44 protein-coding genes, 1 tRNA gene and 2 riboswitches (1 of these 47 running past the window's edge) are annotated in these 57,671 nt (G+C 64.7%); of the genes, 23 read left to right on the top strand and 22 right to left on the bottom strand.

The features are described 5' to 3' along the window. From atpA to AB4Y36_RS07250, 5 genes are all read left to right on the top strand, one after another. On the top strand, positions 1-1,375 hold the 3' portion of the coding sequence (atpA, locus tag AB4Y36_RS07270; RefSeq protein WP_069264448.1) for a F0F1 ATP synthase subunit alpha. 167 nt of this gene lie to the left of the window's left edge; 1,375 of the gene's 1,542 nt are visible here — the last part of the coding sequence; the start codon falls outside the window, past its left edge; its stop codon occupies positions 1,373-1,375. Positions 1,376-1,464: 89 nt separating this feature from the next. Then, positions 1,465-2,346 carry a F0F1 ATP synthase subunit gamma gene (gene atpG / locus AB4Y36_RS07265; protein WP_069264446.1) on the top strand — a complete coding sequence of 294 codons (882 nt, stop codon included), beginning with the start codon at positions 1,465-1,467 and terminating at the stop codon, positions 2,344-2,346. Between the two features lie 87 nt (positions 2,347-2,433). Beyond that, on the top strand, positions 2,434-3,828 hold the full coding sequence (atpD, locus tag AB4Y36_RS07260; protein ID WP_069264444.1) for a F0F1 ATP synthase subunit beta: 1,395 nt from the start codon (positions 2,434-2,436) through the stop codon (positions 3,826-3,828). A gap of 79 nt (positions 3,829-3,907) precedes the next feature. After that, complete coding sequence (locus tag AB4Y36_RS07255; RefSeq protein WP_028203314.1) at positions 3,908-4,333, top strand: F0F1 ATP synthase subunit epsilon; 426 nt, start codon at positions 3,908-3,910, stop codon at positions 4,331-4,333. A gap of 333 nt (positions 4,334-4,666) precedes the next feature. Then, on the top strand, positions 4,667-6,427 hold the full coding sequence (locus AB4Y36_RS07250; protein ID WP_368682638.1) for an AMP-binding protein: 1,761 nt from the start codon (positions 4,667-4,669) through the stop codon (positions 6,425-6,427). 742 nt (positions 6,428-7,169) lie between these two features. Here AB4Y36_RS07250 and AB4Y36_RS07245 read toward each other — a convergent pair. After that, positions 7,170-7,982 (bottom strand): transporter substrate-binding domain-containing protein, encoded by an 813-nt coding sequence (locus AB4Y36_RS07245; protein ID WP_368618550.1) that lies wholly within the window; start codon positions 7,980-7,982, stop codon positions 7,170-7,172. A 224-nt stretch (positions 7,983-8,206) separates the two neighbouring features. Between AB4Y36_RS07245 and hemE the strand changes: the two genes are divergently transcribed. Together hemE and AB4Y36_RS07235 are read left to right on the top strand one after the other, a co-directional pair. After that, on the top strand, positions 8,207-9,298 hold the full coding sequence (gene hemE / locus AB4Y36_RS07240) for a uroporphyrinogen decarboxylase (protein ID WP_368603722.1): 1,092 nt from the start codon (positions 8,207-8,209) through the stop codon (positions 9,296-9,298). Positions 9,299-9,715: 417 nt separating this feature from the next. Continuing rightward, positions 9,716-11,971 (top strand): primosomal protein N', encoded by a 2,256-nt coding sequence (locus AB4Y36_RS07235; protein ID WP_368682637.1) that lies wholly within the window; start codon positions 9,716-9,718, stop codon positions 11,969-11,971. Positions 11,972-12,044: 73 nt separating this feature from the next. Here AB4Y36_RS07235 and AB4Y36_RS07230 read toward each other — a convergent pair whose 3' ends face one another. Continuing rightward, on the bottom strand, positions 12,045-12,485 hold the full coding sequence (locus AB4Y36_RS07230; protein ID WP_368682636.1) for a hypothetical protein: 441 nt from the start codon (positions 12,483-12,485) through the stop codon (positions 12,045-12,047). On the opposite strand from AB4Y36_RS07230, the gene putA reads away from it, so the two are divergent. Continuing rightward, on the top strand, positions 12,484-16,428 hold the full coding sequence (gene putA, locus AB4Y36_RS07225) for a trifunctional transcriptional regulator/proline dehydrogenase/L-glutamate gamma-semialdehyde dehydrogenase (protein ID WP_368682635.1): 3,945 nt from the start codon (positions 12,484-12,486) through the stop codon (positions 16,426-16,428). The two genes, AB4Y36_RS07230 and putA, sit on opposite strands and share 2 nt — an antisense overlap. A gap of 97 nt (positions 16,429-16,525) precedes the next feature. Then, positions 16,526-17,674 carry a branched-chain amino acid ABC transporter substrate-binding protein gene (locus AB4Y36_RS07220; RefSeq protein WP_069264433.1) on the top strand — a complete coding sequence of 383 codons (1,149 nt, stop codon included), beginning with the start codon at positions 16,526-16,528 and terminating at the stop codon, positions 17,672-17,674. A 123-nt stretch (positions 17,675-17,797) separates the two neighbouring features. Here AB4Y36_RS07220 and AB4Y36_RS07215 read toward each other — a convergent pair whose 3' ends face one another. From AB4Y36_RS07215 to AB4Y36_RS07180, 8 genes are all read right to left on the bottom strand, one after another. Next, positions 17,798-19,516 carry a thiamine pyrophosphate-binding protein gene (locus AB4Y36_RS07215; protein ID WP_368682634.1) on the bottom strand — a complete coding sequence of 573 codons (1,719 nt, stop codon included), beginning with the start codon at positions 19,514-19,516 and terminating at the stop codon, positions 17,798-17,800. Positions 19,517-19,590: 74 nt separating this feature from the next. After that, positions 19,591-20,979, bottom strand: a complete 1,389-nt coding sequence (locus AB4Y36_RS07210; RefSeq protein WP_368682633.1) for an L-serine ammonia-lyase — start codon at positions 20,977-20,979, stop codon at positions 19,591-19,593. Positions 20,980-21,076: 97 nt separating this feature from the next. Continuing rightward, complete coding sequence (locus AB4Y36_RS07205; RefSeq protein ID WP_368682827.1) at positions 21,077-22,135, bottom strand: alginate lyase family protein; 1,059 nt, start codon at positions 22,133-22,135, stop codon at positions 21,077-21,079. Positions 22,136-22,391: 256 nt separating this feature from the next. Next, positions 22,392-25,364 carry an aminomethyl-transferring glycine dehydrogenase gene (gene gcvP / locus AB4Y36_RS07200; protein ID WP_368682632.1) on the bottom strand — a complete coding sequence of 991 codons (2,973 nt, stop codon included), beginning with the start codon at positions 25,362-25,364 and terminating at the stop codon, positions 22,392-22,394. Between the two features lie 72 nt (positions 25,365-25,436). Next, positions 25,437-25,817 carry a glycine cleavage system protein GcvH gene (gcvH, locus tag AB4Y36_RS07195; protein ID WP_028203325.1) on the bottom strand — a complete coding sequence of 127 codons (381 nt, stop codon included), beginning with the start codon at positions 25,815-25,817 and terminating at the stop codon, positions 25,437-25,439. Positions 25,818-25,892: 75 nt separating this feature from the next. Then, positions 25,893-27,011, bottom strand: a complete 1,119-nt coding sequence (gene gcvT / locus AB4Y36_RS07190) for a glycine cleavage system aminomethyltransferase GcvT (protein WP_368682631.1) — start codon at positions 27,009-27,011, stop codon at positions 25,893-25,895. Positions 27,012-27,100: 89 nt separating this feature from the next. Next, a riboswitch (glycine riboswitch) is annotated at positions 27,101-27,236 on the bottom strand. Positions 27,237-27,293: 57 nt separating this feature from the next. After that, positions 27,294-27,404: riboswitch (glycine riboswitch) on the bottom strand. Between the two features lie 214 nt (positions 27,405-27,618). Continuing rightward, on the bottom strand, positions 27,619-27,993 hold the full coding sequence (locus AB4Y36_RS07185; protein WP_368682630.1) for a hypothetical protein: 375 nt from the start codon (positions 27,991-27,993) through the stop codon (positions 27,619-27,621). 176 nt (positions 27,994-28,169) lie between these two features. Continuing rightward, entirely contained in the window at positions 28,170-29,225 is a 1,056-nt protein-coding gene (locus AB4Y36_RS07180; RefSeq protein WP_368603712.1) for an oxidoreductase, read from the bottom strand. A gap of 276 nt (positions 29,226-29,501) precedes the next feature. On the opposite strand from AB4Y36_RS07180, the gene AB4Y36_RS07175 reads away from it, so the two are divergent. Beyond that, a complete protein-coding gene (locus tag AB4Y36_RS07175; RefSeq protein ID WP_254319173.1) occupies positions 29,502-31,592 on the top strand; it encodes a UvrD-helicase domain-containing protein in 2,091 nt (696 codons plus the stop codon). Between the two features lie 84 nt (positions 31,593-31,676). Continuing rightward, complete coding sequence (locus AB4Y36_RS07170) at positions 31,677-32,258, top strand: hypothetical protein (RefSeq protein ID WP_368682629.1); 582 nt, start codon at positions 31,677-31,679, stop codon at positions 32,256-32,258. 94 nt (positions 32,259-32,352) lie between these two features. On the opposite strand, the gene AB4Y36_RS07165 is transcribed toward AB4Y36_RS07170, so the two are convergent. Continuing rightward, positions 32,353-33,276 (bottom strand): c-type cytochrome, encoded by a 924-nt coding sequence (locus AB4Y36_RS07165; RefSeq protein ID WP_342949179.1) that lies wholly within the window; start codon positions 33,274-33,276, stop codon positions 32,353-32,355. A 328-nt stretch (positions 33,277-33,604) separates the two neighbouring features. Between AB4Y36_RS07165 and AB4Y36_RS07160 the strand changes: the two genes are divergently transcribed. Continuing rightward, a tRNA-Arg gene (locus tag AB4Y36_RS07160) sits at positions 33,605-33,680 on the top strand. A 289-nt stretch (positions 33,681-33,969) separates the two neighbouring features. Here AB4Y36_RS07160 and AB4Y36_RS07155 read toward each other — a convergent pair. The 6 genes from AB4Y36_RS07155 to AB4Y36_RS07130 all read right to left on the bottom strand — a co-directional run bounded on the left by AB4Y36_RS07155 (position 33,970) and on the right by AB4Y36_RS07130 (position 42,086). Next, the gene (locus tag AB4Y36_RS07155; RefSeq protein WP_342949191.1) at positions 33,970-34,650 is read right to left on the bottom strand and encodes a CmcI family methyltransferase; all 681 of its coding nucleotides are present in this window, start codon (positions 34,648-34,650) and stop codon (positions 33,970-33,972) included. Between the two features lie 29 nt (positions 34,651-34,679). After that, complete coding sequence (locus AB4Y36_RS07150) at positions 34,680-35,357, bottom strand: class I SAM-dependent methyltransferase (RefSeq protein WP_342949192.1); 678 nt, start codon at positions 35,355-35,357, stop codon at positions 34,680-34,682. 93 nt (positions 35,358-35,450) lie between these two features. After that, positions 35,451-38,564: a tetratricopeptide repeat protein gene (locus AB4Y36_RS07145; protein WP_368682628.1), complete on the bottom strand. Its 3,114-nt coding sequence runs from the start codon at positions 38,562-38,564 to the stop codon at positions 35,451-35,453. Positions 38,565-38,843: 279 nt separating this feature from the next. Next, positions 38,844-39,143: a flagellar protein FliT gene (gene fliT / locus AB4Y36_RS07140; protein WP_342949194.1), complete on the bottom strand. Its 300-nt coding sequence runs from the start codon at positions 39,141-39,143 to the stop codon at positions 38,844-38,846. A 23-nt stretch (positions 39,144-39,166) separates the two neighbouring features. Continuing rightward, a complete protein-coding gene (gene fliD, locus AB4Y36_RS07135; RefSeq protein WP_368682627.1) occupies positions 39,167-40,744 on the bottom strand; it encodes a flagellar filament capping protein FliD in 1,578 nt (525 codons plus the stop codon). A 145-nt stretch (positions 40,745-40,889) separates the two neighbouring features. Then, positions 40,890-42,086 (bottom strand): flagellin, encoded by a 1,197-nt coding sequence (locus tag AB4Y36_RS07130; RefSeq protein WP_342949196.1) that lies wholly within the window; start codon positions 42,084-42,086, stop codon positions 40,890-40,892. 363 nt (positions 42,087-42,449) lie between these two features. Between AB4Y36_RS07130 and AB4Y36_RS07125 the strand changes: the two genes are divergently transcribed. Both AB4Y36_RS07125 and rpsU read left to right on the top strand, forming a co-directional pair. Then, positions 42,450-43,391, top strand: coding sequence for an aldo/keto reductase (locus tag AB4Y36_RS07125; RefSeq protein WP_368682626.1), 942 nt, complete (start codon positions 42,450-42,452; stop codon positions 43,389-43,391). 383 nt (positions 43,392-43,774) lie between these two features. Beyond that, a complete protein-coding gene (gene rpsU, locus AB4Y36_RS07120) occupies positions 43,775-43,987 on the top strand; it encodes a 30S ribosomal protein S21 (RefSeq protein ID WP_004198205.1) in 213 nt (70 codons plus the stop codon). A 137-nt stretch (positions 43,988-44,124) separates the two neighbouring features. Here the strand turns inward: rpsU and AB4Y36_RS07115 are convergent, their stop codons facing one another. After that, positions 44,125-44,583: a hypothetical protein gene (locus tag AB4Y36_RS07115; RefSeq protein ID WP_342949198.1), complete on the bottom strand. Its 459-nt coding sequence runs from the start codon at positions 44,581-44,583 to the stop codon at positions 44,125-44,127. A 294-nt stretch (positions 44,584-44,877) separates the two neighbouring features. Beyond that, the gene (locus AB4Y36_RS07110) at positions 44,878-45,474 is read right to left on the bottom strand and encodes a DNA-3-methyladenine glycosylase I (RefSeq protein WP_069264392.1); all 597 of its coding nucleotides are present in this window, start codon (positions 45,472-45,474) and stop codon (positions 44,878-44,880) included. A gap of 179 nt (positions 45,475-45,653) precedes the next feature. Between AB4Y36_RS07110 and AB4Y36_RS07105 the strand changes: the two genes are divergently transcribed. Further along, complete coding sequence (locus AB4Y36_RS07105) at positions 45,654-46,550, top strand: BadF/BadG/BcrA/BcrD ATPase family protein (RefSeq protein ID WP_368618538.1); 897 nt, start codon at positions 45,654-45,656, stop codon at positions 46,548-46,550. Positions 46,551-46,643: 93 nt separating this feature from the next. After that, positions 46,644-47,465 carry a Cof-type HAD-IIB family hydrolase gene (locus AB4Y36_RS07100; RefSeq protein ID WP_069264389.1) on the top strand — a complete coding sequence of 274 codons (822 nt, stop codon included), beginning with the start codon at positions 46,644-46,646 and terminating at the stop codon, positions 47,463-47,465. 67 nt (positions 47,466-47,532) lie between these two features. On the opposite strand, the gene AB4Y36_RS07095 is transcribed toward AB4Y36_RS07100, so the two are convergent. Next, positions 47,533-48,249, bottom strand: coding sequence for a histidine phosphatase family protein (locus tag AB4Y36_RS07095; protein ID WP_342949200.1), 717 nt, complete (start codon positions 48,247-48,249; stop codon positions 47,533-47,535). Between the two features lie 213 nt (positions 48,250-48,462). Next, positions 48,463-49,209 carry an aquaporin Z gene (gene aqpZ / locus AB4Y36_RS07090; RefSeq protein WP_368682625.1) on the bottom strand — a complete coding sequence of 249 codons (747 nt, stop codon included), beginning with the start codon at positions 49,207-49,209 and terminating at the stop codon, positions 48,463-48,465. 300 nt (positions 49,210-49,509) lie between these two features. On the opposite strand from aqpZ, the gene AB4Y36_RS07085 reads away from it, so the two are divergent. After that, positions 49,510-49,806, top strand: coding sequence for an H-NS family nucleoid-associated regulatory protein (locus AB4Y36_RS07085; RefSeq protein ID WP_028203342.1), 297 nt, complete (start codon positions 49,510-49,512; stop codon positions 49,804-49,806). 191 nt (positions 49,807-49,997) lie between these two features. Here AB4Y36_RS07085 and AB4Y36_RS07080 read toward each other — a convergent pair whose 3' ends face one another. Then, positions 49,998-51,062: a glycosyltransferase family 4 protein gene (locus AB4Y36_RS07080; RefSeq protein ID WP_069264383.1), complete on the bottom strand. Its 1,065-nt coding sequence runs from the start codon at positions 51,060-51,062 to the stop codon at positions 49,998-50,000. A 596-nt stretch (positions 51,063-51,658) separates the two neighbouring features. On the opposite strand from AB4Y36_RS07080, the gene flhD reads away from it, so the two are divergent. The 6 genes from flhD (at position 51,659) to cheA (ending at position 57,658) form a co-directional block, all read left to right on the top strand. Next, positions 51,659-51,976 (top strand): flagellar transcriptional regulator FlhD, encoded by a 318-nt coding sequence (flhD, locus tag AB4Y36_RS07075; RefSeq protein ID WP_069264381.1) that lies wholly within the window; start codon positions 51,659-51,661, stop codon positions 51,974-51,976. A 106-nt stretch (positions 51,977-52,082) separates the two neighbouring features. Continuing rightward, positions 52,083-52,625 carry a flagellar transcriptional regulator FlhC gene (gene flhC / locus AB4Y36_RS07070; RefSeq protein ID WP_069264379.1) on the top strand — a complete coding sequence of 181 codons (543 nt, stop codon included), beginning with the start codon at positions 52,083-52,085 and terminating at the stop codon, positions 52,623-52,625. A gap of 363 nt (positions 52,626-52,988) precedes the next feature. Then, the gene (gene motA, locus AB4Y36_RS07065) at positions 52,989-53,849 is read left to right on the top strand and encodes a flagellar motor stator protein MotA (RefSeq protein ID WP_042265911.1); all 861 of its coding nucleotides are present in this window, start codon (positions 52,989-52,991) and stop codon (positions 53,847-53,849) included. Positions 53,850-53,859: 10 nt separating this feature from the next. Beyond that, complete coding sequence (gene motB, locus AB4Y36_RS07060) at positions 53,860-54,936, top strand: flagellar motor protein MotB (RefSeq protein ID WP_069264376.1); 1,077 nt, start codon at positions 53,860-53,862, stop codon at positions 54,934-54,936. 13 nt (positions 54,937-54,949) lie between these two features. Beyond that, entirely contained in the window at positions 54,950-55,324 is a 375-nt protein-coding gene (locus tag AB4Y36_RS07055) for a response regulator (RefSeq protein ID WP_069264375.1), read from the top strand. Between the two features lie 57 nt (positions 55,325-55,381). Then, positions 55,382-57,658: a chemotaxis protein CheA gene (gene cheA, locus AB4Y36_RS07050; RefSeq protein ID WP_069264374.1), complete on the top strand. Its 2,277-nt coding sequence runs from the start codon at positions 55,382-55,384 to the stop codon at positions 57,656-57,658. Positions 57,659-57,671 lie beyond the last annotated feature (13 nt).

Raw genomic sequence — 57,671 nt, 5'->3', positions numbered from 1 at the left:
GGGCAATACCTTCGGCCTCGCGCTGAACCTCGAGCGCGACTCGGTCGGCGCCGTGATTCTGGGTGAGTACGAGCACATCTCGGAAGGCGACATCGTCAAGACGACGGGCCGCATTCTCGAAGTGCCGGTTGGCCCCGAACTGATCGGCCGCGTGGTCGACCCGCTCGGCAACCCGATCGACGGCAAGGGCCCGGTCAACGCCAAGATGACCGACGCGATCGAAAAGATCGCTCCGGGCGTGATCTGGCGTGAAGGCGTGTCGCAGCCGGTGCAAACGGGTCTGAAGTCGATCGACTCGATGGTGCCGATCGGCCGTGGCCAGCGTGAGCTGATCATCGGCGACCGTCAGTGCGGCAAGACCGCAGTGGCCGTCGACACGATCATCAACCAGAAGGGCAAGGACCTCATCTGTATCTACGTCGCCATCGGTCAGAAGGCTTCGTCGATCCAGAACGTGCTGCGCAAGCTCGAAGAAACGGGCGCGATCGAATACACGATCGTCGTTGCCGCTTCGGCTTCGGAATCGGCCGCACTGCAGTACCTCGCACCGTATGCCGGCTGCACGATGGGCGAATACTTCCGCGACCGCGGTCAAGACGCCCTGATCATCTATGACGACTTGACCAAGCAAGCCTGGGCATACCGTCAGATCTCGCTGCTGCTGCGCCGCCCGCCGGGCCGTGAAGCTTACCCCGGCGACGTGTTCTATCTCCACTCGCGTCTGCTCGAGCGCGCGGCTCGCGTGTCGGCCGACTACGTCGAGAAGTTCACGAACGGCGAAGTGAAGGGCAAGACGGGTTCGCTCACCGCACTGCCGATCATCGAAACGCAAGCCGGCGACGTGACCGCATTCGTTCCGACGAACGTGATCTCGATTACCGACGGCCAGATCTTCCTGGAAACCGACCTCTTCAACGCAGGCATCCGCCCGGCAATCAACGCCGGCGTGTCGGTGTCGCGTGTGGGTGGTGCGGCTCAAACGAAGGTCGTGAAGAAGCTGTCGGGCGGTATCCGTACCGACCTCGCGCAGTACCGTGAACTGGCTGCATTCGCCCAGTTCGCATCGGACCTCGACGAAGCGACCCGCAAGCAGCTCGAGCGCGGCCGCCGCGTGACGGAACTGCTCAAGCAGCCGCAGTATCAGCCGCTGCAAGTGTGGGAACTGGCTGTTGCGCTGTTCTCGGCGAACAACGGCTACCTCGACGACATCGACGTCAAGGACGTCCTGCCGTTCGAAAAGGGCCTGCGCGAATACCTGAAGTCGAAGCATGCTGACCTCGTCGCGCGCATCGAGGACAAGAAGGACCTGTCGAAGGACGACGAGAACGCGCTCCACGCGGCTCTCAAGGACTTCAAGAAGTCCGGCGCATATTGATCCGTCCGGGAATCAAACACGATAAACGGACTGGGACCCGGGTAAGCGCTGAATGAAGCGCTGACCCGGGTCGACAAAGGAGCAAAGCAATGGCTGGAATGAAGGAAATTCGCGGCAAGATCAAGAGCGTGCAAAACACGCGCAAGATCACCAAGGCGATGGAAATGGTCGCGGCGTCGAAAATGCGCCGTGCCCAGGAGCGCATGCGCGCCGCCCGCCCGTATGCCGACAAGGTCCGCGACATCGCTGCGCACATGAGCCGTGCGAACCCCGAGTACCGCCACCCGTTCATGGTGGAAAACACCGGTGCGAAGGTCGCAGGCGTGATTCTCGTCACGACCGACAAGGGTCTGTGCGGCGGGATGAACACCAACGTGCTGCGCGCGACGCTGCAGAAGTTCAAGGAGCTGGAAGCATCCGGCACGACGATCGAAGCAACTGCGATCGGCAGCAAGGGCCTCGGTTTCCTGAATCGTCTGCGCGCGAAGGTCGTCTCGAACGTTGTGCAACTCGGCGACACGCCGCACCTCGAAAAGCTGATCGGCGCGATCAAGGTGCAGCTCGACCAGTACTCGGAAGGCAAGCTTTCCGCCGTGTACCTCGCGTACACGCGCTTCGTCAACACGATGAAGCAGGAGCCTGTAATCGAGCAACTGCTGCCGCTGTCGGCCGAGCGTCTGGAAGCGGATGACGACGGCACGACGCCGAAGTCGGCGTGGGACTACATCTACGAGCCGGACGCGCAAACCGTCGTGGACGAACTGCTGGTGCGCTATGTCGAAGCTCTGGTCTATCAGGCCGTGGCGGAAAACATGGCTTCGGAGCAGTCGGCCCGTATGGTGGCGATGAAGGCGGCGTCGGACAACGCGAAGACGGTCATCAACGAACTGCAGCTCTCGTACAACAAGAGCCGCCAGGCCGCGATTACGAAGGAACTTTCGGAAATCGTCGGCGGCGCAGCAGCCGTTTGATCAAGCGACGAGCGCGAACCGATTGCGAAACCGCGCCGGTGTATGCCGGTGAGCGAGTGAAGAATTCAGGTATCTAAAGGAAAATCGATGAGTACAACTGCTTTGGTAGAAGGCAAGATCGTACAGTGCATCGGCGCGGTGATCGACGTGGAATTCCCGCGCGAGAGCATGCCGAAGATCTACGACGCGCTGATTCTCGAAGGGTCGGAACTGACCCTGGAAGTGCAGCAGCAGCTGGGCGACGGCGTCGTCCGCACCATCTGTCTGGGTTCGGCTGACGGCCTGCGCCGCGGCACCGTGGTCAAGAACACGGGCAACCCCATCCGCGTGCCGGTCGGCAAGCCGACCCTCGGCCGCATCATGGACGTGCTCGGCCGTCCGATCGACGAAGCTGGCCCGATCGTGAGCGAAACGACGCGCTCGATCCACCAGAAGGCTCCGGCGTTCGACGAGCTGTCGCCGTCGGCGGAACTGCTCGAAACCGGCATCAAGGTTATCGACCTGATCTGCCCGTTCGCAAAGGGCGGCAAGGTCGGTCTGTTCGGTGGTGCTGGCGTGGGCAAGACCGTCAACATGATGGAGCTCATCAACAACATCGCCAAGGAACACGGTGGTTTCTCCGTGTTTGCGGGCGTGGGCGAGCGTACCCGTGAGGGCAACGACTTCTACCACGAAATGAAGGACTCGAACGTTCTCGACAAGGTCGCGCTGGTGTACGGCCAGATGAACGAGCCGCCGGGCAACCGTCTGCGCGTCGCGCTGACCGGTCTGACGATGGCCGAGCACTTCCGCGACGAAGGCCTCGACGTGCTGTTCTTCGTCGACAACATCTACCGTTTCACGCTGGCTGGCACCGAAGTGTCGGCACTGCTCGGCCGTATGCCGTCGGCAGTGGGCTATCAGCCGACGCTGGCTGAAGAAATGGGCAAGCTGCAAGAGCGCATCACGTCGACCAAGAAGGGCTCGATTACGTCGGTTCAGGCCGTGTACGTCCCTGCGGACGACTTGACCGACCCGTCGCCGGCTACGACCTTCGGCCACCTGGACGCAACCGTCGTGCTGTCGCGTGACATCGCCTCGCTGGGTATCTACCCGGCAGTCGACCCGCTCGACTCGACCTCGCGCCAGATCGACCCGAACGTGATCGGCGAAGAGCACTACTCGATCACGCGCGGCGTGCAGCAAACGCTGCAGCGCTACAAGGAACTGCGCGACATCATCGCGATTCTGGGCATGGACGAACTGTCGCCGGAAGACAAGCTGACGGTGGCCCGCGCTCGCAAGATCCAGCGTTTCCTGTCGCAGCCGTTCCACGTCGCGGAAGTCTTCACGGGCTCGCCGGGCAAGTACGTGCCGCTGAAGGAAACGATCCGCGGCTTCAAGATGATCGTTGACGGCGAATGCGATCACCTGCCGGAGCAGGCGTTCTACATGGTCGGCACGATCGACGAAGCCTTCGAAAAGGCCAAGAAGATCCAGTAAGGGTTAGTTGCCGAAGTGCGGATAAGTCGCGCGACTTATCCGCCACAGCAGCCAATTAATCCCCAAGGAGTCGACACATATGGCAGCAACCATCAAGGTAGACGTCGTCAGCGCCGAAGAGAGCATCTTCGACGGCCAGGCGAAGTTCGTCGCGCTTCCGGGCGAGGCGGGCGAGCTGGGCATTCTGCCGGGGCACACGCCGCTCATCACGCGTATTCGTCCGGGCGCAGTGCGCATCGTGGCGGAAGACGGCGGTGAAGAGTTCGTGTTCGTCGCCGGCGGCATTCTCGAAGTGCAGCCGGGCGCCGTCACGGTGCTCGCCGACACCGCGATCCGCGGCAAGGATCTCGACGAGGCAAAGGCTACGGAAGCGCGCAAGCGCGCTGAAGAGACGCTGCAGAACGCCGGCTCGAACCTCGAGTACGCCACCGCCCAGGCCGAACTGGCCTACGCGGTCGCTCAGCTCGCGGCGATCCAGCGCCTGCGCAAGATGAACCAGCACTAATGGGTTCTCGTACGCGCCCCCTCGTGGGGCCGCGTTCGAAGCAAAAAAGGGCTCCCCGGTTGGGGAGCCCTTTTTGCATGTGCGCGCCGGTGGGCGGGCACGGCCCAATGGCACCGCGATGAAAAACGCGGCATAAATGCCGTGAGCCACGGAGGTCGACCAAAACGCTCCGGCATACTTGACGTTTACGGAAAGGTAATGCCAAATCATTCGTTCGCAGCCGGCCCAGACCCTGCGGGTAAGACTTGATGCCGCCCCCAGTCAAGCCGGTGGCACAATGGTTTTCAAATTCATTTCAAACGCGGGAGTAACGCTCCCCAGGAGACAGCCATCATGGCAATCGACGCAGCAGGCGCGCGCGCCGCGCCCGGTGTACATGAGCCGCTCATCGCGCCGAAAGACGGGCTTTCCTACGTGCGAGGCACGTCCGACGTGCCGCTCAGCGACGCGACCCTCGGCACATTCCTGCAGGAGACCGCCAACCGCTTCCCCGAGCGGCCTGCCGTGGTGTTCCGCGAGCAGGGCATCCGCTGGAACTGGCGCGAGTTCGCCGCAGAAGTGGACGTGCTCGCGGCCGGTTTTGCCGAGCTAGGCATCGTCAAGGGAGATCGCGTCGGCATCTGGTCGCCCAATCGCGTCGAATGGCTGCTCACCCAGTTTGCGACCGCGCGCATCGGTGCGGTGCTCGTCAACATCAATCCCGCCTATCGTCTTGCCGAACTCGAATACGCGCTGAACAAGGTCGGCTGCAAGGCGATCGTCTCGGCGGAGAGCTTCAAGACCTCGAAGTATCTGGAAATGCTGCAGACGCTCGCGCCCGAGCTTGCGAGCGCCACGCCCGGCCAGCTGCAGGCCGCGCGCCTGCCCGAACTGCGCGCGGTCGTGCGCATGTGCGACACGGCCACGCCCGGCATGCTCTGCTTCAGCGAACTCGTGGAGATGGGCCGCGAGCGCATCGCGCGCGACGGCACGGCGTGGCTCGACGCGATCAACGCGACGCTATCGCCCGACGAGGCCATCAACATCCAGTTCACGAGCGGCACGACCGGTAATCCGAAGGGCGCGACGCTCACGCACCGTAACGTGCTCAACAACGGACGTTTCATCGCCCAGGCGATGCGCCTCACCGAAGAAGATTCGCTTTGCATTCCGGTGCCGCTCTATCACTGCTTTGGCATGGTGCTCGCGGTGCTCGCGTGCGTATCCGTTGGCGCGAACATGGTGTTCCCCGGCGAGGCGTTCGATCCGCGCGCGACGCTCGAAGCCGTCTCGGAAGAGGGCTGCACGGCCTTGCACGGCGTGCCCACGATGTTCATCGCGGAGCTCGATCATCCGGAGTTCGCACGCTTCGATCTTTCGAAGCTGCGCACGGGCATCATGGCCGGCTCGCCGTGCCCGATCGAGACGATGAAGCGCGTGGTCTCCAGGATGCATCTCGCCGAAATCACGATCGCCTACGGCATGACGGAAACGAGCCCGGTGTCGTTCCAGAGCTCGACCACCGACCCGCTCGACAAGCGCACGACCACCGTGGGCCGCATTCAGCCGCATCTCGAAGTGAAGATCGTCGACGCGCTCGGCAAAATCGTGCCGGTGGGCGAAACGGGCGAGCTGTGCACGAAGGGCTATTCGGTGATGCAGGGCTACTGGGGCGACGCGGAGAAGACGGCCGAGTCGATCGTCGATGGCTGGATGCATACGGGCGATCTCGCGACGATCGATGCCGAAGGCTACTGCAACATCGTCGGTCGCCTCAAGGACATGCTGATCCGCGGCGGCGAGAACATCTATCCGCGAGAGATCGAAGAGTTTCTGTTCCGCCACCCGAAGGTGCAGTCCGCGCAGGTGTTCGGCGTGCCCGATGCGAAGTACGGCGAGGAAGTGTGCGCGTGGATCGTGCTCCGCCCGGGCGAAGCGGCAACGGCCGAGGAGATTCAGGCGTTCTGCCAGGGGCAGATTGCCCATTACAAGATCCCGAAGTACATCCGCTTCGTCGACGAACTGCCGATGACCGTGACAGGCAAGGTGCAGAAGTTCGTGATGCGCGCGCGCATGATCGACGAACTCAAGATCAACGAGCAGAAGACGGCTTGATACGAGGTTCGATGCAATGCCGCGGCGGACGACTCAAGGCGTCGCTGCGGCATTGCAGAACGCGCAAAATAGTCGGGAAACCGAACGATTATTTACGCTGGAGGGAGTGGGTGCGGAGCGATGCCTGTTGAATAACGAAACGTACAGGCGAAAAAAAAGCGGGCCTGGAGCCCGCTAAAAACCACACGCTACGGGGTTAGCGCGAGGAGACCAAAGGAGGAGCCGGGTCATGAAACGTCTTCGACGCCGGTCACGGCTCCAACAAGGATGCCCCTCGAGAGGGCTTCGGCGTAGGGCCGACCGGCTGGTGTTTTGTGTCCGCTCACACTGGCACCGCGCCACATCCGTGTTGAAACCGTTGAAGGCATTGTGGGCGAATTAAGATAGGTTCGCGGTAACAAAGTGTTTCAGGTTGTAACGCCCGTCAGATAAGGCTCTGCGGCGCTTTTTGCCATCCTGAGCGTTTCGCGGAAGTCATTTTTACCGCTATTTTTCGAGGCTGCCTGACAGCCTTAATCGCAACTCGCGCGCGAGGATTCGAATCGCATGAAGGAAGGCCCACCGCATGGGCCTTTTTACGCATGACGCGTACGGTACAGATTTACCGGGTGCGCACATGCGCAATGCGTCGGCATTGCGCTCGCGCGTGGAATGCAAACTTTGCGTGCCTCGTGTGACCCCATGTTCTGCAACTCATCGTAGCAATTCGAAGGGCCATAACAATGCGGCGCGATTCAACACTTCACTTCAGCCACTTGTCGGAGATTGCCTGATATTCGCCGCTCGCGCGCGCAAGGTGCAGCCACTGATCGACATACTGCTGGAACACCACGTCGCCGCGCGGCACCATCCACGCTTTTTCGCCGTACTGAAACGGCTTGTCGGGATGCACCGAACACAGCCCCGGGTTGAGCTTCTGCTGCAACATGGTCTCGGAGGCGTCGGTCACCATTACGTCGGCCTTGCCCGCGAGAATCTGTTTGAAGATCGTCACGTTGTCCGGGTACATGATGAGATTCGCATTCGGCAGGAACTGCTTCGCGAAGCGCTCGTTCGTGCCGCCCGGATTCACGATCACGCGCACCGAAGGCTGGTTGATCTGCTCAACGGTCTGATACTTCTTGACGTCCGCGCATCGCACGATCGGCGTCTTGCCGTCGACCTGATAAGCCTCGGTGAAGAACGCGCGCTTCTGGCGCTCGAGCGTCGTGGAGACGCCGCCCACTGCAACGTCGCACTTCGCGAGGAAGTCGTTCATGAGGTTCGACCACGACGTCTTCACGAACTCGGCCTTCACGCCCAGCGACTTCGCAAGCGACTGGGTCATGTCGATGTCGATGCCTTCGAACGTGCCGTCCTGCCTGTAGAACGAGTAGGGCTTGTAGTCGCCGGTCGTGCAGGCGCGCAGCGTGCCGCGCGCGATGATTTCGTCGAGGCGCGACGGGGCCGTGGCGCTCTGCGCACCGTTGGCGGGGGTACCGGCGGACTGGCTCGTGGCGCACGCGCTCAGCAAAGCGGCGCTAACGATCGTCAGGCCGAGGGCGGCTTTATTCATCGTGTCTCCAGATCTGGTTTTGGTTGATGTAATGTTTTGGAAAGCCGTCTGATGATAGTCCTCGCGTACGCGGCCGTTAAGCGCGGACTTACCTGGGTAGGCAGGCCTATACTTCAGTGGCATTGCGCTTTCTGATCCCGCCCATCAGGGGCATGACGCGACGGCCGCTCCGGTAAAATGGCCGCTTGCTTCCGAACCTTGGCGCGACTTCGCGCATCCAGCACGTGGCCCACACTCTCCTGAACGACACCTTCCTGCGCGCGCTGCTGCGCCAGCCGACCGAGTACACGCCGATCTGGCTGATGCGCCAGGCAGGCCGCTATCTGCCGGAGTACAACGCCACGCGCAGCCGCGCGGGCAGCTTCCTCGGCCTCGCGAAGAATCCCGATTACGCGACGGAGGTCACGCTCCAGCCGCTCGAGCGCTATCCGCTCGACGCCGCGATCCTGTTCTCCGACATTCTCACGATTCCGGACGCGATGGGCCTTGGCCTCTCGTTCCAGGCGGGTGAAGGGCCGAAGTTCGCGCACCCCGTGCGTACCGAAGAAGACGTGGCGCGGCTCGCCGTGCCGGATATCGGCGCGACGCTCGGCTACGTGACCGACGCCGTACGCGAAATTCGCCGCGCGCTCACCAATGCAGAAGGGCACCAGCGTGTGCCGCTGATCGGCTTCTCGGGCAGCCCTTGGACGCTCGCCTGCTACATGGTCGAAGGTGGCGGCTCGGACGACTTCCGCACGGTGAAGTCGATGCTGTACGCGCGCCCCGACCTCATGCAACGCATTCTCGAAGTGAACGCGCAGGCGGTGGCGGCCTATCTGAACGCGCAGATCGAAGCCGGCGCGCAGGCCGTGATGATCTTCGACACCTGGGGCGGCGCGCTCGCGGACGGCGCGTACCAGCGCTTCTCGCTGGCGTACATCGCGCAGGTCGTGGCGCAGCTCAAGCGCGAGCACGCCGGCGAGCGCGTGCCCGTGATCACCTTCACGAAGGGCGGCGGCCTCTGGCTCGACGAAATCGCCAATACGGGCGTGGACGCCGTTGGCCTCGACTGGACCGTCAACCTCGGGCGCGCGCGCGAGCGCGTGGGCGAGCGCGTGGCGCTGCAGGGCAACCTCGACCCCACGGTGCTGTTCGCTTCGCCGGCCGCGATTCGCGAGCAGGCGCGCGCGGTACTGGACAGCTTTGGCGCGCACCCGGGCCACGTGTTCAACCTCGGCCACGGCATTTCGCAGTTCACGCCTCCCGAAAGCGTGGCCGAACTCGTGGACGAAGTGCATCGCCACAGCCGCGCGATCCGCGCGACCGGTGCGTGACGTTTTTGATGCGCCGCACCAAGCTGGGCTCCGGGCGTCAGGGTATGACCGGGCTCAAGAGGCCATCCAGACGCCATCGCGGTCCTGTCAAGACTTGACTTATACACACTTGCCTCGTTGCGGCGCGCAAGAGGGAAAGGTTGTCGCAGGCGCCCGTTCAGGTCTGCGCAGAATCAATCAGACCCTTGACAGACAAGGCTTTCGGCGCTCCACGGCGCTGTGTGCGGTATCCCACATAACGACGACACGCGGGCGCGCTGCGGCGGCGCCCGGGAAGTTCTCAACAAAGTTATCCACAGGCGCAGATTCGGGGGCGCGATTGTTCTGCGGAATCCAAAACTTAGCGCGAAATCTCAAGTATTACTTGAGGTTTGCATGTCTGTGCGGTGGCGTACGGAACTTCCCTGGGAGTGAGGCATGACAGGGCAGTACGTGCGCGTGGCGCTGGACCATCCACTGGATGCGCTCTACGACTATCGCTATGGCCTCGACAGCGCGCCGGAGCCCGGCATGCTCGTGCGCGTGCCGTTCGGACGTCGCGACGTCGTCGGCCTGATCTGCGAAGTGACCACTCACAGCGACGTGCCCGCGAACAAGCTCCGCGACGTGAGCGCGGTGTGCGCCGCCTGTCCGCCGCTTTCGGCGCAATGGCTCGCGCTGGCTGGCTTTGCCGCCGACTACTATCAGCGGGGCCTGGGCGAGGTCGCGTTGCCGGCGCTGCCACAGGCGCTGCGCGATCCGTCGCGCTGGGCGCGCATGCTCGCCCCCGAGGAGCGCTACCGTCTGTCGCCGCAAGGGCGCGCCGAGTTGCCCGACGCGTTGCCGGCGCGCGCCCAGGCGCTGCGCCGTCTCGCGCAGGCGCTCGTTGATGCCGGCGAACTCGACGTCGCCGCGGCCCGCGCGCTGCATCCGAAGGCGATTGCGACGCTCGAAGCCTGGTGCGAAGCGGGCTGGGTCGAGCATGAGTCCATTGCGGTCGGCGCGGCCGCCAGTGCAGCCCACAGCGCCGCGCAGACTGCCGCCATGGTGGACGTCCCGCGCCTGAGCGACGAACAGGCCGAAGCCGTGGAAGCCATCGGCGAGGCGAGCGGGTTCGCGCCCTTCCTGTTGCACGGCGTGACGGGCAGCGGCAAGACCGAGGTCTATCTGCGCGCGCTCGCGGCGCTGCTCGAGCGCGACCCCGGCGCGCAGGCGCTCGTGCTGGTCCCGGAAATCAATCTCACGCCGCAGTTCGAGGCGGCGTTTCGCACGCGCTTCGCGGCCACGCTCGCCGACGAGGCCATCGTCACGCTTCACAGCGGCCTCGCGGAAGGCGAGCGCGCCCGCAACTGGCTCGCGGCACACACGGGCCGAGCGCGCATCGTGCTCGGCACGCGGCTCGCGGTGCTGGCCTCGCTGCCGCGTCTCTCGATGCTCGTGATCGACGAGGAGCACGACCCCGCCTACAAGCAGCAGGAAGGGCTGCGCTACTCGGCGCGCGACCTCGCGGTATGGCGTGCGAAGCAGCTGGGCGTGCCGGTCGTGCTCGGCTCGGCCACGCCGTCGCTCGAAAGCTGGTGGCAGGCCGAGCAGGGCCGCTACACGCGCCTCACGCTCTCGCGCCGCGCAATTGCCGACGCGGTGCTGCCCACCGTCAAGCTGATCGATCTCGAAGAGGAGCGCCGGCGGGGCCGCGCTTCCTTCGAAGGGCTCTCCGGGCCCCTGGTCGCGGCGATGAAGGCGCGCCTCGAGCGCGGCGAGCAGAGCCTCGTGTTCCTGAACCGTCGCGGTTATGCGCCTACGCTCGCTTGCGACGCCTGCGGCTGGGTGGCGGGCTGCCCGCGCTGCAGCGCGTACGTCGTGCTGCACAAGCCCGAGCGCGCGCTGCGCTGCCATCACTGCGGCTGGGAATCGCGCATTCCGCATTCGTGCCCGGAGTGCGGCAACGTCGACATCGCGCCGATGGGGCGCGGCACACAGCGCATCGAGGAGGCGCTCGCGAGCGCGGTGCCGGGCGCGCGGGTGCTGCGCATCGACGCCGACAGCACGCGCCGCAAGGGCAGCGCGCAGGCGCTCTTTTCCGACGTGCACGCGGGCGAGGTCGACATCCTGGTGGGCACGCAAATGATCGCGAAGGGGCACGACTTCCAGCGCGTGTCGCTCGTCGGCGTGCTGAACGCCGACAATGCGCTCTTTTCGCACGATTTCCGGGCGAGCGAGCGCCTGTTCGCGCAGTTGATGCAGGTGAGCGGACGGGCGGGGCGCGCCGGCCTGGCCGGCGAGGTGCTCGTGCAGACGCGCTATCCGCGCCACGCGCTCTATCACGCGCTGGCGCGCCAGGACTACGTGGGGTTTGCGAATACGCAGGTCGCGGAGCGGCGCGACGCGCACCTGCCGCCGTTCGTCTATCAGGCGTTATTGCGCGCCGAAGGGCGCACGCTGGACGCGGCGCTGGCGTTTCTCGCCCAGGCCGCGGAGGCGCTCACCGCGATTCCGGGCGCCGAGCGTGTCATGGCCTACGACGCGGTGCCGCTCACCATCGTGAAGGTGATGAACGTGCATCGCGCGCAACTGCTCGTGGAAAGCCAGTCGCGTGCCGCGCTGCAGGCAACGCTGCGCGCATGGCAGCCCGCGCTGCGCGCGTTGCGCGGCGTGTTGCGCTGGAATCTCGAAGTCGATCCGCTCGATATCTAGCCGCGGACAGCCGCCGCCATGGCCCCGTTGCCGCAACAGCGGGGCCACCCGGTATCAACTTCCCGTTTCTTCCTTACTGGCCGACCGTATCGGCCGCATCCGTGCGCGCCGCGCGCTTCAAACTCATGCGGCGTTCATCCGGCGCCGTCGCGCCGCGCATGAACAGCACGGCGCACGTGGCGCACAACGTCCAGATCCCTGCAATTACCAGCAGCTTTTCCATTTTTTGGTCCCTACGCATTTTCTTGTGATCAACAACCCCGCTCTGTTTGTATAACGGCACGGCCGCGGAATCGATTAGGGTTGTCCAGCGTGTTGCTGGGCCAGGGAAAATACCGAGCGCGACCCGCGCGGCCCGGTGGGCGGTCATCGGCCGCAAACCCAGGCTGCACAAGGCCTCAACCGTGGTGCAACCATTTTGCGAGAGTGGTTGCACCTTTTTATTGGTAGGGTTACGATTCGCCAACTTTTTGGTCACCGCCGGTGCGGGTCTGCCGGCATATGAAGGAAACATGGCTAGCACCACACTTGGCGTCAAAGTCGACGATCTCCTCCGCTCGCGCCTCAAGGACGCCGCCACGCGGCTCGAGCGCACGCCGCACTGGCTCATCAAGCAAGCCATCTTTGCCTACCTCGAGAAGATCGAGCACGGCCAGTTGCCTCCCGAACTCAATGGTCATGTCGGTGCGACCGATCTCGCGGAAGGTGCTACCGCTGACGACGACGAAGCGGCGTCGCACCCGTTCCTTGAATTCGCGCAAAACGTGCAACCGCAGTCGGTGCTGCGCGCGGCCATCACGGCCGCGTACCGCCGCCCTGAGCCGGAGTGCGTGCCATTCCTGATCGGTGAAGCGCGCCTGCCGGCCAACCTCACGGGCGACGTGACGAAGCTCGCCACGAAGCTCGTCGAAACGCTGCGTGCGAAGGGTACCGGCGGCGGCGTGGAAGGCCTGATCCACGAGTTTTCGCTGTCGAGCCAGGAAGGCGTGGCGCTGATGTGCCTCGCCGAAGCGCTGCTGCGCATTCCCGATCGCGCGACGCGCGACGCGCTCATTCGCGACAAGATCAGCAAGGGCGACTGGAAATCGCACGTGGGCCACGCGCCGTCGCTGTTCGTGAACGCCGCCACCTGGGGCCTCATGATCACCGGCAAGCTCGTCACGACGAACAGCGAGACGGGTCTGTCGTCGGCGCTCACGCGCATGATCGGCAAGGGCGGCGAGCCGCTGATCCGCAAGGGCGTGGATATGGCCATGCGCCTGATGGGCGAGCAGTTCGTCACGGGCGAGAACATCTCCGAGGCGCTGGCCAACAGCCGCAAGTTCGAAGCGCGCGGTTTCCGCTACTCGTACGACATGCTCGGCGAGGCCGCCACGACGGAAGCTGATGCCCAGCGCTACTACGCATCGTACGAGCAGGCGATCCACGCGATCGGCAAGGCCGCGGGCGGCCGCGGCATCTACGAGGGCCCCGGCATCTCGATCAAGCTCTCCGCGCTGCACCCGCGCTACTCGCGCGCGCAGCAGGAACGCACGATGGGCGAGCTGCTGCCGCGCGTGCGCGCACTCGCCGTGCTCGCTCGCCGCTATGACATCGGCCTCAATATCGACGCCGAAGAAGCCGACCGCCTCGAACTCTCGCTCGACCTGCTCGAAGCGCTGTGCTTCGATCCGGAACTCGCGGGCTGGAACGGCATCGGCTTCGTGGTCCAGGCTTACCAGAAGCGCTGCCCGTTCGTGATCGACTACATCGTCGATCTCGCGCGGCGCAGCCGTCACCGCATCATGGTGCGCCTCGTGAAGGGCGCGTACTGGGATACGGAAATCAAGCGCGCCCAGGTGGACGGCCTCGAAGGCTATCCCGTGTACACGCGCAAGATCTACACGGATGTCTCCTACCTCGCCTGCGCGAAGAAGCTGCTCGGCGCGCCGGATGCCGTGTATCCGCAGTTCGCCACGCACAACGCGTACACGCTCTCGGCGATCTATCACCTCGCGGGCCAGAACTACTATCCCGGCCAGTACGAATTCCAGTGCCTGCACGGCATGGGCGAGCCGCTGTACGAAGAAGTCACGGGCCCGCTCTCGCAGGGCAAGCTCAACCGTCCGTGCCGCGTCTACGCGCCGGTCGGAACGCATGAAACGCTGCTCGCGTATCTCGTGCGCCGTCTGCTCGAAAACGGCGCGAACACGTCGTTCGTGAACCGCATCGCCGATGCTTCCGTGCCGGTCGCCGAACTGGTCACGAACCCCATCGACGACGCCGCCAAGGTCGTGCCGCTCGGCGCGCCGCACGCGAAGATTCCGCTGCCGCGCGAGCTGTATGGCAACGAGCGTTTCAATTCGATGGGCCTCGATCTGTCGAACGAGCATCGTCTCGCGTCGCTCTCGTCGGCGCTGCTGGCGAGCGCGCATCATCCGTGGCGCGCCGCGCCGATGCTCGCCGACAGCGAGATCGCAGACAGCGCCGCACGCGACGTGCGCAATCCCGCCGATCATCGCGATCTCGTCGGCACCGTAGCGGAAGCGACGAGCGAGCACGTGAGCGCCGCGCTCTCGCACGCCGTGGCCGCCGCGCCGATCTGGCAGGCCACGCCCGTCGAAGCGCGCGCGGATTGCCTCGCACGCGCCGCCGATCTGCTCGAAGCCCAAATGCATACGCTGATGGGCCTGATCGTGCGTGAAGCGGGCAAGTCGCTGCCGAACGCCGTGTCGGAAATTCGCGAAGCCATCGACTTCCTGCGCTACTACTCCACGCAGATCCGCGAAGAGTTCTCGAACGACACGCATCGCCCGCTCGGGCCGGTGGTGTGTATCAGCCCGTGGAACTTCCCGCTCGCGATCTTCATGGGCCAGGTGGCCGCCGCGCTCGCAGCCGGCAACACCGTGCTCGCGAAGCCCGCGGAACAAACGCCGCTGATCGCCGCGCAAGCCGTGCGCATCCTGCGCGAAGCCGGCGTGCCGGCGGGCGCGGTGCAACTGCTGCCGGGCAACGGCGAGACCGTGGGCGCGGCGCTCGTCGCCGATCACCGCACGCGTGCCGTGATGTTCACGGGCTCGACCGAAGTCGCGCGCCTCATCAACAAGACGCTGTCCGAGCGCCTCGATTCCGAAGGCCGCCCGATTCCGCTGATCGCCGAAACCGGCGGCCAGAACGCGATGATCGTCGATTCGTCGGCACTCGCGGAGCAGGTCGTGGCCGACGTGCTGCAAAGCGCCTTCGACTCGGCCGGCCAGCGTTGTTCCGCGCTGCGCGTGCTGTGCCTGCAGGACGACGTGGCCGACCGCACGCTCGAAATGCTCACGGGCGCGATGAAGGAACTCGCGGTGGGCAATCCCGACCGCCTCTCGACCGACGTCGGCCCCGTGATCGACATCGACGCGAAGCGCGGTATCGATACGCACGTCGCCGGCATGCGCGAAAAGGGCCGCAAGGTCCAGCAGATGCCGACGCCAGACTCCTGCGCGCAAGGCACATTCGTGCCGCCTACGCTCATCGAGCTCGACAGCCTCGACGAACTCAAGCGCGAAGTGTTCGGCCCGGTGCTGCACGTGGTGCGCTATCGCCGCAGCCAGCTCGACAAGCTGCTCGAGCAGATCCGCGCGACGGGCTACGGCCTCACGCTCGGCATTCACACGCGTATCGACGAAACGATCGCGCACGTGATCGGCCGCGCGCACGTGGGCAACATCTACGTGAACCGCAACGTGATCGGCGCGGTGGTGGGGGTGCAGCCGTTCGGCGGCGAAGGTCTCTCGGGCACGGGTCCGAAGGCGGGTGGCGCACTGTATCTGTCGCGTCTGCTCGCGAAGCGTCCGGCCGGTTTGCCGAAGTCGCTCGCCGATGTGCTCGTCGTCGACGCGCCGCAAGCGGCTGACGGCAACGGCGCGCCGCAATCGGCACAGGCTGCGCTCACGACGCTGCGCGACTGGCTCATCGCCGAGCGCGAGCCCGCGCTCGCGGCACGCTGCGACGGCTACCTCGAATACGTGCTCGCGGGCGCCACGGCGGTTCTGCCGGGCCCGACGGGCGAGCGCAACACCTACACGCTTTCGGCGCGCGGCACGGTGCTGTGCGTGCCGTCGACGGCCACGGGCGCCCGCGCACAACTCGCCGTTGCGCTCGCAACGGGCAACCGCGCGCTGTTCCAGGGCGCGGCAGGCGAAGCGCTGGTGAGCGCGTTGCCGGCGGCACTGAAGGCGCACGTAGCGATCAAGAAGACGGCGGATGCCGACTTCGATGCGGTCCTCTTCGAAGGCGACAGCGACGAGCTGCTCGCACTCGTGAAGGAAGTGGCCAAACGTCCTGGCCCGATCGTCTCGGTGCAGGGCGTGGCAGCGCACGCGCTCGCCAACGGCGATGAAGATTACGCTCTCGAACGACTGCTCGCGGAACGTTCGGTCAGCGTGAATACGGCAGCAGCGGGCGGTAATGCAAACTTGATGACGATCGGTTAAGCACCAGCCATACTGTCGGTCGTCTCAAGACAAGGAAGCGGCAAGGTCCATTGAAATCCGAAGCCGCTCGTTCGATACCTGGTACCAAGGAGAAGCAATGCAACACACGATGAAGCAGCTGGCAGGCGCAACGCTTGTTGCCGCCCTGTCGCTGGCGGGGACTGCGCAGGCACAACAAGCCGAAGACGTGAAGATCGGTTTCGCCGGTCCGATGACGGGCGCGCAGGCGCACTATGGCAAGGACTTCCAGAACGGCATCACGCTCGCAGTCGAAGACATGAACGCGACGAAGCCCGTGATCGGCGGCAAGCCGGTTCACTTCGTGCTCGACTCGGCCGACGATCAGGCCGACCCGCGCACGGGCACGACGGTCGCGCAGAAGCTCGTCGACGACGGCATCAAGGGCATGCTCGGTCACTTCAACTCGGGCACGACGATCCCGGCTTCGCGCATCTACGCGAACGCAGGCATCCCGCAGATCGCCATGGCGACGGCGCCTGAGTACACGCAGCAAGGCTTCAAGACGACGTTCCGCATGATGACCTCGGACACGCAGCAGGGTTCGGTCGCCGGCACGTTCGCCGTGAAGAACCTCGGCTTGAAGAAGATCGTCGTGATCGACGACCGCACGGCCTACGGCCAGGGTCTCGCCGACGAATTCTCGAAGGCTGCAAAGGCTGCCGGCGGCAACATCATCGACCGTGAATACACCAACGACAAGGCCGTCGACTTCAAGTCGGTCCTGACGAAGGCGAAGGCGATGAACCCCGACCTGGTCTACTTCGGCGGCGCGGATTCGCAAGCGGCACCGATGGTCAAGCAGATGAAGTCGCTGGGCATCAAGGCCCCGCTGATGGGCGGCGAAATGGTGCACACGCCGACCTTCCTGCAGATCGCGGGTGACGCGGCGAACGGCACGGTGGCGTCGCTCGCCGGCCTGCCGCTCGACCAGATGCCGGGTGGCAAGGACTACGTCACGAAGTACAAGAAGCGCTTCGGCGAAGACGTGCAGACGTACTCGCCGTACGCCTACGACGGCGCCATGGCGATGTTCGACGCGATGAAGAAGGCCAACTCGACGGATCCGGCGAAGTACCTGCCGTTCCTCGCGAAGACCAGCATGCCGGCAGTCACGACGTCGGACCTCGCGTACGACACGCGCGGCGACCTGAAGAACGGCGGCATCACGCTGTACAAGGTCGTCGACGGCAAGTGGACGACGCTGCAAAGCGTGGGCGGCAAGTAAGCGCCTGAGCTTTAGCTGAAGTCAAAAGCCCCGCAGAATCGAAAGATCTGCGGGGCTTTTGTTTGTGCGCTCACAACTGCTCACTCAGTGCGACAGGTGAGCTTGTTCAGGATTCCTTTTCAGTCATTCTCCGCGTATTTTCCTGCCCGCTTCGCGAATCTGTTCGAGCGTGGCCGCAGGCGTGCTCGCTTCCTTCGTCACACGTATCTCGATCAGCGCGGGCTTGCCTGCCGTGAGGGCACGCTCGAGCGCGGGGGCGAATTGCGCCGTGGTCGTGACGACTTCGCCGTGCGCGCCGAACGACTGCGCAAACGCCGCGAAGTCGGGGTTCGTGAGTTGCGTGCCGTGCACGCGGTTCGGATAGTGGCGCTCCTGATGCATGCGGATCGTGCCGTAGTGCGCGTTGTTCACGACGATGAACACGACATTCAGGCCGTACTGCATTGCCGTGGCGAGTTCCGACGACGCCATCATGAAGCAGCCGTCGCCCGCGAGCGCGACCACGGTGCGCGAGGGGTATTGCGACTTCGCGGCGATTGCGGCGGGCACGCCGTAGCCCATCGCGCCGCTCGTGGGTGCGAGTTGCGAGCGGAAGTGGCGATACGCGAAATGGCGATGCAGCCACGTTGCGTAATTGCCCGCGCCGTTCGTGACGATCGCATCGTCGGGCAGGCGCGCGCGCAGTTGCTGCATGATTTCGCCGAGCTGCACGTCGCCGGGCATCGGCAGCGGCTTGCGCCATGCGTGCCACGCCTCGTGTGCTTCTGCGGCGCTGCCGGCCCACGCGGGTTGCGCGGGCGCCGGGAGGGCTGCGAGCAGCGCCGCGAATTCCGCGAGGCCCGAAACGATTGGCAGATCGGCTGCATAGACGCGGCCGAGTTCCTCCGCGCCCTGATGCACGTGAATGAGCGTTTGCTTCGTTTTGGGAATGTCGAAGAGCGTATAGCCGCCTGTCGTCGATTCGCCCAGACGCGGACCGAGTGCGAGCAGCACGTCGGCTTCGCGGATGCGCTTCGCGAGCGCCGGATTGATGCCGAGACCCACGTCGCCCGCGTAGTTCGGGTGATCGTTGTTGAGCGTGTCCTGAAAGCGGAACGCGAGGCCGACCGGCAATTGCCAGTTCTCGACGAAGCGCTGGAAGTCCGCACAAGCCTGCGGGTTCCAGCCATGGCCGCCCGCGATCACGAACGGCTTTTTCGCGCCCGCGAGCAGTTCGCGCACGCGCTCCATCTGCGCGGCGGAAGGCGACGCCTGCACGCGCTGCGCGCTCGGCGCGATGGGCTGCGCTTCGGACGCGGGAATCGCGCCGCTCAGCATGTCTTCGGGCAGCGCGAGCACGACCGGACCCGGCCGTCCCGACATCGCCACATGGAACGCGTGGCTCAGGTATTCGGGCACGCGGCGCGCGTCGTCGATCTGCGCGACCCACTTCGCCATCTGGCCGAACATGCGTCGATAGTCGATTTCCTGGAACGCCTCGCGGTCCATCTGCTCGCGGGCGACCTGGCCGATCAGGAGGATCATCGGCGTGGAGTCCTGAAACGCCGTGTGCACGCCAATCGAGGCGTGCGTGGCGCCCGGCCCGCGCGTGACGAGCGCGATGCCGGGCCTGCCCGTGAGCTTGCCGATCGCTTCCGCCATGTTCGCCGCCGCTGCCTCGTGACGGCACACCACGGTTTCGATCTTTGCGGTTTCGTCGGACAACGAATCGAGCACCGCAAGATAGCTCTCGCCCGGTACGCAAAACACGCGCTCGACGCCATTGGCGACGAGCGCATCGACGACGAGGCGAGCTCCGGTGGTAGTGGCTTCGGTGGTGGCGGATGCGTTCGGCTGCTGCATGGCGGTCAAGTCTCCTTCAATCGTTACGTGATTACGTTCGGATGCTTCAGGCAAGGCGACAGCGTTTCAGCGAATCAGCACTCGACGATGTTCACCGCGAGGCCGCCGCGCGAGGTCTCCTTGTACTTCGTCTTCATGTCGGCGCCGGTCTCGCGCATCGTCTTGATCACCGAGTCGAGCGAGACGTAATGCGCGCCGTCGCCGCGCAGCGCCATGCGCGCGGCGTTCACGGCTTTCACCGAGGCCATGGCGTTGCGTTCGATGCAGGGAATCTGCACCATGCCGCCCACGGGGTCGCAGGTGAGGCCGAGGTTGTGCTCCATGCCGATTTCGGCGGCGTTTTCGACCTGCAGCGGCGTACCGCCCAGCACGGCGGCGAGCGCGCCGGCGGCCATCGAGCAGGCCACGCCCACTTCGCCCTGGCAGCCCACTTCGGCGCCCGAAATCGACGCGTTGAGCTTGTAGAGAATGCCGATGGCGGCCGCGGTGAGCAGGAAGTCGATCACGCCCTGTTCGTTCGCGCCCGGCGTGAAGCGCACGTAGTAGTGCAGCACGGCGGGGATGATGCCCGCTGCGCCGTTGGTCGGCGCAGTCACGACGCGCCCGCCCGCGGCGTTTTCCTCGTTCACGGCGATGGCGTACAGGTTGATCCAGTCGATCATCGAGAGCGGATCTTGCAGCGCGCGCTCGGGGTTGCTGGTCAGCGCGCGATGAAGCTGCGGCGCACGGCGCTTCACGGCGAAGGGGCCGGGCAGCGTGCCGTCGGCGTCGGGATTGTTGATGCCGCAACCGCGCGATACGCACGACTGCATCACGTTCCAGATGTGCAGGAGACCTGAGCGGATCTGCTCGTCGCTGTGCCAGACGCGCTCGTTTTCGAGCATCAACTGCGCGATGCTCTTGCCCGTCGAGGCGCACAGCGCGAGCATCTCCGCGCCCGTGGTGAACGGATTCGGCAATTGCTGGGCCGCCGCGAGCACCTTCGTGTTCGGCGCGCCGGCCGTGACGACGAAGCCGCCGCCTACCGACAGATACGTGCTTTCGCGCAGCGTGTCGCCGTTCGCATCGAGCGCGCGCAGCTTCATGCCGTTCGGGTGTTCGGGCAGCGCCTGGCGATAGAACGCCACGTGCTCCTTGGGAACGAACGCGATGGGATGGCGGCCGAGCAGCGCGAGCTGGCGCGAGGTGCGCACGGCTTCGAGGCGCTCGCTGATGGTGTCGGGATCGACGGTGTCGGGCGCGTCGCCCATGAGGCCCAGCATGACGCCGCGGTCAGTGCCGTGGCCCTTGCCGGTGGCGCCGAGCGAGCCGTACAGCTCGACCTTCACGGCGGCCGTGCTCGCAAGCAGACTGTCGCGCTCGAGTCCTTCGGCGAACATCAGCGCTGCGCGCATCGGCCCGACCGTGTGCGAGCTGGAGGGCCCGATGCCGACTTTGAAGAGATCGAAAACGCTTACTGCCATGGGTACTGCTCCTGCTTGTCTGACGTTGGTTTGTAGGGATGCGGCGCGTTCGGCGGCATCGTTATTTCCCGTGCCGCCGCCGCATCCCGCGCGCGTTTTACCGCGCCGGCAACGGCAGACAGACGGCGAGCCACGCGGGCGGCGTGGGCGCGAGTTTCAGCGCGACTGGTGCAAAGCGGCCGTCGAGTCGCGCCGCGAGGTGAAACAGTTCGGCGGCGTTTTTGGGGTCCCACTGGCCGGTGTAGCCCGGCAGGCCCGCTTCGCGCCGCTTCGCGTCGAACGGTACGTTCGAATGCACGAATTCGTCGTGCGTCTTCTGGCCGAGCGCATACGGCGTGAGCCAGTCGAGCGCGCCCGCGAGCGTCGCGCCGTTGGCCGCGCGTTCGGTCAGCCAGTTGCGGTTGTGGCGGCGCGCGGCGAGCGCGGCGGTCACGAGCGGCTGCAAATCGTAGGTCACGTAGTGCAGTGCATCGCGCTCGGAGAAGTCGAGCGTCGAGCCGTCGGGCGCGACGTTGTCGCCGAGATGCTCGACGAAGAGCCGCTGCGCCGTCGCGATCATCTTGCGGTTGTCGAGCGTGAACGCGATCATCGCTATCAGTTTGACCCGATGGCTCTGCCAGTTGTTCGCAAAATTTCCCTTGAGCGGGCGCGGCTGCGCGTCGATCTGCGCGATATAGCCGGTCGCGAAGCTGTTCAGGAACTGCATGGTCGCGTTGCGCGTTTTCACGGGCAGCGCGCTCGCGGTCATGTCGTAGGCGAGTATCAGCCCCTCGAAACGCGTTTCGTCGATGGGATTGAAGCTCGGCTTGTACGTGGTGACCCAGGCGAGCAGAAAGCGGTCCACGAGCTTCAGGAAGCGCTCGTCGCTCGTCGCGCGCCACGCGAGCGCGGCGTTGCGCATGAGGTCGAGTTCCTTCGCCGCCTCGACGCTCTGGTCGTAGATGCCCTCGTGCGGCAGCGTGCCCTCGGTGTGCAGGCGCGGCAGCGGACGCGGCGTGTCGTTCACGTGCGTCAGCACCTCGGCCACGAGCGCCTTCACGCCCGGATCGGAGTTGGTGCGCTCGCTCGATTGCAGCGCGGGGGCCGCGCAGAAGTTCATGGCCGCGTGCGCCGCGCCGGCGAAGGTGCCGGTGAAGGTGGCGCAGGCCAGCGCCAGCGCGGCGGTAAGGCGCTGCGGGCGGCGTAACAGCGCACCGCGCGCGTGCCGGGCTTGCCGGACCGAATTCCGCGTTGCGGCATGCGGCAAGTCCCGCACCGAGTTCCGCAATGGAACCATTCGCACCTTCCGCGCCATGCGCGACTCCCTGATTCAAGGCTGACAGGTGTGTGATGTTAGCGGTTTGCGGCGGCAAATGTGAGAGGGATGACCGCCGCCGCGTGAGCCGAAGGTCACGCGGCGGCTTCACAAGGGCTTATTCGCCGGCGGTTTCGTCTGCATGTTCGCCCGCATATTCGCTAAGCGGCACGCACGAGCAGAACAGGTTGCGGTCGCCGTAAGCGTTGTCGGCGCGGCCAACCGGCGGCCAGTACTTGCGTGCGACGAGCGATGCGACCGGGTAGGCGGCCTGCTCGCGCGAGTAGGCGTGCTTCCAGTCGTCGGCGACCACCACGGCGGCCGTGTGCGGCGCGTGACGCAGCGGGTTGTCTTCCTTGTCCGCGCGGCCGTCTTCCACGGCGCGGATTTCCTCGCGGATGGCAACCATCGCGTCGATGAAGCGGTCGAGCTCCTCCTTCGACTCCGACTCGGTCGGCTCGACCATCAGCGTGCCCGGCACCGGGAAGCTCATGGTCGGGGCGTGGAAGCCGTAGTCCATCAGGCGCTTGGCCACGTCGTCCACGGTGATGCCGCTTGCATCCTTGATGGGGCGCAGGTCGAGAATGCACTCGTGCGCGACGAGCCCGCCCGGGCCGCTGTAGAGCACCGGGAAGTGCGGCGCGAGCTTGTTCGCCACGTAGTTGGCGTTGAGGATCGCGTTTTCGGTCGCAGCGGTCAGGTTGGCCGCGCCCATCATGGCGATGTACATCCACGAGATCGGCAGGATCGAGGCCGAGCCGTAAGGCGCCGCGCTCACCGCGCCGATGCCGTGACCCTTATCGGTCGAGCGCTTGTAGCCCGACGAAAGCTGGTTCGGCAGGAACTGCGCGAGGTGCGCGCCTACTGCGACCGGACCGACGCCCGGGCCGCCGCCGCCGTGCGGAATGCAGAAGGTCTTGTGCAGGTTCAGGTGCGAGACGTCGCCGCCGAACTGGCCCGGCGCCGCCAGACCCACCATGGCGTTCATGTTCGCGCCGTCCACGTACACCTGGCCGCCCGCCGCGTGCACGATCTCGCAGACTTCGCGCACGTTCTCTTCGAACACGCCGTGCGTGGATGGGTACGTGATCATGATCGCGGCGAGCTTCGCCGCGTGCTGCGCGGCCTTGGCCTTGAGGTCGGCGAGATCGATGTTGCCTTGCGCGTCGCACGCGACCACGACCACCTGCATGCCGGCCATCTGCGCCGATGCGGGGTTCGTGCCGTGCGCCGAAGCGGGAATCAGGCAGACGTTGCGATGCGCTTCGCCGCGCGAGGCGTGGTACGCCTGGATGATGAGCAGACCCGCGTATTCGCCCTGCGAGCCCGCGTTCGGCTGCAGCGAGACGGCGGCGTAGCCCGTTGCGGCCACGAGCATCTGTTCGAGCTGATCGACCATCTCGCGATAGCCAACCGTTTGCTCCGCAGGCGCGAACGGGTGGATGCGGCCGAACTCGGGCCACGTCACCGGCAGCATTTCCGAGGTCGCGTTGAGCTTCATCGTGCACGAGCCGAGCGGGATCATCGAGCGGTCGAGCGCGAGGTCCTTGTCGGAGAGGCTGCGCAGGTAGCGCAGCATTTCCGTTTCCGAATGGTGACGGTTGAACACCGGATGCGTGAGGTACGCGCTTTCGCGCACCAGCGCGGCCGGGAACGTCAACGCGGCGGCTTGCGTGAGTTCGGCGTCGAGCTTGTCGACCGACGGCGCTTCGCCGGCGAACGCGGCTTGCGCGAACACGGCGAGCAGGTCGGCCAGATCGGCGCGCGAAGTCGTTTCGTCGACGGACACGCCCACACGCGTCTCACTCACGTGGCGCAGGTTCATGCCGCGCGCGAGGGCCGCGTCGTGGAGCGCCTGGGTGCGCGGGCCGGCTTCGAACGTGAGCGTGTCGAAGAACGCTTCGTTCACGAGCGTGTAGCCCAGTTGCTTCGCGCCCGCGGCGAGGATCGCGGCGACGCGATTCACGCGCTGCGCAATGCGCTTCAAGCCTTGCGGGCCATGGTAGACGGCGTACATGCTCGCCATGATCGCGAGCAGCGCCTGTGCCGTGCAGACGTTCGACGTCGCTTTTTCGCGGCGGATGTGCTGTTCGCGCGTTTGCAGCGCGAGGCGCAGCGCCGGGTTGCCTTGCGCGTCGATGGTCACGCCGACGAGACGGCCCGGCATCTGGCGCTTGAATTCGTCCTTCACCGCGAGGTAGGCGGCGTGCGGGCCGCCGAAGCCCATCGGCACGCCAAAGCGCTGCGAGTTGCCCACGGCCACGTCCGCGCCCCATTCGCCCGGCGGCGTGAGGACGGTGAGTGCAAGCAGATCGGCGGCGGCGATCACCGCGCCGCCGGCTGCGTGCACGGCTTGCGCAAGCGCGCGGTAGTCGCGCACGTCGCCGTTGACGCCCGGATATTGCAGCAGCACGCCGAAGGCACCTGCATTGACTGCTTCAGCGGCCGGACCGACCTTTACCTCGATGCCGATCGGCTTGGCGCGCGTCTTCACGACTTCGATGGTCTGCGCCAGCACGTCGTCGGCGACGAAGAACACGTTCGACTTCGACTTGCCCACGCGCTGCACGAGCGTCATGGCTTCGGCGGCGGCGGTGGCTTCGTCGAGCAGCGACGCGTTCGAGATCGCGAGGCCGGTCAGGTCGGTGATCATCTGCTGGAAGTTCAAGAGGGCTTCGAGGCGGCCCTGCGAGATTTCCGGCTGGTACGGCGTGTACGCGGTGTACCACGCCGGGTTTTCGAGCACGTTGCGCAGGATGACGGCCGGCGTGTGCGTGTCGTAGTAGCCCTGCCCGATATAGGAGCGGAACACCTGGTTCTTGTCCGCGAGCGCGCGCAGGGCGGCGAGCGCCTCGGCTTCCGAGCGCGGCTGCGAGAACGGCCCGAGCGGCAGCGTCTCGTTGCGGCGGATCTTGGCCGGAATCACCGCATCGATCAGCGCGGCGCGCGAGGCGAAGCCGAGCGCGTCGAGCATCGCCTGCTGGTCGGCCGTGTCGGGGCCGATGTGGCGGGCGGCGAAAGCGTCGTGCGCTTCAAGTGCAGCAAGCGAGAGCGGGGAGTTCATCAGACGATCCGGGTGTTCGAGCTTCATAGGGATTCCTGCGGGCGCGGGCGGCGTTCTGAGCGCGCCGCCGCGCCATGGCGGTTAAGGCAAGGTTGCGATTTACGCGCCGATCGCCTTTTCGTAGGCGGCGGCGTCGATCAGCGAGTCGAGCTTGGCGTCGGCGGCGGGCTTGATCTTGAAGAGCCACGACTCGTACGGCGCGCCGTTCACCTGGTCGGGCGTGTCGACGAGCGACGTGTTCGCTTCGATGATTTCGCCTGCGACCGGCGCGTAGATGTCCGAGGCGGCCTTGACCGACTCGATCACGGCAACGGCGTCGCCGGCGGTGACGGCGCGGCCCGCTTCGGGCAGTTCGAGGAAGACGATGTCGCCGAGCGCTTCCTGCGCGTGGTCGGTGATGCCGATGGTCAGCGTGCCGTCGGCTTCGGTGCGGATCCACTCGTGCGATTCGGTGTATTTCAGATCGGCCGGGATGCTCATGGTTGCTCCAGTGCGTGGTGCGGTTTTTGTTGCTCGAAAAGGGGAGGGCGTGCGCGCTGGCAGGATCCTCGCGGATCAGGCGGCGAGCACCTTGCCGTTGTGCACGAACGGCAGTTTTACCACGCTTGCGGGAAGGGCTTTGTCACGGATCTGCACCTGCACGACATCGCCCGGCTGCACGCCCTGCGGCACGCGCGCGAAGGCGATCGATTCCTGCATGCTCGGCGAGAACGTGCCGCTCGTGATCTCGCCCGCGCCGTGCGGCGTGAGCACTTTCTGGTGCGCGCGCAGCACGCCGCCGGCCTTGCCGTTTTCCTTCTGCAGGATCAGGCCGACGAAGGCCGAACGCGAACCGTTCGCCTCCAGCGCGCCGCGGCCGACGAAGTCGCGCGGCTCCTTCATGTCGACGGTCCAGGCGAGGCCGGCGTCGAGCGGCGAGACGCCGTCGTCCATGTCCTGGCCGTAGAGGTTCATGCCCGCTTCGAGGCGCAGCGTGTCACGCGCGCCGAGGCCGCAGGGCTTCACGCCCTGGCGCTGCAGGGCGTCCCAAAGTTCGCAAACGGCGGCGGCGGGCACCACGATTTCGAAGCCGTCTTCGCCGGTGTAGCCCGTGCGCGCGATCATCAGCTCGCCGAACGGCGTGGCTTCGATCTTCGCGGCGTTGAAGGGTTTGAGAACTTCGGTGGCGCTGCGCGACGAGGGCGCGACCTGCCAGACCTTTTCGCGCGCGTTCGGGCCCTGCACGGCGACGATCGCGAGATCGCGGCGCGGCGTGATGGTGAGGCCGAAGCCGCCTTCGGCGTTGAGCTTCTCGAACCAGGCGATGTCTTTTTCGGCTGTGCCGGCGTTGACGACGGTGCGGAACTGGTCGTCGGCGAAGAAGTAGACGATCAAGTCGTCGATCACGCCGCCTTCGGGGTTCAGCATGCACGAATAGAGCGCCTTGCCCGGCGTGGTGAGCTTGGCGACGTTGTTGGCGAGCGCGCGGGAGAAGAACTCGCGCGCCTTCGGGCCCAAAAAGTCGACGACGCACATGTGCGAGACGTCGAACATGCCGGCGTCGGTGCGCACGGCGCGATGTTCGTCGATCTGCGAGCCGTAGTTGACGGGCATGTCCCAGCCGCCGAAGTCGACCATGCGGGCATTCAGCGCGCGGTGCGTGTCGTTCAGCGGGGTGCGTTTGAGTTCGGTCATGGGGCCTCAGGCGGTCGCGAAAATTCGCGCGAAAACGAAAAAGGCCATGCAGGAAGCGCCGCAGGCACGATGCCCGTGGTCGGTTCTTGCATGGCCCCTCTGTCCTCGGTACCTGAGAGATTGCGCCGTTGCCGCTGGCGCGCGCCCCTTCGGTGGGCAGCCTGAACGCGTGGGGGTTACGATCCGCCGCCGCCCGTTCTACTGCCGCTCTCCAGAGTTGCGGACTGTGTGCCGCTTCGCGTCATCTCGCGCAAAAAGCGCAAAGGCAGCGAATCAGCGGTCCGGCGCGCACGGTCCTTTTGCCTGAGAGTTTGTGGGTTGCCCCTTCGGCGGCGCCGGTTGCACTTGCGAAAGCAAGCTAAGGCAAACGGCGCGCTCTCCCGGCGCGCGCAGCGATTGTGCGCGACGCCTCGGGGCTATGTCAATGCGGAAAAATTCTGCGCGCGGCGCCAGCAAAGGGGCGTGAGCCTTGCTGGCATTGGCTTGCGCAGATGAATAACGCGCCATGCATCGCGCCGGAGAAAAACGGGGGCGGTTCGGGTGGGCAGATGGGTCGGCACGAGCCGCGAGCGCGCGGTCCGTGCCGACAGGCCAATGCGTGTGGCGCTTACTCGCCGATGGCGCGAGCGGCCGTGTCGAGTTCCTCGTTCAGAACGTGTTGCTCGTCGGGCGAGATGCCGCCGCCGTGCTGCGCGGCCATGTCGTGAGCTTCGCCGCGGATCGTGTCGAGGCGGTGATGGAGCGCGCCGCCTTGGGGCGGCGGGTAGTAGCCCTGGCTCACGCGCATATCGATGCGATGGCCCAGGTTGTCGATGCGGCTGTCGACCTGATGCAGGCGATCGACGGCGACTTCGTGGGGATTCGGGCCGGGCGGCGGCGGCGCAGCGGGGTGGTGCGCCGGCTGGTTGACCACGCACGCGGCGAGGGTCGAAACGAGCGCGCCGGCGGCGATCAGGCGTAGAGCGGGGATGTAGCGGGTCATTCAGACTCTCCTTGGTCTTGTCGTTGCTTTTTTGGGCTTGCATGTCCACAAACGTCTGGCGATTGCAGCGTGATGACCCCACCGCGGCAACCAGATGTAACCATTTGTATGGTCCTTTCAGCGGCGTCGGCGCAATGCAAGGTCGACGCCGCAGCCGAAAGCGCGCGCCGGTGTGCTCAGGACTGGCGCACGAACCCCAGCGTGCGGCCGTCCTGCGCGCTTTGCATGGCGAGTTCGATGAGCGTCATGACGTCGATGGCGTCCTGCGGGCTTACCGGGAACGGCTTGCCTTCGCGGATCGCCGCCGCAAGCGCGCGATACAGATCGGCGTAATTGCCCGCAGCGTTGGGCACTTCGAGATCGGCTTCCTGGCCGTCGTCGCGCAGCACGTGGAGGCGGCCCGTATCGTTGCCCGCGCCGAAACCGGGCTGGCCCGGGCGCAGGCCGTCCTTGAGCTGATCTTCCTGAGTGTCGAGCCCGTTCTTCAGATAGCTGCCGCGCGTGCCATGAATCGCGAAGCGCGGCGCGTACGCGGCGAGCGCGCTGGCGTGCAGCACCGCGTCGTGGTGCGGGTAGCGCAGCACGAGGTGCGCGTAATCCGGCGCGCTCGCGTTTTCGCGGCGCGTGTGAACGAATGCGGTGATCGACTCGGGTGCGCCGAAGAGCGCGAGCGTCTGGTCGATCAGATGCGGGCCGAGATCGTAGAGCAGGCCGCCGCCGCGCGTGGCGTCTTCGCGCCAGCGCTGCTTCACTTGCGGGCGGAAGCGGTCAAAGTGCGATTCGTAGTGCGTGATGCGCCCGAGTTCGCCGCGCTCGATCAGCTCGCGCACGGTGAGGAAATCGCCGTCCCAGCGGCGGTTGTGGAACGGTGCGAACACGAGGCCGCGCTGCTTCGCGATGGCCGCGAGCGTGCGCGCTTCCTCGGAAGTGAGCGTGACCGGCTTGTCGACCAGCACGTGTTTGCCGCGCTCGAGCGTGCGGCGCGCGAGGTCGTAGTGCGTGTCGTTGGGCGTGGCGATCACGACGCATTCGATGGCATCGATCGAGAGCAGCGCGTCCAGGTCGGGCACGATCGCGGCGTCGGGATAGTCGGCCTGGGCGCGTTCGGCCTGGCTCGTGGCGATGGCGGCGAGCTGCGCGGCGCCGCTATGCGCGATCACGGGGGCGTGGAAAGTCTGGCCGGCGAAGCCGTAGCCCATCAGGCCGATTTGCAGTGGTTGCGGTGCAGTCATTTGGCGCTCCTCTTTCCAGCGAGTGCGGGTGGCGGGAGCCCGTTATTGTGGCACGGCGCGTAGAGCGTGCGGAGCGAGGCGAGGGACGGGTGAGCTGTGGAAAGAGGAACATCGGGGGCGCCATCGGCGTATCGCTGTACCGTGTTAACATCGCACCTCCCGCGTGAGAGGCCGCTGCGACGTACGCACGCCTCGCGCCGTGCGGCGTCACGAAAGGCTACGCGCCCCGTTCGCACGCCTCCCAGCCGTACCACCCGTTTTTCCAATCCAGCAACGATGTCCGCAGGCCTCAATTCCGCCCAAAACGAAGCGGTGCGCTATCTCGACGGTCCCTGTCTTGTGCTCGCCGGCGCGGGCAGCGGCAAGACGCGTGTCATCACGCAGAAGATCGCGCACCTCATCGAAGCGAAAGGCTTCGAGCCGCGCCATATCGCCGCCGTCACCTTTACCAACAAGGCCGCCGCCGAAATGCGCGAGCGCGTGGGCAAGCTGCTCGAAGGCAAGACGCTCACCACGCCCGGCAAGGAAGGCCGCAAGGTGCCGACCAACCAGCTGACGGTCTGCACGTTCCACTCGCTCGGCGTGCAGATTCTGCGCCAGGAGGCGGAACACCTGGGCCTGAAGCCCCAGTTCTCGATCATGGATGCCGACGACTGCTTCGCCATGATCCAGGAGCAGGTGGGCTCGACGGACAAGGGCTTCATCCGCAAGATCCAGTCGATCGTCTCGCTCTGGAAGAACGGACTCGTGATGCCCGAGCAGGCGCTGGCCACGGCCTCGAACGAGGACGAGCACCAGGCGGCCATCGTCTATCGCAACTACATGGCGACGTTGCACGCGTATCAGGCGGTGGACTTCGACGACCTGATCCGCCTGCCTGCCGAGCTGTTCGCGAAGAACGAGCAGGTGCGCGACCGCTGGCAGAACAAGCTGCGCTACCTGCTGGTCGACGAATACCAGGACACCAACGCCTGCCAGTACGAACTGCTGAAACTGCTGGCGGGCCCGCGCGCGGCGTTTACGGCCGTGGGCGACGACGACCAGGCCATCTACGGCTGGCGCGGCGCCACGCTCGAAAATCTCGCGCAACTTGGCAAGGACTTTCCGAAGCTGCACGTCATCAAGCTCGAGCAGAACTACCGCTCGACGGTACGCATTCTCACGGCCGCGAACAACGTCATCGCGAACAATCCGAAGCTGTTCGAGAAGAAGCTGTGGTCCGAGCACGGCATGGGCGACACCATCACCGTCACGCCCTGCAACGACGAAGAGCACGAAGCCGAGTCGGTCGTGTTCCGGCTTTCGGCGCACAAGTTCGAGCGCCGTGCACAGTTTCGCGATTACGCGATTCTGTATCGCGGCAATTTCCAGGCGCGCATCTTCGAACAGGTGCTGCGCCGCGAGCGCATTCCCTATGTGCTCTCGGGCGGCCAGTCATTCTTCGACAAGGCCGAGATCAAGGACATCTGCGCTTACCTGCGCCTGATCGCCAATCACGACGACGATCCCGCGTTCATCCGCGCGATCACCACGCCGCGCCGCGGCGTGGGCAACACCACGCTCGAAGCGCTTGGTTCGTTCGCGGGGCAGGCGAAGGTGTCGCTTTTCGAGGCCGTCTACATGGGCGGTATCGAGGCGCGGCTTTCGGCGCGCCAGGTCGAGCCGATGCGCGTGTTCTGCGATTTCATGCAGCGCCTCGCCGAGCGCGCGCAGAAGGACCCGGCGACGGTCGTGCTCGACGACCTCATGGATGCGATTCACTACGAGGCGTATCTCTACGACGCCTTCGACGAGCGCCAGGCGCAGTCGAAGTGGCAGAACGTGCTCGAATTCCTCGAGTGGCTCAAGCGCAAGGGCACCAAGCCCGAGCAGGAGATCGGCGAAGACAGCGAAGCCACCGGATATGACAATGCCGACGGTCTCGCCGACACCGGCAAGAATCTCATGGGCCTCATTCAAACCGTCGCGCTGATGTCGATGCTCGAAGGCAAGGAAGAGGACCCGGACGCCGTGAGGCTTTCGACCGTGCATGCGTCGAAGGGACTGGAGTATCCGCACGTGTTCCTGGTGGGCGTGGAAGAGGGGATCATGCCGCACCGCGGCGGCTCGGAAGACGATGTGATCGACGAAGGACGCATCGAGGAAGAGCGGCGCCTCATGTACGTGGCGATCACGCGGGCGCAGCGCAGCCTGCATCTGAACTGGTGCAAGAAGCGCAAGCGGGCGCGCGAGACGGTGGTGTGCGAGGCATCGCGCTTCATTCCGGAAATGGGCCTCGACGACGCGCCGCCGCCGACCGCCGAAGAAGCGCCGATGACGCCGAAGGACCGGCTGGCGAGTTTGAAGGCGTTGTTGCAGAAGGGGTGATGACCCTGGCATGCAGCGGGTGTTTGCTTTTTTGGGACGCGGGCGGCTGTAGAGTGAACGCCTCTGACCCGCTCGCTGCCGCAGATGGAAGATCCATTACTCCAGCATTACCGTCACGCGCTTGAAACGTATATCGACGCGAAGGACAACACGAAGCCCGCACGGATTCACGAAGCATTCGCGCAGGATGCGGAACTGACGTTCTCGCTGGCCACACCGAACATCGCGTTTCCGGCGCGCAGCGTCGGCGCCGAATCGATCGCGAAGACGCTGGTCAGCGATTTTGGTGAGCGCTATTCGCGCTGCCGCACCTACTACCTTTGCGAGGCCACTGCGCTCGTTGCGCGCGAGCGCACGATCGAAGCGCTGCCCTGGCTCGTCGTGATGCGCGAGGACGCGGCGGGCGCGCTGCGCATCGGTCACGGCACGTATCGCTGGACTTTCGATTCGAACGACATCGCGCCGCGCGTATCGGCATTCCACATTCACATTGCCCGGATGGACGTGATCGACGACCCGGACGGTGCGCGGCTCGAGCGCCTGCAACAGGGCTTGAGCTATCCGTGGCTCGCTCCCGCCGAACTGGCTGCGCGTTACGGCGCGCTCGCCGGGGACGCTTCGGGTGCGTTCGCTTTTGCCCGCGAATTCGCGCGTCCCGTGCGCTGACGCGCGACCGCTGTTTCATCGACGCAGATAAAAATCCCCGCCCCGTATCGCTGCGGGCGGGGATCGTTTTGCGCTTTGGCGCGCGCGTGACGGCTCACTTCGCCGCGCTGACCATGTAATCGACGGCGGCCTTCACGTCGGCGTCGGAGGCCGTCGAGCCACCCTTGGGAGGCATCTGGCCCTTGCCGTGCAGCGCGTAGTTGTAGACGGTGTCCATCGGGTCCTTCAGGCGCGGCGCCCAGTCGGCCTTGTTGCCGAATTTCGGCGCGCCCAGTACGCCCGCGGCGTGACACGCCTGGCAAACCTGCTGATAGAGTGCCTTGCCCGCCTGCGAGGCGTCGGCGCTTTGCGAACCGCCACCTGCTGCGGGAGCGGACGAAGCCTGCGGGATGGCCGCGATCGCCGCTGCGGCGGCTTGCGCCTGGGCGGCGTTCGCATCGGCACCCGATGCGCCGGAGGCCGGTGCAGCGCCCGCCGCGCCCGAAGCCGCATTGGCTGCATTGGCAGCGCCTGGCGCGGGCTTGGGCGGATCCTGGAAGTTCGCGCCCGCGTGATTCGCCATATAGGCGACGGCGAGGCCGATTTCGTAGTCGCTGTAGTCGTCGGGGCTCGTGCCGCCGCGCGGGGGCATCGCGCCCTTGCCGGAGAGCGCCGTTTTCCAGAGCGTGTCGAAGCCCTGCGCGATGCGCGGCGCCCAGTCGCCCGAGTTGCCGAACTTCGGCGCGCCGGCGGCGCCCGAGGCGTGACACGCCGAGCAGACAGCCTGGAAGACCTGCTCGCCGGTCTTGTAGACGTGCGGCGCGTTGGCGTCGCGCACGTTGACCTGCGCGACGGGCGCGATGCGCGCGGCGACCTGCTGGGTAGAGAGCTCGTCGGTGCCCGCGCCGGTGCGCGTCGTGTTGTCGACGTAATAGACGAGCAAAATGATGATGACGATGGGGACGGCAAACCCGGCGATGACAGCGGCGATCAGCTGGCCGGGCGTTTTGATCGGGGCTCCGTGGGGTGCTTCGCTCATGCTTGTCTCGACTCCCGTTGGTTTTATGGTGAGCGGTACAGCAGGACGGCAATGGCCATGCGGCAGATCAAACACCGACGATTATAGACGGAAGGTTTTCCGGCTGGTGGCTGGGCGCGGAGGGAGTTCAGCGGGCGTTTACCCGGAGCGGACCGGCGGAGGGGCGCGTTGTTGCGTCTGAGTTGTGCCCGAATTGTGCCTGATGGGGATGTGACCCTTAATAATCCGCGCGGTGGACGGTTTAACCGAAACCGGTTATTCTCTCGGTCTCTCTTCGGCGCTGCCTTTCCCGTATTCTTCGGTCAATCGGCGGCGCCAGCAAGTCAACGCGCCCGTAGCTCAATGGATAGAGTACTGCCCTCCGAAGGCAGGGGTTGCTGGTTCGATCCCAGCCGGGCGCGCCAAAGTCTGTCGAAGATTTCAGCGATTTTCTACGCCGCGCGCATACGCCGTGCGGGAGTTCTCCAGCGAATTTTTCCGTCCGGCTTCGGGTCGGTAGCGACCTTGCGCGACGTTGCGTAAAGCCCCCGGCAGTTCGCCGACTCTCACCGGCGACGTGCTGCGACCGAGCCCGCCGATCAACTGCGCGCGGGCACCAGGCAATAGAACCGAGCCCAACGCCAAAGGTACAGCGGATGGCGCTTGGCGACCCGCAAACAGTCGCGTTGAGCGCCATAGCAAGGGATGTCGAAATTACATAGTCGCCGGGTTTTCAACCATGGCGCAAGTAATCGGTGCTTGCCGCTGTCCTTGCGGACGACGTTCGAACGCAACGATGCTGTCGTAGCAGGCGATGTAATCGGTACTCTTCGTGAAGGTTGAAATTGGGATTTTGCCTCTCGAATGAACCGCATTCAGTTCGTCGATCTTGTTCTTGGCAAATTCGATAAAACTCCCAGGCCTCCCCACGCCGCCCTGATATTCAGGCCAGTAGCAGGTGTGAGTGTCCTCCACCATATAAATTCCGTTCTTGTGAAGCCGGTCATACATCAGCTCGAAGGAAGAGATCATGTGATTCATGACATGGCTTCCGTCATCGAGAACGATGTCGACTTCCGGATATTTGCGGAATATCTGATCGATCAGGGCAGGGTCGTCCTGGCTGCCGATGAAAATCTCGATACCCTCTGCTTCATGGGCCTTGCACTGAGGATTGATATCGACCCCTATGATTCTGGATCCGGCTCCGAAGAACTCCTTCCACATTGCCAGTGATCCACCGCCAAATACGCCGATTTCGATCATCACGGGCGCTTTATTTCTGAAGCGCGTGAAGTGACGCTCATAAATGTCAAAGTAATGAATCCACTTATGCAGTCGCTTGTCCGGGTTATTAAGAAAATACTTGTGCAGAAAGCCGTCCGTCATTTCCATGCCTTGGTCGGTGCAACGAATGGGAATATTTAAAGCTGAGGAGGTACGATCGCCCGAAACACGAACTGGAACGCCTTCGCGTCCTCGACCGCTGCGTTTGCATCGGCACCCGCTGCGCTCGCCATAGCACGAATGACGGGCAAAAAGGCCTCGCGTTGCGGCTCGTGGAAGATCCGCGCCTTGCCAGCATCGACGACAAACCCCGCGTCGCGAAACATCTCCAGCATCGTGACGCGCGTGAACCAGCGGATATGTGTGCGGTCGAACAAGCCGGAGTCCTGATACCGGAAATCGCCAAAGCTCAGACGAGCCTGCACGCTCCAGTGCTGCGCATTGGGAATGCACGCAACAACGCACCCGCCGCGATCCATCGTCCCGCGAATTTTCCTCAGTAGTGCCCAGGGATCGTGAAGGTGTTCGAGCACGTCCCCGAAGACCCAGCAATCGGCATTGAGGTCCGAACGAATTTGCTCGACAGTTACCCGCTCGACGTCTACATCGATTACGCGGTCGCAGTGTTCGCGTGCCATCTCGGCATAAGCCGGGACAATCTCGATCCCGGTATAGTGCACACCCGGATTTGTTTTTTTGTATTCGCGCGCCAGCGCTCCGGAACTGCAGCCGACTTCCAGCACGCGGCGTGCGCCTTGCGGCATGAGGTTAAGTAAGTCCGGATTGTGATGCTGATGGACAGGAGTTTGATCCAATATAGGCTCCGGTGGATATCGCTGTGAGAGGCAGTGAAGGCGTTTCGACGAGGGCGGTATCTCGACAATTACGACTACCGCCCGCCGCGCGCCTCACTCTCCATATTTGTCCAAATAAGACGCGTACCCTTCCCGCCAGGTGGGTGTCCCAAAGGCTCCGCCACTCTCGTGAACCACGCTCAGTGGCCAGGTTCCCATGCGGAGCCCCTTTAGTTCAGCCTGGCGGCAGAAGTCCATATCGTAAAAGTGGAACTTGAACTGCTCGTCGAAGCGCAGGCCGCTCTTTACCAGCGTATCGCTATCCGCGATCAGCAACAGGCCGTCGAGGAGCTTGCATTCCTGTCCGGAAGGCCCGAACGTCGACGCGATGTTGCACGGAAAACCCGTGCCGTGACCCACGGTTCCGCTCAGATATTTGCGCTCGTCCCACTGCAGATCGGGCGTGGCGAAGGCCCATGCAGGCTGGCGCGGCACGCGGCGCAGGTTGCCGGCGAGCCCCACCACCTCGAAACGGGCGAGGGATTCGCGGATGCGCTCGGTCCAGAAGAAGTCGTTGAGCCAGACGTCGTCGTGAATGAAGACGAGGATGGCCGGGCGCTGCTTAGCCTCTTCGATCGCCGTGTTGTAGATGCTGGACAGTCCGCGCGTGTTGTTGTCGAACAGTTGGAGTTCGACGTTTGGCAGGTGCGCATAGAGCTTTAGCGAGCGGCCAAGCGCCGTTTCATTCGAGAACTGCTCACGGGTGCGACGGGTGCCGCAGACGATACGGATGGGTTTCATCGCTGCGGGGATGTCGGTCACCGCGTCGATCGACGTGATCGATCCAGCTGTCGGCGCAATGTCCGGTTGCTGCTGCTCGCGCGCCGGTTCCACAACTGGCTCCGCCGATGCATCTTGCGGCTGCGCCAGGACCTCGAAATGCTCGGGTGCAAGCCCGTCGCACCAGCGCCGCCACATGGTGCGCAGTGCACGCGATACGGCGTTGGCGATCGTGCTCGCGCTGATGATGGGCGACTGCATGCAGTGCTGGCGCAACTCGCGGCGTACCGTTGCGAGCGCGTCGAGATCGTCAGCCAGCGCGACGCACTTGCTCACAAAGTCGTCCTTGTCGCGCGCGACGAACGCCTCGTTGAGCCCGAGGTGCGAGAGCCATCCCGTGCTGCCACGGCTCGCCATCGAAACGCCGGGCAGCGTCACAGTGGGAACGCCCATCCACAGGGCGTGCATGGTCGTGGTCGAGCCGGCGAACGGGAACGCGTCGAGACAGACATCGACCTGCTGGTGCTGTTGCAGGTAGACCTCGGTATTCTTGCGCTGCATAAAGCTGATGCGGCTCACGTCGATGCCTTCGCTTGCGAACAGCTTGGCCAGTTTGTTCATTTGTTCGACCGACGTGATCGCGCCAATGAGCATGCGCGAAGTCGGTATCTCGCGCAGCACGCGCGCCCAGAGCGCCACGACTTCCGGCCCGATCTTGACCAGACGGCTGAAGCTGCCGAACGTCACGAAGCCATTTTTCAAGGCGGGCAACTCGTTCACGTCCGGCGCTTGTTTGTACGGCTTGAATGGCGCGAGAGCAGGCAGAAACACGAGCTTTTCCGTGAAGCAGCTGGCGAACTGTTCGAGCGGCGTGACGAACCGGTCCGACATGTAATAGTCGATGGACGTCAGGCCGGTCGTGGCCGGATTGCCGATCCAGCTCACCTGAATGGGCGCGGGCTTATGCGCGAAGGCCACGAGGCGGTTGCGACCTGTATGGCCGGACAGATCGATCAGGATGTCGATACCGTCTTCGCGAATCTTTTCCGCGACCGCGGCGTCGGTCATGCCGAAGACTTCATGCCACTCTTGCGCGTGCTCCCGGATCGTATTCGTGAACGCGTCGGTGATCACGTAATTCGAATAGACGTGCAGTGACAGGCTTGTATCGCGGGCCAGATGCTCTACGATCGACTGGAAAAAATAGGCGACCGGGTGATTGATCAGGTCGCCCGAAACGAAGCCGATTCGCAGTCGCCGCGCGGGGTCACGAACATTGGTGTGCTCCGAACGCTGCGCACGCAGGGGGGCTTCCTGGCGCTTCCCGAATTCGCTGAATTCCGCGAATGCGCTTTTTGCATCGAGATCGGTCTTGTGCATCAGGCAGAACAGCAGGTTGCTGTGCGTTGCAGCCTGCATCGGCGCGAGTTCGAGTGCCTTGCGGAAGGCGCTTTCCGCTTCATCGTACTGGCCATCCTCGTTCAGCGCGTTAGCCAGCGCGTCGAGTTCGATAGCGTCACGAGGTGCCAGTTCCACGGCGTGGCGCATCTGGGCGATGCCCTCGCCTGTTCGGCCCGTTGCCTGCAGGGCGGCGCCCAGTGTGCGATGCAGCTGTGGACTCTCGGGATGCTTTTCAAGCGCTTTGCGGCAGTGCGATACGGCTCGCTGGGACTGCCGCGTGATATGCAGCGCGTCGGCCAGCATGATCTGAGCGGGGAGACTATTGGGCAGCAGGCTGGTGGCACGCTCGGCCGACGTCACGGATTCCGCATACTGGCCTGCGCGCTGCAGGGCGTGCGTGAGCATAATCCAGCATTCGCCATGCGAGGGGTTTTGTTTCGTCAAGCGACGGGCAAGCGTCAGCGCAGCCTCGGTCTCTTTGCTGTTGAAGAGATCTGCAAACTTGCGCAACTCCGTCGCGCTTGCGCGGCGTGGATCGATTTTCGCTGCGGGCGTGTCCGCCGTCTGCTGTTTCGGCATAGCTTCGATCGCTTCGGCCGTGTGCGAAGGTTCACGCGCGGGCGCCGACGCGGCGTCAAGCTGGGGCAGGCGAGCCTTCAACGCATCGATGGCGTCCGCAGGAACGCCGCATTTCTGCGCCACGTCGAGCGCCATCCGCGCGGCTTCGAACTGGTTGCTGGCGGTCAGGGCGTTGAAGTAGTAGACCCACAGTTGCGCGAAGTTCGGCGTGTGGCCGAGCACTGCTTCGAAGTGCGGCACGGCCTCGGCTGGCCGGTCCGTTTGCATATACAGCACGCCCATGTGGTAGTTGGCGTCGACATGATCGCTATCCGCTTCCAGCACAATGGCGTAGAGCGCTTCAGCTTCGTCGTATTCCTGCTTGCGATGGTGCTCGATCCCGGCTTCCATGACGAGCTGAATGTCGCTCCCCATTTGCGATTGGGGGACGAGCGCGGTGAGGTCGGTCGGAGTATGGAAAGCGGTCATGACGAAGGCGTGCTTGCGCCGCAGGTAGCAGAAGTAGGGCAATTATCCAGGGCGCCCCGTCGGAACGAATTGCCGAGTTGACGTCAAAACGCCCGCCAATTCGGTTGGCGCGAGCAACGGGCGGAAATGAAGCTGGGTAGTCGGCCGTGGCGGCCCGAGCCGTGTGTAATGAGGGCGCGTAAAAGAAAAGCCCGCACGAGGCGGGCCGAGGTACGCAAATGCGCCCCGAAAGGCGCAATGGTTGGTTGTTATTTCTGGACGCTGTGCGAGGTCCGGACTTCAGAACTGCGCAACGCGCTGATACAGATTCACGTTCCGCGTTGCCTGCATGGCGCAACGATACTCGGCGCTAAGCGTACTTTGTGCCGACTCCGCCGCCGCGGCGACAAGTGTATCGACCGCGTGAACCTGCTTGAGCACCTCGAGCGCGGCGCCCGTTTGCTTCGCGGAGAGCGACATGAGAAGGGGTGAGCGCTCGTTCGCAAGCTCGGCCGCCTTTTCCCATTCGCCGACGGCTGCCGCCTGCTCGATGTCTTTCGTGATCTGCCAGATGCGATCGATGGGCGCCCCGAATTCCATGTCGTCTCTCCTGCTGGATGCGCTCAGCTCTTGTTGGTGGCCAGCGCGCCTGCGCTGTTGGTGCCGCCGAAGAGCTGCGTGAGGTATTGCTGGTTGTTGTTCATCGTCGCCATCAGCGTGTTGAGCGCGGTGAATTGCGCAGTGTACATGCTGGTGAGCTGCGACTGGTATTCCGCGAGATTGGACTGCTGCGTCGAAAGGTTCGTCAGGTCAGTCTGGATCGAGTTGGTACGCGTCGTGATGACGCCCGTGCTCGACTGATAGCTCGTGATGTTGTTATTCAACTGGGCGGCGACGCCGTTGGTCGAATTGAACAGCGCCGCCACGGTCGACTGATTGTTTTGCAGTGCCGTATTCAGCGTGTCGCTGTCGACCGAGAGCGAGCCGTCCGAATTCAGGGTGACGCCAATCGATGCCAGGCTGGTCGTCGTATTGCCGCTCTTCACGCCCGTCGCCACGATCGTTGCGAGCTGGTTCTGGATCATGTTCAGCGTCGAGTCGCCAAGCAGCACGCCCTGCGACGTCGAGGTCGAACTGAATGACGTGAGCGTCGACATCGTCGTCACGAGCGTGTTGTACAGCGTGACGAAATTGTTGATCGCGCTAGATTCCGCGCTCGTGTTCTGCGCAACCGTAAGCGTTTGTGCGCCGCTGCCCGTGCTCGACGTGTCGACCGCCGCTGCGGTGAGGGTCAGCGTCACGCCAGACAGCGCGGTCTTTACGGTGTTCGTCGTGCTGGTCGCGCCCGTGCCGTCGATCGTGAAATAGGCGTCCTGTGCGGCCGTGGACTGTGTCCAGTTGGTCGTGTTGGAGATCGTCGACTGGTTAGCGGTGAGGTTGGCGGAAGTCGCGCTCGAGCTCGTGATCGCCGTACCTGCCGTGGTCGTCACGGCGAGGTTGTTCAGTGCGTCGCTGGAATTCGAATCGCTGATCGCGATGCTGATGCCGTTCTGCGAACCGGTCGACGTCGAATGCAGCACAAGGTGCGCGCCGTCGGCGCCGTTGACGACCGTTGCCGTCACGCCCGGATTGTTGGTGGCCGAGTTGATCGCCGATGCAATACCCGCAACGGTGCTGTTGGTGCTGTCGAGCGAGATCGTGGTGCTGGCGCCGTTAACCGTCAGCGTCATCGTGGACGAGCCCGACGCGAGCGCCGTTGTTGCACCGTAGCCGGTCGAGGTGAGCACCTGGGCTTGTGCCACCTGCTTGACATCGAGCGAGTATGACCCTGCTGCCGCGCCGCTGCCTGCTGTGGCGGTGATGCCGGTGCCGCTGAGCGTCGTGCTGAATGCGCTGAGGGTCGTGCCATCCGAGAGCGGCGAGAGGCCTGCCTGAAGTGCGGAAAGCGCGGCGGAAAGCGCGCCGTACGCGGAGATTTCGGTGTTGTCCTGCGTCTGCTCGGCGCTGATCGTGGCGGCCTGGCCGGCGATCTTGGAGTTGACGAGCGCCGTAACGAGCGAATTCACGTCCATCGACGAGTTGCCGGTCGAGCCGCTGACGATCGACTGGGCTGCTTGCTGCAGAGCGGCGTTGCTCGCTGCGGTCGTGGCGGCGACGCTACTTGCGATCGTGCTGGCTGTCGAGCTGGTTACGGTGGACATGAAGGGGCTCCGTGCGTCGGCGTTGCAGTGTGAATCGGTTCAGGTCTGGAAAATGCCAATCGGGAGGTGATCCTCCCGATTGGCTTGCGTTGCGCTCACGGGTATGGCGGCCGGGCGCGCAACGCTTGGGCTACAGAAGCTCGTATTACTGGAGGAGCTTCAGGATCTGCTGCGGCTGCGAGTTCGCTTGTGCCAGCACCGAGATACCAGCTTGCTGCAGCACTTGCGCCTTGCTCAGGTTCGCCGTTTCTTCCGCGAAGTTGGCGTCCTGGATCGACGACTGGGCGGTCGACAGGTCGGTCGACTGAGCTTGCTGCGTCGTGCCGATTGCCGTGAAGCGGTTTTGCGCTGCGCCGAGCGTTGCTTGCAGGTTGTTCAGCGTGTTCAGCGCGTTGTCGATCGACTCCATGGCCATGCTTGCGCCGCTTGCCGTGCTGATGTTGACGTTAGCAACGTCCGTCGGTGCGTTGTACGCGCCGATCTGCGTTTCCATGGCGACACCAGCGGCGGCGGCCGCTGCGGAACCCGCCGAGCCGGCTGCTGCAGCCATAGCCGCCGACATGCCGCCGTCGGTGAGCGTGACCGCCGTACCCGAGCCCTGGAAGCCGCCGCCGGTGCTGCTGGCTTCGTTGGAGGCCGTGAACAGAGCGCCGACCGCCGTCTGGCTCAGTGCCTGGTTGTTCTGGTCCGTGAACGTGAAGCCGCCGCTGCCGTCGGAGACCACATTGACGGAGGTGATCGTTGCTGCCGAGGCTGCGACCGTGGCGCCAGCCGAGCTCAGGCTCAGGCCGCTGAACGTGCCGAGCGTTTGCCCAGCTTGCGGCACGCCGCTGCCGATCGAAGCCGCCGACATGTTTTGCGTCAGGCTCAGGCTGATCGTCTGGCCGACGTTCGCGCCAACCTGGAACGACACGTTACCGAGCGAACCGTTCAGCACGTTCATGCCGTTGTACGTCGTTTGCGACGCGATACGGTTGATTTCCGAAACTTGCTGGTTGACTTCCTTCTGCAGTGCTGCGCGGTCGTCGGAGGTCATCGAGCCGTTGGCCGCTTGCGTAGCCAGCTGGCGGATACGTTGCAGGCTGCTCGTCAGCGACGACAGACCGCTCGATGCCGTTTGAACCAGCGAAACGCCGTCGTTCGAGTTCGACACACCCTGATTCAGACCGTTGATCTGGGTCTGCATGATGTTCGAGATCGCGAGGCCTGCTGCATCGTCAGCTGCGCTGTTGATGCGCTTACCCGACGACAGGCGCGTGATCGCTTGCGACAGCGCGCTGCCCGAGCCCGTCAGGTTCTGTTGCGCGACGAGCGAGTTGATGTTGCTGTTAATTCCGAGCATGGAAATTCTCCTAAGCGGGCTGAAAGCCCGTTACAAGCCCCTATGGCCGCGGCGGGTGCAATCTTTCATTGCTGGCCGCCTCAGTGAAGGTTGTCGGCGTGGGTAAAAAAAACTTGAGGGGAAGCACCGACAATCGAGACCTCGTTTGCGCGCTGCATAAAAAATCCGGTTACGCCGCGCTCCGTGCTTCCCTCACGCATTTCTGCGTCTTGCAGTTTGCAAGCGTGTTTACGGCAGGTATCGCGTGTGGTTTAGTGCAGGGCGCCGGTGCACTTCCGCGGCTGCGCGCCCTTGCCCGCTGCAGCGCGCCGCGAGGCGGCGTATCCTCAGCGATTCCCGTCCGCCCTTTCTTCTGGAGGCCCCATGGAACTACGCAGGATCGGCACTTCCTCGTTGCAGGTCGCCCCGCTCATGTTCGGCGGCAACGTCTTCGGGTGGACCGCAGACGAAGCCACCTCGTTCTCGATCCTCGACGCCTTCACCGACGCCGGCCTCAACTTCATCGACACCGCCGATGTGTATTCCGCGTGGGTGCCCGGCAACCAGGGCGGCGAGTCGGAGACGATCATCGGCAAGTGGATCGCCAAAAGCGGCAAGCGCGACAAGGTGGTGATCGCAACGAAAGTCGCAAAAGATGCACGCCGCCCGGGACTTTCCGCCGCCAACATCGCGGCTGCCGTGGAGGATTCGCTGCGTCGTCTGCAGACTGACTACATCGACGTGTACTTCTCGCACGAGGACGACCAGAAAGTCCCGCTCGAGGAAACGCTCGGTGCGTACCAACGGCTGATCGAGGCCGGCAAGGTGCGGGTGATCGGCGCGTCGAACTACACGGGCGCGCGCGTCGAGGAGGCGCTCGCGGTTGCGACGAAATCCGGCCTGCCCGCGTACCAGATCATTCAGCCCGAATACAACCTGTACGACCGCGCCCATTACGAGGCCGATCTCGAACCGGTGGCCATGGCGCAGAAGCTCGCGGTCGTGCCCTATTACAGCCTCGCGAGCGGCTTTCTCTCGGGCAAGTACCGTTCGCGCGAGGATCTCGCGAAGAGCACGCGCGGCTCGCGCGTCGAAAAGTACCTCGGCCACCGCGGCATCCGGATCCTCGCGGCGCTCGACTATGTGGCCGAGCGTCACGGCAGCACGCTCGCGGCAGTTGCGCTGGCGTGGCTGATCGCGCGCCCGAGCATTACCGCGCCGATCGCGAGCGCGACCTCGCTGGATCAGCTGGAGAGCCTTGCAGCAGCGGTACGGCTGAAGCTCGATCCGGCCGACATCCAGGCGCTCAACGACGCGAGCGCCTGACGGCAAAGGCATTAACCCAGGTGTCCTAATCGACAGGGGGGGGGCGCGGCGGCCGCGGCAAGCCGCGCAAGTCCCTGAGTAGACTCAAGAAACCCTGGTCAGGCGGATCTTTTCCTGATATCATTGGGAGTGAATTGAGATCTTTGCCTGTTTTGTTGCCGTGTTCGTTACTGTTGGCGGCCGCAAACCGGCGGTCAGGTGTGTTGCAGCAAGGTCGACCTGATCGCGTTCCGCTGTGAACCCCCTACTTCTCTTTTCCGGCCTCCGTGGCCGCCTTGCCTCTCGTTCGGCCCCAGCGTGGCGAACGACCGGAGGGCCGGCGCGTGAGCGGCTTTGACGCTCGCGCCTTTGAACCGTATTAAGCGATTTGAGTTAGGAAATACATGACGACGATTCTTCTGAAGGAAAACGAGCCGTTCGAAGTGGCGATTCGCCGCTTCCGCCGTGCAATCGAAAAGAACGGCCTGATCGCCGAGCTGCGTGAGCGTCAAGCTTACGAAAAGCCGACGGCAGTTCGCAAGCGCAAGAAGGCAGCTGCTGTTAAGCGCCTGCACAAGCGCCTGCGCAGCCAGATGCTGCCGAAGAAGCTCCACTAAGCTTTTTCGCTTTTCGGTGTTCCGCCAGACGGCGGCGCATGCTTCGCAAGAAGCTGCGCCGCCGTTTGCGTTTGTGCGTATTTGCGCTTAGAAACTCCGCGCCGATGCGCAGCGCGTGTTGCGCGTGCCGGCCGATTTCAGGCAGCGTTCTTCAGCTGCGCGGGCGACAAGCCGAACTGCGCGGCAATCGAACAAAGGCGTTCGCGCCATTCCCACACGCCAAACACGTCGTGCACGTTCTGCAGGCAACTCAGCAGAGTGATCGTGGCGGGGTCGTATATGTTGATATGGGCGCGCAGCAGCGCCTTCTTCAGCGCGGCGACGCCCACATCCATATAGAGCGGCACGTCGTTCGTCTCACGGCCGAGGTAGCGCACGGGTATGCCTTCCATGGCGCTCATATAGTCGCGTGGCCGGATGAAGCTGCCGACCGGGCAACCGCCATAGCTGTGCGCGCTGCCGGAGCCGCCGCCACAGCCACCGCCCCGGTAGGCGCCGCCTCCGCGTGGGAGAAGTGCCGCGCGCCCCTGGCCAAAGAGATGGGCCACCGCGCGGTCGAAGATTTCCTGATGACTCAGGAAGTGGACGTTTTTCATTTCAACCCCCTGTTGCCCAGCTGCCGGGCACAGGTTAATTCCCTTCTAATGCGGCGCCGCCGGCCTTCCAGCCGACATCACTCACTGTTCCCCTGACGCGTCTGCATTCACTTCCCGTTATAACGGCACGCCAGCGGAAAACCGTGGGGTGGCGCACCGTAGCGATCAAAAATTGGGTTGGCCAGTGCCGGGCGCAATTGCACCGGCGTGCCACAAAGCCATGCGGGACGAGGGCTTGCAAGGCGCGTCCTGCCTCGCTCGGGAGTTACCCGAGTCGCGCAAGTGTCACTGCGCTCAGGCGCGGCGCTTCTTTTTGCCAAGCGCAGCGCAGGCCTTGCGGCACATGCAGTCGCGCTCATGGTCGTTGACCATGCCGACAGCCTGCATGAACGCGTAGCAGATCGTCGTACCAACGAATTTGCAGCCGTATTTTTTGAGCGCCTTGCTAAGGGCGTCCGAGACTTCGGTAGACGCTGGTGCGTCGCGATACGAGGCAAGGTCGTTCTGGATGGGCGTGTCGTTCACGAACGACCAGACAAACTTCGCGAGCGAGCCGTGCTCCGTCTGGATTTGCTGCACGGCGCGGGCGTTGGCGATGGCGGCCTCGATCTTGGCCCGGTTGCGCACGATCGAGGCGTCCTGCATGAGCGTTTCGACGTGTTTGGGCGTAAAGCGCGCAACCTTCTCGATGTCGAAGTCGGCGAAGGCGCGGCGATAGCCTTCGCGCTTGTTGAGTATCGTGGACCACGAGAGCCCTGCCTGCGCGCCTTCGAGCACGATCATTTCGAACAGATGCTGGTCGTCCCGCGACGGCACGCCCCACTCCTCGTCGTGGTATTGCACATACTGCGGCGACGCGCCGGCCGATACCCAGTTGCAGCGGTGTGTCACGGTAAGTTCTCCTTGCGAGACATCGTTCGAGCCACGCAAGCATAGCGGATCGGTGCAGCGCCGCCACCCTGGCCGGATGGCCGATTGTGCGAACCCGGGGAAGCCGTTAGTCTCTGCGGCACGACAAGAATTTTGGCTTTCGAACCGGACTCACAGGCGCGCGAGGCGCGGCGGACACCATGCAGAAATACACCTGGTTGATTGGCGTGGACGGCGGCGGCACGGGCACGCGCATCGCGCTTGGCGACGCGAACGGCGTCGAACTCGCGCGCGCGGCTGCGGGGCCGTCGGGGCTCGGGCTCGGTATCGCGCGGGCCTGGCAATCGATCGAGGAGGGCTGCCGCGCGGCGTTTGCGCACGCGGGGCTTGCGTTCGACTGGTCGCAATGCGTGCTTGGCTGCGGGCTCGCGGGCGTGAACAACCCCGACTGGCTGGCGCCGTTTCTCGCTGCCGCCCCTCCCGTGGCCGGACTCGCGGTGGAAAGCGACGCCTACACGACACTGCTGGGCGCGCACGGCGGCGCGCCGGGCGTGGTGGTCGCCCTCGGCACGGGCAGCATCGCAGCGGTGCTCGGTGAGGACGGTCAGTGCCGCATTGCGGGCGGTTTCGGCTTTCCCTCGGGCGACGAAGCGAGTGGCGCGTGGTTCGGCCTGCGCGCGATCGTCTGGGCGCAGCAGGCGCTCGATGCACGCGTGCCCATGGACGACTTCGCACGGGCCCTCCTCGCACACGCGCGGGCCACCGATCGCGACAGTCTCATCGTATGGCAGTGCGCGGCCAACCAGACGGCTTACGCCAGCCTCGCACCGGTCGTCCTCGCGCATCGCGAACATCCGTTCGTCGCTAAGCTGCTCGCCGAAGCCGGCGTGGAAATCGCGAAACTCATCACCGCGCTCGATCCTTCGGGCGAACTGCCGGCGGCGCTCTCGGGCGGCCTTGGGCAACCGCTGCGCGAGTGGGTGCCGCAAGCGGTGCGCGATCGCCTGCGCGCGCCGCTCGCCGATTCCACGTCCGGCGCGCTTCGCCTCGCGCAGATGGAGGCCCAGCGGCTGGCGCGCGCTGCTGCGGACAATTGAGCGGCAAGTGAGAAAGGGCGCGAACGTAGGTCAAGGGCATAGCCGTGCCGCAGATGCTACGATTCAACGTTTCCCGCTAGCTGTCTGATCACCATGTACAAGGTCATTGCAACCGATCTCGACGGAACGCTGCTCAATAGCGACCATCAGGTCGATCCGTTCACGGTTGCCACGCTGGGCGCGCTCGATGCGCAGGGGCTGCCGTTCGTAATCGCGACCGGCCGCCACTATTGCGACGTGGCCGGTATTCGCGACGTGCTCGGCATCCGGCCATATCTCATCACCGCGAACGGCGCGCGCGTGCACGCACCCGACGACACGCTGATCCACGCGAGCAATCTGAGCGCGCCCATGGTCGAGCGTCTGGTCGCCGCCGACACCGTGGGCGAGCACGGCCGCGTGATCGTGAGCATCTATACCGACGACGCCTGGCTCATCGACCGCGACGCGCCCGAACTGCTCGCGTATCACCAGGACTCGGGCTTCGAGTACCGCGTGGCGGATCTGCGCGATTACGCGGGCGCAGGCATCGCCAAGGCGCTCTATATCGGCGATCCGGCAGATCTCGCGCACGTCGCGCAGAATCTCGCGCGCGAGTTCGGCGACGCGCTCTACGTCACCTATTCCCTGCCCGATTGTCTCGAAGTGATGGTGGCCGGCGTTTCGAAGGGCCGCGCGCTGCGCGTCGTACTCGACCGGCTCGGCGTGGACGCCGCGGGTTGCGTCGCGTTCGGCGACAACATGAACGATATCGACCTGCTCGAAACGGCGGGTCATCCGTTCATGATGAACAACGCCAATCCCGATCTCATCAAGCGGCTGCCTCGGGTGCCGCGCATCGGCAACAACTTCGAAGCCGGTGTCGCGCATCATCTTCGCAAGCTGTTCGCGCTCAACGACGAACTCGCGTCGTAATTCACGCGGGCGCGGTCGCTAGCGCCGCCACCACCTCGATTCCATTCGAACGGTAACCGCGGGACGATTACTGCGCGGCGGGCAGTTGCGCGCACGGGCAGTCGTCCGCGCGACCGTCGAGCCCTTCGCGCTCGTGCGAGAAACGCGCGCGCGCGGCGCCGCCGCTCCAGTCGATACGCACCACGTAAATGCTGTCGAAGTCCGCGCTCTCCCAGCGCGGTACGTCGTTCGCGCTGCCGCCGTGCGCGGTGACGACGCGGCGTACGAGCGTCTCGATTTCCCGATGCTCCCATGCAACGAGCACGGTGCGGCCGCGCCACTGCGGATCGACGAGTGCGCTTTGCAGCGCGTCGATCTTCGAATAGCCATACGGCGTCTGGACCGGCATGCCGAACTGGATCGCGGTCGGCTCGATCGTCGCGAGCGGGCGCACGTAGTTGTAGGCGTGGCCGTTGTCCTCCTTTTGCTCGCCGGGGTCGGGCGCGTAGATCGCATCGGGCTTGCCGTACTTGGCCGCGATCACGGCCGGCAGCGCAAGCGCTCGGTTCAGCCCCTTGCAGTTAAGCTGGCCGAATCCCTCTGGCGGCTTTTCACCGTGCCTCACGAAGATGAGCGTTTCGACGTTGCGCGCGGCTGGCGCGCTGCTCGCATTCGTCTGCGCTGTCTCGCCGGCGTTAGCGGCTCCGTTGGCGTGTGGCAGCGGCGCGCAGGCGCATAGCAGTGCGCTCAGCGCGGCGGCGAGCGTCGAGGCGATCCGGCCTGGCCGGGGGCGTGAGCGCTTCATGCTGGGCGTGATGCTCCAGGTCGCAAGACAATGGGAAGGTCGCCCGATTCTAGCAGCGCAGCCGTCACGGGCCCGGCCAGCAGCGCACCCGGAGCGCCCCGCGCTCAGCAAGACAAACGGGCGCCGAAGCGCCCGTTTGCAACTGCACGGAGAACGTGTCGCAATGCGGCGCGGCTCGGGCCGCGCGGACGTGTCAGCGCGCGTCAGAGGCCGTCAAGCCGTCTCGCGCGCGCCGACCGCCGCCACCGCTTCGCCCCGCCCCGCCACCGCCGGGTACACGATGCCTGCGATCACTGCGCCGACGATCGGCGCGACCCAGAACAGCCACAGCTGCGAGATCGCCTCGCCGCCCACGAACAGCGCGGGGCCGGTCGAGCGTGCCGGATTCACCGAGGTATTGGTGACGGGAATCGAGATCAGATGAATCAGCGTGAGGCACAGGCCGATGGCGATCGGCGCGAAGCCTGCGGGTGCGCGCTTGTCGGTTGCGCCGAGAATGACGAACAGGAGGACCGCGGTCATGACCGCTTCGCACACGAACGCGGCGCCCATGGCGTAGTGTCCCGGCGACTGCTCGCCGTAACCGTTGGTCGCGAAGCCGCTCGCGACGAGGTCGAAGCCGGGCTTGCCCGTTGCGATGAGCGCAAGCACGAAAGCGCCGATCACCGCGCCCACCACCTGCGCGGCGATATAGGGCACGAGGTCGCGCGCCGGGAAGCGGCCCGCCACGGTCAGGCCCACGCTCACGGCGGGATTCAGATGGCAGCCGGAAATGTGGCCGATGGCGTAGGCCATGGTGAGCACGGTCAGGCCAAAGGCGAGCGACACGCCCACGAACCCGATCCCGAGTCCGTGAACCGGCCCGGCGAAGTTGGCCGCGAGCACCGCGCTGCCGCAGCCGCCCAGAACGAGCCAGAAAGTGCCGATCAGTTCGGCGATGAGCCGCCTGGATAAGTGCATTGCGTGACACCTCGAAAAGTCGATTTTTGAAGGGGCCGCGTAAAGCACCGGCACCGGGAAATGCCAGATTCTAGGCAGTCGCCCTTTTCGATGCTGTCAAGGATTGTCAATTTCGACGTAATTGATCGAATTATTACGATCGATGTGTACGCAATTGCGCTGGAGCCGGTCGATCGTTAAATTGAAGAATAGCGTAAAAAGGCAGTATTAATAGCGATTGCTAATTCCGTTATTTACGTCTAATCTCCGATCGAGCCGGTTTCAAGAGCAGGTTTCAAGAGCAATGAAGGGGGAATAGAAATGTCGCAATATACAGAGATCAAGGCGCAGATCGCAAAACTCCAGGCTCAGGCCGAAGAGGCGCGGCGCACGGAGATCGCGGACGTCATCGCCACGATCCGGGAAAAGATCGCCGAATACGGCCTTTCCGCCCAGGACCTGGGCTTTGCCGAGGCCGCGCGCCGCGGGCGTCCGCCGAAAAAGGCGCCGCTGCCCGCGCGCTATCAGGACCCCAAGTCCGGCGCGACCTGGAGCGGCCGCGGCAAGCCGCCCAAGTGGATCGCGGGCAAGAACCGCGAACGCTACCTGATCGCCTGACGCATGCCGCCGGGGAACAGCCCGGCCGTCATAGCGGCGTAGCCGAAAATGCAAAAAGAGCCGCATGTTTCATGCGGCTCTTTTTTGTGAGTCTTCTGTAATCAACGCGTAATGGCGCTATTCAGCGACTCGCAAACGATTCACGTCGCGCATTCGTCTGGATTTATCGCGAAATCTGGAATGCTTCGCACTCAACCGGCGGCGACGCGACGCAGTACCGGACGCTGTGCGGCTTCGATCAGCGCTGTATAAGTGTCGACATAATTGCCGGCCATGATGTGCGACGTAAAGCGGTGTTCGAACTGGTTGCGAATCGCCACGCGCGAAAGCGAATCGATACTCTGGAGCGCGGCCACGGCGCCTTGCACGTCCTCGACGACATAGCCCGTCACGCCCGGGTCGATCACTTCCGGCACCGAACCGCGATTGAAGGCGATCACCGGCGTGCCGCAGGCCATCGCCTCGATCATCACTAGGCCGAACGGCTCGGACCAGTCGATCGGGAACAGCAGCGCTTTCGCACCCGAAAGGAACGCGGGCTTCTGCTCTTCGTTGATCTCGCCGACGAACTCCACGTGGGCCTGCGAAAGCAGCGGCTCGATCTCGGTCTTGAAGTAGTCCTGGTCGACCTTGTCGACCTTGGCGGCGATCTTCAGCGGCAGGCCGGAGAGCGCGGCGATCTTGATCGCCGTGTCCACACGCTTCTCCGGGCAGATCCGGCCGAGGAACGCCAGGTACTCGGGCTTGCGGTCAGCTTGCGGCGTGAGCAGGTTCTTTGGCAGTCCGTGATAGATCGTGTTCTGCCACGCGGCCTGCGGCAACGGCTGGCGCTGCGAGTCCGAAATCGAGATGACCGGTGCGTTCGGGAACTGCTCGAATACCGGTTGCAGCTCCGGCAGGTCGAGGCGGCCGTGGAGCGTCGTCACGAACGGCGTGTCCATGGTCGTGAAAAGCGGGAACGGCAGATAGTCGAGGTGGAAGTGCAGCACGTCGAATTCGTGCGCGACGCGGCGCACGCGCTCGAGCAGCACCATGTGCGGCGCCAGCGCGTCGCGGATCGTGGGGTCCAGACGCAGTGCGCGCGGCCAGGCGGCTTCGAGGTTTGCCGAGGTGACCGAATCGCCGCTGGCGAACAGCGTCACGTCGTGGCCGAGGTCGACCAGCGCTTCGGTCAGGTAGGACACGACGCGCTCGGTGCCGCCATAAAGCTTGGGCGGAACGGCTTCATAAAGTGGCGCAATTTGTGCGATTCGCATTGTTCGATCTCCTGGCAAAAAAGCCGCGTGTGCAACGAACTCTGTGATGCGGCACTGCGGCGGTACAACGGTATCGGGTTATCCCTGAGACCGATTATGGCCATTTCGCGGCCCGACACACGCGGTTTTGCAAACGCTTAAAGTTGTTACAGCGGGATACAGCAGGTGTAAGAGGCCATTGCAAAGCGTGACGCGGCTTGGGCGCGCATTGCGCAAGCCGCGTGCCCGCTGCGCCGGAACAAGGGTCAAAAGGCAGGGCGCGACTGACACGCGCGCAGCGAATAGCACGCACGCGTGACGCATCCATGAAAAAGCCTATAATCAACCGATAAATCCGCGGCCTATGCGCACGACATGACGCGCCCCGCCTCCCGCCGCTGCTCCCGCCTCTTTGTCAGAAAAATTCCTACACGTTTGCGAAACTTTTTCTCGCAACGCGTCGCGGCATCCGTCCGATTTCCATTTGTTCCCGCCCCAGCCACAATGGACCCACGACCATAAACAGGCCGTTCGGATGCACTTGAGTCGTATCTGGGCGAGCAAACGTTTTCCGCGGGCGGTCTGACCAGCCGCCGCGATTTGATTCGGGGGAATCCATGAGCGCGACGACGCACAGCGACATGCTCAATGAGATCAAGGAAGTGAACCTGTCGTATCTGTTGCTCGCGCAACGTCTTTTGCGCGAGGACAAGCCGACGGGCATGTTCCGTATGGGCATCTCCGAGCAGTCTGCCGAGGTGCTCGCTAATCTCACTTTCGCGCAGACCGTACGCCTTGCCGCATCGAACCAGCTGCTTTGCCGCTTCCGGTTCGACGACCACGCCATCCTGAGCGCGCTTGCCGACAAGGGCAAAACCGCGCTGACGCACTCGGCGATCATCATGGCGGGCCAGGACGTCGAACAGATCGGCTGAACCGCTTCGCCCAGCGCCGCAGCGCGCTGCGGCGCATTGCACCCTTGCTGCCCGCGAACGGCGGCAGGGGCCAGGCGCATTCCATTGCGGCTTCCAACGGGTGTCTATGGCGACAAAGAGTGTGGTGCAGGAGGTAAAAGAGATCGCGCTCGCAATCGAGCTGATCGAACTGGGCGCGCGTTTGCAACTGCTCGAAGCGGAGACCTCGCTCTCGCGCGACCGGCTCATCCGGCTTTACAAGGAAGTGAAGGGCGAGTCGCCGCCCAAGGGCATGCTGCCGTTTTCGACCGACTGGTTCATGACCTGGCAGCCCAACGTCCATTCCTCGCTGTTCTACAACACGTTCATGTTCATGAGCCGCCACGCGCGCTGCGAGCCGATCCACGCGATCGTGAAGAGCTACCGGCTCTATCTCGAGCACCTGCGGCTGCATGACGAAACGCCCGCGCTGAGCCTCACGCGCGCCTGGACGCTCGTGCGCTATTTCACCTCGGGCCTCCTGCAGATGACGCCATGCAGCCGTTGCGGCGGCCGCTACGTCGCTCACGCGCACGACCCGCAGCGTGGCTTCGTCTGCGGGCTGTGCCAGCCGCCCTCGCGGGCGGGGCGCACACGGCGCAACGCGCTTGCGTCGCAGATCGCCGCTTGAGGCAGATCAACGCCGCTTGTCCCTGATCGATGCGGTTTGCCGCACTCCATGCAGGCCGGGACTCCGGATAAACCCGGCCCGTCCCGGCGCAGAGGCCCCTGCGGCTTCGCCGGAAGGCGCGTGCCGCAAGCACGCCGCATCGTCACACGCAGTCATAGACACGAATTGCAATCCCTTCCCGCGCGGCTTTGCGAACCGGCCCCAGATTCATCCGGCATGTCGACGTCGAGCAGACGGCAGACGCCCGGCCGGCTTGCGATCCGCGCCCATTCAAACCCAAAGTTTTTCGCGCCGTTGCCGTAAACCCAGCTAAGGGCGCGGGCCGACGGCGGTTCGCGGCGCATTTCTAGTGAGGACCCGGCAGTGCTGATTATCGTTGGAACCCTCTTGACGATCCTTTGCGTCTTCGGCGGCTACGCACTCGAGGGCGGCCATCTCGCCGCACTCATGCAGCCGATGGAACTGCTCATGATCGGTGGTGCTGGCGTCGGCGCGTTCATCCTCGGCAACGGCATCAAGACCATCAAGGCCACCTTGCGCGTGCTTCCCACGCTGTTCAAGGGCGCCAAATACAACAAGGACGTGTACATGGAGCTGCTCGCGCTGCTCTATGTCCTGCTCGCGAAGGCGCGAAAGGAAGGCACGCTCACGCTCGAAGCGGATATCGACGATCCGCAGAAGAGCCCGATCTTCACGCAGTATCCGAAGATCCTGGCCGACCACCACATCGTCGAATTCCTCACCGACTACCTGCGTCTCATGGTGGGCGGCAACATGAACGCCTTCGAGATCGAAAGCCTCATGGACGAGGAAATCGAAACGCACCACGCCGAAGGCGAGGCGCCTGCCCACGCGCTCGCGAAGGTGGGCGACGCGATGCCGGCGTTCGGTATCGTCGCGGCGGTGATGGGCGTGGTTCATACCATGGCGTCCGCCGACAAGCCGCCCGCAGTGCTCGGCGAGATGATCGCCCAGGCGCTGGTCGGCACCTTCCTCGGCATTCTGCTTTCGTACGGCCTGATCGGCCCGCTCTCGAGCCTCGCGGAGCAGCGCGTGACCGAGTCGACCAAGATGTTCCAGTGCATCAAGGTCACGATCCTCGCGAGCCTGAACGGCTACGCGCCGGCGATTGCCGTGGAGTTCGGCCGCAAGGTGCTGTTCTCGACCGAGCGTCCGTCGTTCACGGAACTCGAAGAGCACGTGCGCCGCGTGAAGGCGAAGTAAGGGACGGCCCATGAGCAACAACAAGGACCGCGCAATCGTCGTCAAGCGCGCCGCGCCGAAGAAGGCCGGCCATCATGGCGGCGCGTGGAAGCTCGCCTACGCGGACTTCATGACCGCGATGATGGCGTTCTTCCTGCTGATGTGGCTGCTTTCGTCGGCTTCGACGGTGCAGTTGAAGGGCATCGCCGACTACTTCAACCAGCCGATGAAGATCACGCTCTGGGGCGGCGACCGCAGCGCGGAAGACTCGAGCATTCTGAAGGGCGGCGGCCGTGACATCTCGTCGCAGGACCAGGGCGTCACGCGCCGCAGCGACGGCGCGACCGAGCGCTCGGAGCGCAACCAGTCGAAGCACAACGACGACGACGCCACGAAGCAGCTTGAAGGCTCGCTCGAACGCAAGGAGCAGGTGCGCCTGCACGACCTGCAAGTAAAGCTGATGGCGGCGATCGAGGCGAACCCGGTGCTGCGCCAGTTCAAGCAGCAGATCCGCATCGACTCCACGCTGCAGGGCCTGCGCATCGAGATCGTCGACTCGCAGAAGCGCCCGATGTTCGCCACCGCGCGCGACGTGGTCGAGCCGTACATGCGCGACATCCTGCAGGCGATCGGCAAGACGCTCAACGACGTGCCCAACCGCATCGTCGTGCAGGGCCACACCGACGCCGTGCCCTACGCCGGCGGCGACAAGGGCTATAGCAACTGGGAGCTTTCCGCCGACCGCGCGAACGCATCGCGCCGCGAGCTGATCGCGGGCGGCATGGACGAATCGAAGGTGTTGCGCGTGCTCGGTCTCGCTTCCACGCAGAACCTGAACAAGGCCGATCCGCTCGACCCGGAGAACCGCCGCATCAGCATCATCGTATTGAACAAGAAGTCCGAGGACGCGCTCATGCACGACGACTCGACCACTACCACGCTCTCCGACGACGCAGCGGGTTCGGGCAAGAGCCTGCCCGCGCTCACGCCGGACGCCGGCATGGGCCGGGCGGCGCCGGCGCCGGTCGCGATCGCGCCGAAGGTGGCGACCACGGTGGCGCCGGTGGGGCCGGCGGTCGCCCCGGCCGTCGCGCCGGCAGCGCAATGACAACGAGGAACGGATGATCAGGAACATTCTGGCGATCGACGATTCGGTGTCCATGCGGGAGATCCTGCAGGCGGCGCTCGGCTCGGCAGGCTACGAGGTGACGGTGGCGAGCGACGGCGAAGAAGGGCTCGAGCATGCGCTCGCCCAGCGCTTCGATCTCGTGCTTACCGACCTTTACATGCCGCGCATGGGCGGGCTCGACCTGATCAAGCAGTTGAGGGCGAATCCTTCGTACTTCGAAACGCCCATCCTCGTGTTGACCACGGAATCGGACGAAGGCTTCAAGGCAGCCGTACGCGACGCAGGCGCGACCGGCTGGATCGAAAAACCGGTGGACCCCGAGTTGCTCGTCGATCTGGCGAGCGCACTCGGCGAGGCCCACCCTTGAGGTGCCGCGCGGCGAGCGACCAGGCACCCCCCAGGCAATTAACGCGGTGAAAGAGCAATGACTCTCGACATCACTCAGTTCTATCAGACGTTTTTCGACGAGGCGGACGAGCTGCTCGCTCAGATGGAGCAGCTTCTCCTGAACCTGAACGTCGGTCGCCCGGATCCCGAGGATCTGGCGGCGATCTTCCGCGCGGCGCACTCGATCAAGGGTGGCGCGGCGACGTTCGGCTTCACGGCCTTGACCGAGACGACCCACATTCTCGAATCGCTGCTCGACCGCGCTCGCAACAACGAGCTCGTGCTGCGCAAGGACATGATCGACACGTTCCTCGAAACGAAGGACGTGCTTTCCGACCAGCTCGGCGCCTACCGCGCGAGCGCCGAGCCCGATGCGCAGGCAGCGGCCGCCGTGCGCACGAAGCTCGAGCGCCTCTACGCGGAAAGCCGCGGCGTACCCGCGCCTGAACCCGCACCGGCGCCGGCCCCCGCGCCCGCACCGGCTGCGCAGGCGAGCGCCGGCGATTCGGAAGAAGATCTCGAAGCCGCTTTCGAAATGCACAGCACGCTGGCCTCGGCAGGTTCGGGCGCGCCCGAGCACGTCGTGAGCGAGGCGATCGATGCGGCAGCGTCGGCGCCCGCAGCCGGCGCCGACGCTGCGGTGGAAGGTCCGCACCTGCGCGTCACGCTGCGTGCCGTCGACGCGAAGGACCAGGAGCTGCTCGTCGAAGAGCTCGGCAACCTCGGCCGCATTCTCGGCCAGGTGAAGACCGGCGACGACCTCACGCTGTGGCTCGAAACCGATGTGACCTCCGACGACATCATCGCGGTGTGCTGCTTCGTGATCGACGAGAAACAGATTTCGATCGGCCGTGGCGCCGCGCCGCAGGGCGACGCGCAACCGGCTGCGGCCGCACCCGCCGCCGCGCCCGCGGCAACACCGGCCGCGCCTCCCGCGGCACCGATGGCTGCGGCCCCTGCTGCGAGCGCCGTGATCCCGGCCCCGCCGCCCGCCGCGCATGCCGAACAAGACATGCCGCGCCCGCCCGCGAGCGCCCCGGCGCCCGCGCAAGCCGAAGGCGAGCGCAAGGCGCGACCGGCCGCCGCCGCCGCATCGGCGGAAGGCAGTTCGATTCGCGTGGGCGTCGAAAAGGTCGACCAGCTGATCAACCTCGTGGGCGAACTCGTCATCACGCAGGCCATGCTCGCGGAAACCACCAGCACGTTCGACCCGGCGCTGCACGACCGCCTCTACAACGGCATGGCGCAGCTCGAGCGCAACGCGCGCGATCTGCAGGAAGCGGTGATGTCGATCCGCATGATGCCGATGGATTACGTCTTCAGCCGCTTCCCGCGTCTCGTGCGCGATCTCGCGGCGAAGCTCGGAAAGGAAGTCGAGCTTGTCACCTTCGGTCAGGCGACCGAACTCGACAAGAGCCTGATCGAGCGCATCATCGACCCGCTCACCCACCTCGTGCGCAACTCGCTCGACCACGGCATCGAAACCGTGGAAGCGCGCCGCGCCGCGGGCAAGGACGCCACGGGCCAGCTCGTGCTGTCCGCCGCGCACCACGGCGGCAACATCGTGATCGAGGTGAGCGACGACGGCGCGGGCCTGCGCCGCGACAAGATTCTCGCCAAGGCGATCAAGCAGGGCATGCAGGTGAGCGACAGCATGTCCGACGACGAGGTCTGGAACCTCATCTTCCTGCCCGGCTTCTCGACCGCCGAGCAGGTGACGGACGTTTCGGGCCGCGGCGTGGGCATGGACGTGGTCAAGCGCAACATCCAGGCGATGGGCGGCCACGTGGAAATCACCTCGCACGCGGGCAAGGGCAGCACCACGCGCATCGTGCTGCCGCTCACACTGGCGATTCTCGACGGCATGTCGGTGAAGGTGGGCAGCGAGATCTTCATCCTGCCGCTGAACTTCGTGATGGAGTCGCTGCAGCCGCGCCACGAAGACATCTACACGGTCACCAACGGCGACCGCGTGGTGCGCGTGCGCGGCGAGTATCTCCCGCTCGTGGCGCTGCATCAGGCGTTCAACGTCGAAGGCGCGCGCACGGACCCGACGCAGGGCATCGTCACGATCATGGAAACCGAAGGTCGTCGCTTCGCCATGCTGATCGACGAACTGGTCGGCCAGCAACAGGTCGTGGTGAAGAACCTGGAAACGAACTACCGCAAGGTGCACGGCATTTCGGCGGCGACCATTCTCGGCGACGGCAGCGTCGCGCTGATCGTCGACGTGGCCGCGCTCAATCGCGAGACGCGCGCCACGCATGGCGTAAGCGCCAGCGCAAATTCGGGTGCGTTCGCCGAATTCGCGTAATCGCGATGAAGTC

Origin of the sequence: Paraburkholderia sp. BR10936 (genome assembly GCF_040965735.1) — a bacterium.
Classification (GTDB): domain Bacteria; phylum Pseudomonadota; class Gammaproteobacteria; order Burkholderiales; family Burkholderiaceae; genus Paraburkholderia; species Paraburkholderia nodosa_A.
This window is presented reverse-complemented; position numbering and strand designations above follow the sequence as displayed.

Excerpts from the sequence above, each read along its gene's own strand:
- atpG (WP_069264446.1), top strand. The coding sequence starts at position 1,465 with ATGGCTGGAATGAAGGAAATTCGCGGCAAGATCAAGAGCGTGCAAAAC.
- atpD (WP_069264444.1), top strand. The coding sequence starts at position 2,434 with ATGAGTACAACTGCTTTGGTAGAAGGCAAGATCGTACAGTGCATCGGC.
- AB4Y36_RS07255 (WP_028203314.1), top strand. The coding sequence starts at position 3,908 with ATGGCAGCAACCATCAAGGTAGACGTCGTCAGCGCCGAAGAGAGCATC.
- AB4Y36_RS07250 (WP_368682638.1), top strand. The coding sequence starts at position 4,667 with ATGGCAATCGACGCAGCAGGCGCGCGCGCCGCGCCCGGTGTACATGAG.
- AB4Y36_RS07245 (WP_368618550.1), bottom strand. The coding sequence starts at position 7,982 with ATGAATAAAGCCGCCCTCGGCCTGACGATCGTTAGCGCCGCTTTGCTG.
- AB4Y36_RS07235 (WP_368682637.1), top strand. The coding sequence starts at position 9,716 with ATGACAGGGCAGTACGTGCGCGTGGCGCTGGACCATCCACTGGATGCG.
- putA (WP_368682635.1), top strand. The coding sequence starts at position 12,484 with ATGGCTAGCACCACACTTGGCGTCAAAGTCGACGATCTCCTCCGCTCG.
- AB4Y36_RS07230 (WP_368682636.1), bottom strand. The coding sequence starts at position 12,485 with ATGTTTCCTTCATATGCCGGCAGACCCGCACCGGCGGTGACCAAAAAG.
- AB4Y36_RS07220 (WP_069264433.1), top strand. The coding sequence starts at position 16,526 with ATGCAACACACGATGAAGCAGCTGGCAGGCGCAACGCTTGTTGCCGCC.
- AB4Y36_RS07215 (WP_368682634.1), bottom strand. The coding sequence starts at position 19,516 with ATGCAGCAGCCGAACGCATCCGCCACCACCGAAGCCACTACCACCGGA.
- AB4Y36_RS07210 (WP_368682633.1), bottom strand. The coding sequence starts at position 20,979 with ATGGCAGTAAGCGTTTTCGATCTCTTCAAAGTCGGCATCGGGCCCTCC.
- gcvP (WP_368682632.1), bottom strand. The coding sequence starts at position 25,364 with ATGAAGCTCGAACACCCGGATCGTCTGATGAACTCCCCGCTCTCGCTT.
- gcvH (WP_028203325.1), bottom strand. The coding sequence starts at position 25,817 with ATGAGCATCCCGGCCGATCTGAAATACACCGAATCGCACGAGTGGATC.
- gcvT (WP_368682631.1), bottom strand. The coding sequence starts at position 27,011 with ATGACCGAACTCAAACGCACCCCGCTGAACGACACGCACCGCGCGCTG.
- AB4Y36_RS07185 (WP_368682630.1), bottom strand. The coding sequence starts at position 27,993 with ATGACCCGCTACATCCCCGCTCTACGCCTGATCGCCGCCGGCGCGCTC.
- AB4Y36_RS07180 (WP_368603712.1), bottom strand. The coding sequence starts at position 29,225 with ATGACTGCACCGCAACCACTGCAAATCGGCCTGATGGGCTACGGCTTC.
- AB4Y36_RS07175 (WP_254319173.1), top strand. The coding sequence starts at position 29,502 with ATGTCCGCAGGCCTCAATTCCGCCCAAAACGAAGCGGTGCGCTATCTC.
- AB4Y36_RS07170 (WP_368682629.1), top strand. The coding sequence starts at position 31,677 with ATGGAAGATCCATTACTCCAGCATTACCGTCACGCGCTTGAAACGTAT.
- AB4Y36_RS07165 (WP_342949179.1), bottom strand. The coding sequence starts at position 33,276 with ATGAGCGAAGCACCCCACGGAGCCCCGATCAAAACGCCCGGCCAGCTG.
- AB4Y36_RS07155 (WP_342949191.1), bottom strand. The coding sequence starts at position 34,650 with ATGGAAATGACGGACGGCTTTCTGCACAAGTATTTTCTTAATAACCCG.
- AB4Y36_RS07145 (WP_368682628.1), bottom strand. The coding sequence starts at position 38,564 with ATGACCGCTTTCCATACTCCGACCGACCTCACCGCGCTCGTCCCCCAA.
- fliT (WP_342949194.1), bottom strand. The coding sequence starts at position 39,143 with ATGGAATTCGGGGCGCCCATCGATCGCATCTGGCAGATCACGAAAGAC.
- fliD (WP_368682627.1), bottom strand. The coding sequence starts at position 40,744 with ATGTCCACCGTAACCAGCTCGACAGCCAGCACGATCGCAAGTAGCGTC.
- AB4Y36_RS07130 (WP_342949196.1), bottom strand. The coding sequence starts at position 42,086 with ATGCTCGGAATTAACAGCAACATCAACTCGCTCGTCGCGCAACAGAAC.
- AB4Y36_RS07125 (WP_368682626.1), top strand. The coding sequence starts at position 42,450 with ATGGAACTACGCAGGATCGGCACTTCCTCGTTGCAGGTCGCCCCGCTC.
- rpsU (WP_004198205.1), top strand. The coding sequence starts at position 43,775 with ATGACGACGATTCTTCTGAAGGAAAACGAGCCGTTCGAAGTGGCGATT.
- AB4Y36_RS07115 (WP_342949198.1), bottom strand. The coding sequence starts at position 44,583 with ATGAAAAACGTCCACTTCCTGAGTCATCAGGAAATCTTCGACCGCGCG.
- AB4Y36_RS07105 (WP_368618538.1), top strand. The coding sequence starts at position 45,654 with ATGCAGAAATACACCTGGTTGATTGGCGTGGACGGCGGCGGCACGGGC.
- AB4Y36_RS07100 (WP_069264389.1), top strand. The coding sequence starts at position 46,644 with ATGTACAAGGTCATTGCAACCGATCTCGACGGAACGCTGCTCAATAGC.
- AB4Y36_RS07095 (WP_342949200.1), bottom strand. The coding sequence starts at position 48,249 with ATGAAGCGCTCACGCCCCCGGCCAGGCCGGATCGCCTCGACGCTCGCC.
- aqpZ (WP_368682625.1), bottom strand. The coding sequence starts at position 49,209 with ATGCACTTATCCAGGCGGCTCATCGCCGAACTGATCGGCACTTTCTGG.
- AB4Y36_RS07085 (WP_028203342.1), top strand. The coding sequence starts at position 49,510 with ATGTCGCAATATACAGAGATCAAGGCGCAGATCGCAAAACTCCAGGCT.
- AB4Y36_RS07080 (WP_069264383.1), bottom strand. The coding sequence starts at position 51,062 with ATGCGAATCGCACAAATTGCGCCACTTTATGAAGCCGTTCCGCCCAAG.
- flhD (WP_069264381.1), top strand. The coding sequence starts at position 51,659 with ATGAGCGCGACGACGCACAGCGACATGCTCAATGAGATCAAGGAAGTG.
- flhC (WP_069264379.1), top strand. The coding sequence starts at position 52,083 with ATGGCGACAAAGAGTGTGGTGCAGGAGGTAAAAGAGATCGCGCTCGCA.
- motB (WP_069264376.1), top strand. The coding sequence starts at position 53,860 with ATGAGCAACAACAAGGACCGCGCAATCGTCGTCAAGCGCGCCGCGCCG.
- AB4Y36_RS07055 (WP_069264375.1), top strand. The coding sequence starts at position 54,950 with ATGATCAGGAACATTCTGGCGATCGACGATTCGGTGTCCATGCGGGAG.
- cheA (WP_069264374.1), top strand. The coding sequence starts at position 55,382 with ATGACTCTCGACATCACTCAGTTCTATCAGACGTTTTTCGACGAGGCG.